Annotated in this window: 50 protein-coding genes, 1 tRNA gene, 1 other RNA gene and 1 pseudogene (2 of these 53 only partly in view); 12 read left to right on the top strand and 41 right to left on the bottom strand. The window is 73.1% G+C overall.

Annotation, left to right across the window (positions count from 1 at the left end):
- Nucleotides 1-325: the 5' portion of an RDD family protein gene (locus tag ACF061_RS32635; RefSeq protein WP_392270612.1), read on the bottom strand. Its footprint begins 1541 nt before the window's first position; only the first 325 of its 1866 coding nucleotides appear in the window; the start codon lies at nt 323-325; its stop codon lies off the left edge, out of view.
- A gap of 187 nt (nt 326-512) precedes the next feature.
- Nucleotides 513-1919 carry an FAD-binding oxidoreductase gene (locus tag ACF061_RS32630; RefSeq protein WP_392270611.1) on the bottom strand — a complete coding sequence of 469 codons (1407 nt, stop codon included), beginning with the start codon at nt 1917-1919 and terminating at the stop codon, nt 513-515.
- A 126-nt stretch (nt 1920-2045) separates the two neighbouring features.
- Between ACF061_RS32630 and ACF061_RS32625 the strand changes: the two genes are divergently transcribed.
- The gene (locus tag ACF061_RS32625) at nt 2046-3755 is read left to right on the top strand and encodes a tetratricopeptide repeat protein (protein WP_392270610.1); all 1710 of its coding nucleotides are present in this window, start codon (nt 2046-2048) and stop codon (nt 3753-3755) included.
- 30 nt (nt 3756-3785) lie between these two features.
- Here the strand turns inward: ACF061_RS32625 and hppD are convergent, their stop codons facing one another.
- The gene (hppD, locus tag ACF061_RS32620; RefSeq protein WP_392270609.1) at nt 3786-4934 is read right to left on the bottom strand and encodes a 4-hydroxyphenylpyruvate dioxygenase; all 1149 of its coding nucleotides are present in this window, start codon (nt 4932-4934) and stop codon (nt 3786-3788) included.
- 125 nt (nt 4935-5059) lie between these two features.
- Here hppD and ACF061_RS32615 point away from each other — a divergent pair, with 125 nt between their 5' ends.
- The 3 genes from ACF061_RS32615 to ACF061_RS32605 all read left to right on the top strand — a co-directional run bounded on the left by ACF061_RS32615 (nt 5060) and on the right by ACF061_RS32605 (nt 6405).
- Complete coding sequence (locus ACF061_RS32615) at nt 5060-5533, top strand: Lrp/AsnC family transcriptional regulator (RefSeq protein WP_392270631.1); 474 nt, start codon at nt 5060-5062, stop codon at nt 5531-5533.
- An 87-nt stretch (nt 5534-5620) separates the two neighbouring features.
- A complete protein-coding gene (locus tag ACF061_RS32610; RefSeq protein WP_392270608.1) occupies nt 5621-6211 on the top strand; it encodes an ArsR/SmtB family transcription factor in 591 nt (196 codons plus the stop codon).
- An 11-nt stretch (nt 6212-6222) separates the two neighbouring features.
- Nucleotides 6223-6405, top strand: coding sequence for a hypothetical protein (locus ACF061_RS32605; protein WP_392270607.1), 183 nt, complete (start codon nt 6223-6225; stop codon nt 6403-6405).
- A 61-nt stretch (nt 6406-6466) separates the two neighbouring features.
- On the opposite strand, the gene ACF061_RS32600 is transcribed toward ACF061_RS32605, so the two are convergent.
- The 6 genes from ACF061_RS32600 to ACF061_RS32575 form a co-directional block, all read right to left on the bottom strand.
- Nucleotides 6467-7261 carry a S16 family serine protease gene (locus ACF061_RS32600; protein WP_392270606.1) on the bottom strand — a complete coding sequence of 265 codons (795 nt, stop codon included), beginning with the start codon at nt 7259-7261 and terminating at the stop codon, nt 6467-6469.
- Nucleotides 7262-7654: 393 nt separating this feature from the next.
- Nucleotides 7655-8296 carry an IclR family transcriptional regulator gene (locus tag ACF061_RS32595; RefSeq protein WP_392270605.1) on the bottom strand — a complete coding sequence of 214 codons (642 nt, stop codon included), beginning with the start codon at nt 8294-8296 and terminating at the stop codon, nt 7655-7657.
- A 319-nt stretch (nt 8297-8615) separates the two neighbouring features.
- On the bottom strand, nt 8616-10406 hold the full coding sequence (locus ACF061_RS32590) for a DEAD/DEAH box helicase (protein WP_392270604.1): 1791 nt from the start codon (nt 10404-10406) through the stop codon (nt 8616-8618).
- Nucleotides 10407-10523: 117 nt separating this feature from the next.
- Nucleotides 10524-10913, bottom strand: coding sequence for a type II toxin-antitoxin system death-on-curing family toxin (locus ACF061_RS32585; RefSeq protein WP_392270603.1), 390 nt, complete (start codon nt 10911-10913; stop codon nt 10524-10526).
- A complete protein-coding gene (locus ACF061_RS32580) occupies nt 10910-11110 on the bottom strand; it encodes a ribbon-helix-helix protein, CopG family (protein WP_392270602.1) in 201 nt (66 codons plus the stop codon). Before ACF061_RS32580 ends, ACF061_RS32585 begins: the two co-directional genes overlap by 4 nt.
- Nucleotides 11111-11151: 41 nt before the next feature.
- Nucleotides 11152-12618, bottom strand: coding sequence for an MFS transporter (locus tag ACF061_RS32575; RefSeq protein WP_392270601.1), 1467 nt, complete (start codon nt 12616-12618; stop codon nt 11152-11154).
- 231 nt (nt 12619-12849) lie between these two features.
- Between ACF061_RS32575 and ACF061_RS32570 the strand changes: the two genes are divergently transcribed.
- Nucleotides 12850-12921 (top strand) — tRNA-Cys (locus tag ACF061_RS32570).
- A gap of 31 nt (nt 12922-12952) precedes the next feature.
- Here ACF061_RS32570 and ACF061_RS32565 read toward each other — a convergent pair.
- The 10 genes and pseudogenes from ACF061_RS32565 to ACF061_RS32520 all read right to left on the bottom strand — a co-directional run.
- Nucleotides 12953-13945, bottom strand: a pseudogene (locus ACF061_RS32565) (SUKH-4 family immunity protein); the annotation flags it as partial.
- Nucleotides 13946-14112: 167 nt separating this feature from the next.
- Nucleotides 14113-16419, bottom strand: a complete 2307-nt coding sequence (locus tag ACF061_RS32560; protein WP_392270600.1) for a xanthine dehydrogenase family protein molybdopterin-binding subunit — start codon at nt 16417-16419, stop codon at nt 14113-14115.
- Entirely contained in the window at nt 16416-18617 is a 2202-nt protein-coding gene (locus ACF061_RS32555) for a 2Fe-2S iron-sulfur cluster-binding protein (RefSeq protein ID WP_392270599.1), read from the bottom strand. The genes ACF061_RS32560 and ACF061_RS32555 overlap by 4 nt, the downstream gene beginning before the upstream one ends.
- Nucleotides 18614-19507: an FAD binding domain-containing protein gene (locus ACF061_RS32550; protein WP_392270598.1), complete on the bottom strand. Its 894-nt coding sequence runs from the start codon at nt 19505-19507 to the stop codon at nt 18614-18616. Before ACF061_RS32550 ends, ACF061_RS32555 begins: the two co-directional genes overlap by 4 nt.
- Before the next feature lie 430 nt (nt 19508-19937).
- Nucleotides 19938-21578, bottom strand: a complete 1641-nt coding sequence (locus ACF061_RS32545) for a beta-N-acetylhexosaminidase (protein WP_392270597.1) — start codon at nt 21576-21578, stop codon at nt 19938-19940.
- A 4-nt stretch (nt 21579-21582) separates the two neighbouring features.
- A complete protein-coding gene (locus ACF061_RS32540) occupies nt 21583-22428 on the bottom strand; it encodes a carbohydrate ABC transporter permease (protein WP_392270596.1) in 846 nt (281 codons plus the stop codon).
- Nucleotides 22425-23390, bottom strand: a complete 966-nt coding sequence (locus tag ACF061_RS32535; RefSeq protein ID WP_392270595.1) for a carbohydrate ABC transporter permease — start codon at nt 23388-23390, stop codon at nt 22425-22427. The genes ACF061_RS32540 and ACF061_RS32535 overlap by 4 nt, the downstream gene beginning before the upstream one ends.
- Entirely contained in the window at nt 23387-24697 is a 1311-nt protein-coding gene (locus ACF061_RS32530; protein WP_392270594.1) for an extracellular solute-binding protein, read from the bottom strand. Before ACF061_RS32530 ends, ACF061_RS32535 begins: the two co-directional genes overlap by 4 nt.
- A 223-nt stretch (nt 24698-24920) precedes the next feature.
- Complete coding sequence (locus tag ACF061_RS32525) at nt 24921-25205, bottom strand: DUF3039 domain-containing protein (RefSeq protein WP_026252153.1); 285 nt, start codon at nt 25203-25205, stop codon at nt 24921-24923.
- A gap of 28 nt (nt 25206-25233) precedes the next feature.
- Complete coding sequence (locus ACF061_RS32520; protein WP_392270593.1) at nt 25234-25806, bottom strand: YqgE/AlgH family protein; 573 nt, start codon at nt 25804-25806, stop codon at nt 25234-25236.
- Between the two features lie 276 nt (nt 25807-26082).
- Between ACF061_RS32520 and murA the strand changes: the two genes are divergently transcribed.
- The gene (murA, locus tag ACF061_RS32515) at nt 26083-27423 is read left to right on the top strand and encodes a UDP-N-acetylglucosamine 1-carboxyvinyltransferase (protein ID WP_392270592.1); all 1341 of its coding nucleotides are present in this window, start codon (nt 26083-26085) and stop codon (nt 27421-27423) included.
- A gap of 349 nt (nt 27424-27772) precedes the next feature.
- Here murA and ACF061_RS32510 read toward each other — a convergent pair whose 3' ends face one another.
- The 8 genes from ACF061_RS32510 to ACF061_RS32475 form a co-directional block, all read right to left on the bottom strand.
- Nucleotides 27773-28054, bottom strand: coding sequence for an HU family DNA-binding protein (locus tag ACF061_RS32510; protein WP_003990598.1), 282 nt, complete (start codon nt 28052-28054; stop codon nt 27773-27775).
- Between the two features lie 411 nt (nt 28055-28465).
- Nucleotides 28466-29905 (bottom strand): NAD-dependent malic enzyme, encoded by a 1440-nt coding sequence (locus ACF061_RS32505; RefSeq protein WP_392270591.1) that lies wholly within the window; start codon nt 29903-29905, stop codon nt 28466-28468.
- Between the two features lie 554 nt (nt 29906-30459).
- Complete coding sequence (locus ACF061_RS32500) at nt 30460-32949, bottom strand: HelD family protein (protein ID WP_392270590.1); 2490 nt, start codon at nt 32947-32949, stop codon at nt 30460-30462.
- Nucleotides 32950-33082: 133 nt separating this feature from the next.
- Complete coding sequence (locus tag ACF061_RS32495) at nt 33083-33820, bottom strand: CGNR zinc finger domain-containing protein (RefSeq protein ID WP_392270589.1); 738 nt, start codon at nt 33818-33820, stop codon at nt 33083-33085.
- A 120-nt stretch (nt 33821-33940) separates the two neighbouring features.
- Nucleotides 33941-35116 (bottom strand): uroporphyrinogen-III synthase, encoded by a 1176-nt coding sequence (locus tag ACF061_RS32490; RefSeq protein WP_392270588.1) that lies wholly within the window; start codon nt 35114-35116, stop codon nt 33941-33943.
- 104 nt (nt 35117-35220) lie between these two features.
- Nucleotides 35221-36576 carry a nitrate/nitrite transporter gene (locus ACF061_RS32485; RefSeq protein ID WP_392270587.1) on the bottom strand — a complete coding sequence of 452 codons (1356 nt, stop codon included), beginning with the start codon at nt 36574-36576 and terminating at the stop codon, nt 35221-35223.
- A 138-nt stretch (nt 36577-36714) separates the two neighbouring features.
- Complete coding sequence (locus ACF061_RS32480; protein WP_392270586.1) at nt 36715-37248, bottom strand: hypothetical protein; 534 nt, start codon at nt 37246-37248, stop codon at nt 36715-36717.
- A gap of 104 nt (nt 37249-37352) precedes the next feature.
- On the bottom strand, nt 37353-37799 hold the full coding sequence (locus ACF061_RS32475) for an ATP-binding protein (RefSeq protein ID WP_392270585.1): 447 nt from the start codon (nt 37797-37799) through the stop codon (nt 37353-37355).
- A gap of 226 nt (nt 37800-38025) precedes the next feature.
- Here ACF061_RS32475 and ACF061_RS32470 point away from each other — a divergent pair, with 226 nt between their 5' ends.
- From ACF061_RS32470 to ACF061_RS32455, 4 genes are all read left to right on the top strand, one after another.
- Complete coding sequence (locus ACF061_RS32470) at nt 38026-38880, top strand: helix-turn-helix domain-containing protein (protein ID WP_392270584.1); 855 nt, start codon at nt 38026-38028, stop codon at nt 38878-38880.
- Nucleotides 38881-38892: 12 nt separating this feature from the next.
- Complete coding sequence (locus ACF061_RS32465; RefSeq protein WP_392270583.1) at nt 38893-39075, top strand: DUF397 domain-containing protein; 183 nt, start codon at nt 38893-38895, stop codon at nt 39073-39075.
- A gap of 73 nt (nt 39076-39148) precedes the next feature.
- Nucleotides 39149-39331 carry a DUF397 domain-containing protein gene (locus ACF061_RS32460; RefSeq protein ID WP_392270582.1) on the top strand — a complete coding sequence of 61 codons (183 nt, stop codon included), beginning with the start codon at nt 39149-39151 and terminating at the stop codon, nt 39329-39331.
- 73 nt (nt 39332-39404) lie between these two features.
- On the top strand, nt 39405-39587 hold the full coding sequence (locus tag ACF061_RS32455; RefSeq protein WP_392270581.1) for a DUF397 domain-containing protein: 183 nt from the start codon (nt 39405-39407) through the stop codon (nt 39585-39587).
- Nucleotides 39588-39596: 9 nt separating this feature from the next.
- Here ACF061_RS32455 and ACF061_RS32450 read toward each other — a convergent pair whose 3' ends face one another.
- The 4 genes from ACF061_RS32450 to ACF061_RS32435 all read right to left on the bottom strand — a co-directional run bounded on the left by ACF061_RS32450 (nt 39597) and on the right by ACF061_RS32435 (nt 45401).
- Nucleotides 39597-40760, bottom strand: coding sequence for an acyltransferase (locus ACF061_RS32450; RefSeq protein ID WP_392270580.1), 1164 nt, complete (start codon nt 40758-40760; stop codon nt 39597-39599).
- Complete coding sequence (locus ACF061_RS32445; protein ID WP_392270579.1) at nt 40757-43141, bottom strand: bifunctional polysaccharide deacetylase/glycosyltransferase family 2 protein; 2385 nt, start codon at nt 43139-43141, stop codon at nt 40757-40759. The genes ACF061_RS32450 and ACF061_RS32445 overlap by 4 nt, the downstream gene beginning before the upstream one ends.
- Nucleotides 43141-44274, bottom strand: a complete 1134-nt coding sequence (locus tag ACF061_RS32440; RefSeq protein WP_392270578.1) for a translation initiation factor IF-2 — start codon at nt 44272-44274, stop codon at nt 43141-43143. The genes ACF061_RS32445 and ACF061_RS32440 overlap by 1 nt, the downstream gene beginning before the upstream one ends.
- 158 nt (nt 44275-44432) lie before the next feature.
- A complete protein-coding gene (locus ACF061_RS32435) occupies nt 44433-45401 on the bottom strand; it encodes a LysR family transcriptional regulator (protein ID WP_392270577.1) in 969 nt (322 codons plus the stop codon).
- 102 nt (nt 45402-45503) lie between these two features.
- Here ACF061_RS32435 and ACF061_RS32430 point away from each other — a divergent pair, with 102 nt between their 5' ends.
- The gene (locus ACF061_RS32430; protein ID WP_392270576.1) at nt 45504-46796 is read left to right on the top strand and encodes an MFS transporter; all 1293 of its coding nucleotides are present in this window, start codon (nt 45504-45506) and stop codon (nt 46794-46796) included.
- Here the strand turns inward: ACF061_RS32430 and ACF061_RS32425 are convergent.
- The 6 genes from ACF061_RS32425 to ftsE form a co-directional block, all read right to left on the bottom strand.
- Nucleotides 46774-47034 carry a hypothetical protein gene (locus ACF061_RS32425; RefSeq protein WP_392270575.1) on the bottom strand — a complete coding sequence of 87 codons (261 nt, stop codon included), beginning with the start codon at nt 47032-47034 and terminating at the stop codon, nt 46774-46776. The two genes, ACF061_RS32430 and ACF061_RS32425, sit on opposite strands and share 23 nt — an antisense overlap.
- A gap of 610 nt (nt 47035-47644) precedes the next feature.
- Nucleotides 47645-48045, bottom strand: a transfer-messenger RNA (tmRNA) gene (ssrA, locus tag ACF061_RS32420).
- Between the two features lie 116 nt (nt 48046-48161).
- On the bottom strand, nt 48162-48641 hold the full coding sequence (gene smpB, locus ACF061_RS32415; RefSeq protein WP_392270574.1) for an SsrA-binding protein SmpB: 480 nt from the start codon (nt 48639-48641) through the stop codon (nt 48162-48164).
- A gap of 55 nt (nt 48642-48696) precedes the next feature.
- Nucleotides 48697-49872, bottom strand: coding sequence for a S41 family peptidase (locus ACF061_RS32410; RefSeq protein ID WP_392270573.1), 1176 nt, complete (start codon nt 49870-49872; stop codon nt 48697-48699).
- 68 nt (nt 49873-49940) lie between these two features.
- On the bottom strand, nt 49941-50858 hold the full coding sequence (gene ftsX, locus ACF061_RS32405) for a permease-like cell division protein FtsX (protein ID WP_392270572.1): 918 nt from the start codon (nt 50856-50858) through the stop codon (nt 49941-49943).
- A 32-nt stretch (nt 50859-50890) separates the two neighbouring features.
- The gene (gene ftsE / locus ACF061_RS32400; RefSeq protein ID WP_392270571.1) at nt 50891-51580 is read right to left on the bottom strand and encodes a cell division ATP-binding protein FtsE; all 690 of its coding nucleotides are present in this window, start codon (nt 51578-51580) and stop codon (nt 50891-50893) included.
- A gap of 250 nt (nt 51581-51830) precedes the next feature.
- Between ftsE and ACF061_RS32395 the strand changes: the two genes are divergently transcribed.
- Nucleotides 51831-52025: a hypothetical protein gene (locus tag ACF061_RS32395; protein ID WP_392270570.1), complete on the top strand. Its 195-nt coding sequence runs from the start codon at nt 51831-51833 to the stop codon at nt 52023-52025.
- Between the two features lie 94 nt (nt 52026-52119).
- Here the strand turns inward: ACF061_RS32395 and ACF061_RS32390 are convergent, their stop codons facing one another.
- The 4 genes from ACF061_RS32390 to ACF061_RS32375 all read right to left on the bottom strand — a co-directional run.
- A complete protein-coding gene (locus ACF061_RS32390) occupies nt 52120-52986 on the bottom strand; it encodes a hypothetical protein (protein WP_392270569.1) in 867 nt (288 codons plus the stop codon).
- A gap of 298 nt (nt 52987-53284) precedes the next feature.
- Nucleotides 53285-54400, bottom strand: a complete 1116-nt coding sequence (prfB, locus tag ACF061_RS32385) for a peptide chain release factor 2 (RefSeq protein ID WP_392270568.1) — start codon at nt 54398-54400, stop codon at nt 53285-53287.
- A gap of 48 nt (nt 54401-54448) precedes the next feature.
- Nucleotides 54449-55693, bottom strand: coding sequence for a serine/threonine-protein kinase (locus ACF061_RS32380; RefSeq protein WP_392270567.1), 1245 nt, complete (start codon nt 55691-55693; stop codon nt 54449-54451).
- Between the two features lie 173 nt (nt 55694-55866).
- Nucleotides 55867-57163, bottom strand: partial view of a serine/threonine-protein kinase gene (locus tag ACF061_RS32375; protein WP_392270566.1) — the 3' portion only. The gene runs 422 nt beyond the window's last position; 1297 of the gene's 1719 nt are visible here — the last part of the coding sequence; its start codon lies beyond the right edge, outside the window; the stop codon is at nt 55867-55869.

The following is a 57163-nucleotide window of genomic DNA, read 5'->3' as shown; positions in this document are numbered from 1 at the left end:
AACCCGACTGGCGGGCCGGGTCGGCGCCCCACACCGCCGGTTCGGAGGGGACGTCGTGCGCCGCGGCCCCGCCCGGTCCCGGCTCGCCGACCGGGTCCTCGTCGAAGAAGTGCGGGCCGGTCTCCTCGAGCGCGGGGGCGGCGGCCTGCGCGGGGCGCGCCCCGGGCGGCGGGCTGAGCGGCTCGCCGTCGGCCGGTGCCGGGCGGCTGGTGCCCGGCACCCAGGCGGCACCGTTCCAGTACCGGACGTAGCCGGGGATGGACGGGTCCGGGTAGTACCCCTCGCGGGGCCTGTCGTCACCTGGTGCCGGGGTTGGGGCGCTCATGTCCGTCGTCCCACTATCTGCTCGGGGGCCGTCTTGGGGGCCTCCACATCTATCAGACCCGCGCACCCGGCACGGCCGGTCCGGCCGGACCCACTCCTTCCGGTCAACCTCGTGCACGTGCTTCACATCGGCGGAAGCACCCGGGCGCCCGCGGAAGCGGGTGGCAAAATTCCGCCGTCCGGCGTAATCAGAACAGCTTGCCGGGGTTGAGGATGCCGAGCGGGTCGAAGACCTGCTTGACCGCCCGCTGCATCTCGACCCCCACCGGGCCGAGTTCGCGCGCCAGCCACTCCTTCTTCAGCACTCCCACGCCGTGCTCGCCGGTGATCGTGCCGCCGAGCCGCAGACCGAGGGCCATGATCTCGTCGAAGGACTCGCGGGCGCGCCGGGACTCGTCGGGGTCCTGCGCGTCGAAGCAGACGGTGGGGTGCGTGTTGCCGTCGCCGGCGTGTGCGCAGAGGCCGATCGTGAGCCGGTACTTCTCGGCGATCCGCTCGACGCCTTCGAGCATCTCGCCGAGCCGGGAACGGGGCACGCACACGTCGTCGATCATCGTCGTGCCCTTGGCCGCCTCCAGCGCGACCAGTGCCAGCCGGCGGGCCTGGAGCAGCATCTCGGACTCGGCGACGTCGTCGGCGGGGACGACCTGGGTGGCGCCGGCCGCCTCGCACAGCGCGCCGACGGCGGCGAGGTCGGCGGCGGGGTCGGGGGTGTCGAAGGCGGCGAGCAGCAGGGCCTCGGTGGACTCGGGCAGGCCCATGTGGGCGAGGTCGTTGACGGCCTTCACGGTCGTCCTGTCCATGAGTTCGAGCAGCGAGGGCACATGGCCGCCGGCCATGATCCGGCACACCGCGTCGCAGGCGTCGGCCGCCGAGGCGAACTCGGCGGCCAGCACGAGCTGCCGCGGCGGCTGCGGCTTGAGCGCCAGCACGGCCCGTACGACGATGCCGAGCGAGCCCTCGGAGCCGACGAACAGCCGGGTCAGGTCGTACCCGGCGACGCCCTTGGCGGTGCGGCGGCCGGTGGACATCAGGCGGCCGTCGGCGAGCACGACGTCCAGGCCGAGGACGTACTCGGCGGTGACCCCGTACTTCACGCAGCACAGTCCGCCGGAGGCGGTGCCGATGTTGCCGCCGATGGTGCACGTCTCCCAGCTGGAGGGGTCCGGCGGGTAGTACAGGCCGTGTTCGCCCACGGCGCGGGAGAGCGTGGCGTTGACGACGCCCGGCTCTACCACCGCGACGCGGTCGACCGGGTTGATCTCCAGGATCCGGTCCATCTTCGTCAGGGAGAGGACGATGCAGCCCTCGGTGGCGTTGGCCGCGCCGGACAGGCCGGTGCGGGCGCCCTGCGGGACGACGGGGACGCGCAGTTCGGTGGCGACCCGCATGACGTGCTGGACCTGTTCCACCGTGCGCGGCAGGACGACGACGGCGGGGACGCCGGACGGGCAGAAGCTCGCCATGTCGTTGGCGTAGGCGGCGGTGACGTCGGGGTCGAGGAGGACCGCCTCGGCCGGCAGGCCCGCGAGGAGCCGGTCGCTGAGGTTGCCCTGGGCTTCGTCGGGTGCGGCTTGGATGCGGCTCATGATCACAGCGTCGCACTCGCGGCCATCGGTGTGAACCCCACGGCACGTGCCCCAGGGCCTGTCGGGTGGCGGCGGTCCGGGCCGCCGGGTCGCGGGCGGTGCGGCGGCGGACGCCGGCGCACAGTGGGCGCCATGGAGAAGCGTCCGCGGAGCCCGGCCACGTCCCTGATGACCGCACCCGGGCGCCGCTCGCGCCCGGTGCTCCGGGTGTTCGCCGGGCTGCTCGTGGCGGCGGTCTGCGGGCTGGGCACGGTGTCCCTGCTGACGCCGGACCCGCGGCGCGCGGAGAAGCCGCCGGCGCCCTCGGCGCCCGGGGCGGCGGGGGCGCTGGGCGCGGTGACGGCCGGGACGCCTGCCTCGCTGCCCGGCCTGGCCGAGCTGATCGCCGACCGGGAACGGCTGCTGCGCGGGCGCCCCGGGGACGCGCGGACGTGGGCGGTGCTCGGGGCCGCCTACGTCGAGCGGGGCCGGCGCACGGCCGACGCGGCGGACTTCCCGAAGGCCGACCGTGCCCTGCGGACGTCGCTGCGGCTGCGCCCGGAGGGCAACACGGACGCGCTGGACGGGCTGGCCGCGCTGGCCGACCAGCGGCGTGACTTCCGTACGGCGCGTTCCCGGGGCGAGGCGGCGCTGAAGCTGGAGCCGAAGCGGTGGACGACGTATCCGCTGCTGATCGACGCCTACGACGGGCTCGGCGACTACCGGGCCGCCCGGCGCACCCTCGACGGGCTGCTGAAGCTGCGCCGCTCCCCCGCCGTCCGGGCGCGGGCCGCCGCGGTCTACTGGGACCGCGGCTGGCGCGAGGACGCGGCGGCCCAGCTCTCGGACGCGGCGGCGGCCGCGACCGCGCCCGCCGAGCGGGCCGCCTATCTGGAGCGGGCCGGGCGGATCGCCTGGCAGCGCGGGGACCTGGACGACGCGCTGCGGCACTTCGAGGCGGCGCTGCGGCTGGACCCGGACCAGCGGGACGCGGCGGCCGGGCGGGCCCGCACGCTCGCCTCGCTCGGGCGCACGGAGGAGGCGCGGGCCGCCTACCGGCAGGCGCTCGGCAGCCGTCCGCGCCCCGAGGTCCTGCTGGAACTGGGCGAGTTGTACGAGTCGCTGGGGCGGCTGGGCGAGGCGGCGGAGCAGTACGGGCTGGTGCGGGCGCGGGTCCGGCAGGACGCGGCGGCCGGGGTCGACGGCGAACTGGTGCTCGGGCGGCTGGAGGCGGACCACGGCGACGCGCGGTCGGCGGTGCGACGGCTGCGCTCGGAGTGGCGGCGGCAGGCCGGGATCGCGGTGGCCGACGCCCTGGGCTGGGCGCTGCACCGGGCCGGCGAGGACCAGGAGGCGCTGAGGTTCGCCACGACGGCGACGGACGGGGCGAAGGGCGGCGGGGTGCGCGACGCGCTGTACGCGTACCACCGGGGCGTGATCGAGCAGAGCCTGGACGAGACCGGCGTCGCGCGGCGCCACCTGGAGCTGGCGCTGCGCACCAATCCCGCCTTCTCCCCGCTGTGGGCGCCGCGGGCGAGACGGGCGCTGGACGAACTGGCCGAGCCGTCGATGGACGACGCGCCGGAGGAGGTGGAGACGGAGGCGGAGCCGCCCGCGCAACCGGTGGCCGCTCAGGTGGCGCCCGTGCCACCGGCCGGCGGTGGGGCGGCCCGTCCGCCGGTGGGCGGGCCACCCGCGGGCGGGCCGCCCCGGGCGCCCTCGGGCCGCGTGCCGGCCGGCCCCGGCGCGCCAGGGCGTGGCGGCACGGCCGGGGGGCCGGCGGGCGGCTCCGCGGCCCGGACCGGCGTCGGCGGCTCCGGGGCCCGCGCACCGGGGCCGGCCGGCACGCGGAGCCCCCGCTGAGCCCGTGCGGGTCGCGGCGGCCGACGCCGCTCAGAGGTTGCCGCGGCGCTCCTGCTCGCGCTCGATCGCCTCGAACAGGGCCTTGAAGTTGCCCTTGCCGAAGCCCATCGAGCCGTGCCGCTCGATGATCTCGAAGAAGACGGTCGGGCGGTCCTGGACCGGCTTGGTGAAGATCTGCAGCAGGTAGCCGTCCTCGTCGCGGTCGACGAGGATCTTCAGCTCGCGCAGGACGTCGACGGGCACGCGGGTCTCGCCGGCCCACTCGCCGAGGGTGTCGTAGTACGAGTCCGGGGTGTCCAGGAACTCCACGCCGGCCGCGCGCATCTGCCGGACCGTGTGCACGATGTCGTTGGAGTTCAGCGCGATGTGCTGGACGCCGGCGCCGCCGTAGAACTCCAGGTACTCGTCGATCTGGGACTTCTTCTTGGCGATGGCCGGCTCGTTGATCGGGAACTTGACCTTGAGCGTGCCGTCGGCCACGACCTTGGACATCAGCGCGCTGTACTCGGTGGCGATGTCGTCGCCCACGAACTCCTTCATGTTCGTGAAGCCCATGACCTTGTTGTAGAACTCGACCCACTCGTTCATCCGGCCGAGTTCGACGTTGCCGACGCAGTGGTCGACGGCCTGGAAGGAGCGCCGGGCGGGCGGTTCGACGATCGGCTCGGCCGCCGTGTAACCGGGCAGGTAGGGGCCGTCGTAGCCGGAGCGGTCCACGAGGGTGTGGCGGGTCTCGCCGTAGGTGGCGATCGCGGCGAGGACGACCGTGCCGTGCTCGTCCTTCACCTCGTACGGCTCGGCCACGGAGCGGGCGCCGTGCTCGACGGCGTAGGCGTGGGCGGCGCGCGCGTCCGGCACCTCGATGGCGAGGTCGACGACGCCGTCGCCGTGCTCGGCCACGTGCTGGACGAGGAAGCGGCCCCAGTCGGTGGCGGGCTTGATCACCGAGGTGAACACGAAGCGGGCGGAGCCGCTTTCCAGGACGTAGCTCGCGGTCTCCCGGCTGCCGTTCTCCGGTCCGGAGTAGGCGACCAGCGTCATGCCGAAGGCGGTGGAGTAGTAGTGCGCCGCCTGCTTGGCGTTGCCCACGGCGAAGACGACCGCGTCCATTCCCTTGACCGGGAAGGGGTCGGCCTGCCGGGCGGTCGCGTCGGGAGCGTGCTCTGTGGTCTGCGTCATAGCGGAAGGTTCACCCCGTCCCGCAAGGTGCGCAATAGTTCGCGAATTCACTGGGCAGGATGACCAGTGGAAGACCCGTATCAACGGGCTTTCTGTACAGGATGACCACCCGGGAGGCGGGGCTGGTGGCGATCGATCATCTGGACGGCCGCATCATCGTGCTGCTGGCGCGCGAGCCGCGGATCGGCGTGCTGGAGATGTCCCGGCGGCTGGGGGTCGCCCGGGGCACCGTGCAGGCCCGGCTGGACCGGCTCCAGTCGAACGGGGTCGTCCGGGGCTTCGGTCCGGAGGTGGACCCCGCGGCGCTCGGCTATCCGGTGACGGCGTTCGCGACGCTGCAGATCCGGCAGGGGCAGGGCGCGGGCGTACGGGCCCACCTGGCGACCGTGCCGGAGGTGCTGGAGCTGCACACCACCACGGGCGCCAACGACATGCTGTGCCGGCTGGTGGCCCGCTCCAACGCCGACCTCCAGCGGGTGATCGACCGGGTGGTGGGGATCGAGGGCATCGTCCGCGCCTCGACCGCGATCGTGATGGAGAACCCGGTGCCGCTGCGGATCATTCCGCTGGTGGAGCAGGCGGCGGAGGAGAACCGGTAGGCGGGCGCGGGCGCGGGGAAGACCCCGCATGACCTAGTTGCAAAGAAAGCCTTGCAAGAGGTTCTTTGCAACGCTACCTTTGCATGCATGTCGGAGCCCCAGCCCCAGAAGCCCAACCTCCATCACCTCAACGCCCGGTCACTGCGCGGGCTCGCCCACCCGCTGCGCGTGCAGCTGCTCACCGCCCTGCGCTTCGGCGGGCCCGCCACCGCGTCCCAACTCGCCGGGAAACTGGGCGAGTCCAGCGGTGCGACCAGCTACCACCTGCGCCAACTGGCGGCCTACGGCTTCGTCGAGGACGCCCCGGAGCACGGCAAGGGGCGCGAGCGGTGGTGGCGGGCGGCCCACGACGGTCTGGCGTTCGACGACGAACTGTTCACGGACACCGACCCCGCCGTGCGCGGCGCGCTCGACATGCTGATGCACGAAGTGGCGACTAGGCACACGCAGGAGCTCTCGACCTGGCTCGGCAACCGGCACACCTGGCCGGAGGAGTGGATCCACGCCTCGGACCTGAGCGACATGACCCTGCGGCTCACACCCGGACGCGCCCGCGAACTGGTCGCGCGGATGCACGCGCTCGTCGACGAATACCGCGACCTGCCCGCGACGGCGGACGACCCGGACGCCGAGCGCGTGCGCGTCCACACGCACACCTTCCCGATCCACACGGACTGAGAGGACCCACGATGCATCCCGAGAGCCACCTCATCCTGCACCGCGCCCGCGCGACCGAACTCCGGGCCGACGCCGAGGCACACCGCCTGGCCGCGGACGCCCGGGGGCCGGGCGAGCTGCGGGCCCGGCTCGGCTGGACCCTCGTCGAGGTCGGCCTGCGCATGGCCGCCGCGCCCAGGCCCGCGGCCGTCTAGCCGGAGTTGGCCGCGGATCACGCCGGGCGCCGTGAGCCGGTTCCGGTCACGGCACCGGGAATCAGCAGCTCGGAACCGAGCCCTTGCCCTTGCTCAGGGCGGTCAGCGCGTTCACCGCGCCCTTGAGGGTGGTCACCGGAACCAGGCGCAGCCCCTTCGGCAGCTCCGCCTTGGCGTCGGCGCACTCGGCCTTCGGGACCAGGAAGACCGTGGCGCCGTCCCGACGGGCGGCCTGCGTCTTGAGGGCCACACCGCCGACCGCGCCCACCGTGCCGTCGGGGGTGATCGTCCCCGTGCCGGCCACCGTACGGCCGCCGGTGAGGTCGGCGCCGCCGCCGTCGCCGTGGAGCTTGTCGATGATGCCCAGGGTGAACAGCAGGCCCGCGCTGGGACCGCCGATGTCGCCGAGGTCCAGCGAGACCTTGATGTTCTTGTCGCCGCTGCGACCGAGGTACTTCAGGGCGGCCTGGGTGGCCGCCTCCTGGGACTCCTTCATCTGGCCGACGTTGTGCCGCTCGATCTGCTGGACGGTGTCGCCGCTCGGGTAGACCGCGTCACGCGGCATGACCGCCCGGTCGGTGGCGAACCAGCCGTCGACCACGTCGCCCAGCGAGATGTGCGCGTCGGGGCCGGTCGCCACGATGGTCGTCATCCGCAACTGTCCGCTGGTCCTGCGCACGGGGGCGCCGGAGATCCGGATCACCTCGTTGCCCTTGAACGACCCGAGCACGTTCGCCGTCGACCCCGGCTGCGCCACCGAGAACGGCAGCGGCGCGAACACCGCGGTGGCGATCAGAGCCACGACGGGAGCCGCGCAGACGGCTAGGGCCTGGGGGCGTGTGAGGCGAGAGAGCACGGAATCAATCTACGCGACGACCGCTCGCGGCCACTCGTCGGCCGTGGGGCGCGGGAGACCGCACGACCGCCGGGCGCGGGAGGCCCCACGGCCGACGTCGACGGGTGCGGGAGGCGGCCGCGTCACCGGCGGGCGCGGAAGATGCCCACGGCTGACGGACGCGAGCGCGGGAAGCGGCCGCGAGACCGGCAGGATGCGGGAGGCCTCACGGCCGGCAGGCGCGGGTGCGGGAGACGGCCGCGGGACCGGCAGGGCGCGGACGACCCCACGGCCGACAAGCGCCGGCGCGGGAGACGGCTGCTCGGTCGGCTGGGGGCGACGGGCCCCGCACGCTCGCAAGGCCCGCGCTCGCGGAGCCCGCGCTCGCGGGTCCGCCGCTCGCCCCCCGCTCGGTCACCTGAGCGCTTCGGCCACCTCGCGGGCCGCGTCCATCACCCTCGGACCCACCCGTTCGGGCACGGCGTCGGCCAGCATCACCACACCCACACTGCCCTCGACCCCGGTCACGCCGAGCAGCGGCGCCGCGGCGCCGCAGGCGCCCGCCTCCAGTTCGCCGTGGGTGAGGGTGTAGCCGGGGTCCGTCATCGGCTGGCGGCGGGCCGAGAGGATGGCCTTGCCCGCGGCGCCCCGGTCCAGGGAGTGGCGGAACCCGGCCCGGTAGGCCACGTGGTAGTCCGTCCAGGTGGGCTCCACCACGGCGACGGCCAGCGCCTCCGCACCGTCCACCAGGGTCAGGTGCGCGGTCGCGCCTATGTCCTCGGCCAGCGACCGCAGCGCGGGCAGCGCCGCCTCGCGCACCAGCGGGTGCACCTGCCGGCCCAGGCGCAGCACCCCGAGCCCGACCCGGGCCCGTCCGCCGAGGTCTCGGCGGACCAGCGCGTGCTGCTCCAGGGTGGCGAGGAGCCGGTACACCACCGTCCGGTTCACGCCCAGTTTCAGGGAAAGCTCGGTGACGGTCAGCCCGTGGTCCGTGTCGGCCAAAAGTTTGAGGACCCTGAGTCCCCGGTCGAGCGTCTGGGAGGTCTCCGCGGTCACGACGCCCACTCCTTAGGTGGTGAGGTCGGCAGCGCTCCTCGCGGCGGATACGTCACCGAGTCCCGTTCAGTGACGCGCGACAGAGGCCGCCGATCGGCCTGCGGTCCGGGCCGTCCCGGACTGAAGTCGCTTCACGGCTGCGCTCCGCGGCGGCGCTGCCACGGGGCGTGTGCGTAGCCGGACAGTAGCGAAGCCGGTTCGCTGAGCGGAAGCCTCCGTCCAGAATCCGGTCACCGGCCGACGGAGACTGTGCGCGTTCGTCCCGATACGTACGGCAAACCCGTGCCACCCGGTCCCACGTGTCCCGCGGGACCCGCCCCTACCTCATCCGGGTCGCCCACTCCTGCACCTTGGCGATGCGCTGCCGCAGCTGCCCCGCCGTCGCCTCGGCGCTCGGCGGGCCGCCGCACACCCGGCGCAGCTCGGTGTGGATGACGCCGTGCGGCTTGCCGCTCTGGTGGACGTAGGCGCCGACCATGGTGTTGAGCTGCTTGCGCAGCTCCATCATCTCCTTGTGGCTCACCACCGGACGCCGCTCGGCGGGCAGTTCGAGCAGGTCGGCCTCGGTGTCCGGCTTCCTGCGGCTGTGCGCGATCTGCCGGGCCTGCCGCTTCTGCAGCAGCATCTGCACCTGGTCGGGTTCGAGCAGCCCCGGGATGCCGAGGTAGTCCTGCTCCTCCTCGCTCCCCGGGTGGGCCTGCATGCCGAACTCGGCGCCGTCGTAGAGGACCCGGTCGAAGACGGCGTCGGACTCCAGCGCCTCGAAGGGCAGCATGTCCTGCTCGCCGGTGTCCTCGTCCTGCTCCCGGTTCGCCTCCTCCATCTCCTTCTCGGACTCGGCGTAGGGGTCCTCCTCGCCCTCCTTCTTCGGCCTGTCGAGGGCGTGGTCGCGCTCGACCTCCATCTCGTTGGCGAAGGTCAGCAGGTCCGGGACGGTAGGCAGGAAGACGGAGGCGGTCTCGCCGCGCCGCCGGGACCGTACGAAACGGCCGACGGCCTGGGCGAAGAACAGCGGCGTGGAGATGGTCGTCGCGTACACCCCGACGGCGAGCCGGGGTACGTCGACGCCCTCGGAGACCATGCGGACGGCGACCATCCAGCGGTCGTCGCCGGCGCTGAACTCGTCGATCTTCTTCGAAGCGCCGACGTCGTCGGACAGCACGACCGTCGGGCCCTTGCCCGTGATCTCGCGGATCAGCTTGGCGTAGGCGCGCGCGGAGTCCTGGTCGGAGGCGATGACCAGGGCGCCGGCGTCCGGGATGCCCTTGCGGACCTCGGTCAGCCGCTGGTCGGCGGCGCGCAGCACGGCCGGCATCCACTCGCCGCGCGCGTCGAGCGCGGTGCGCCAGGCCTGGCTGACCGCGTCCTTGGTCATCGGCTCGCCGAGCCTGGCCTCGATCTCGTCGCCCGCCTTGGTGCGCCAGCGCATGTTGCCGCTGTAGGAGAGGAAGATGACGGGCCGGACGACGCCGTCGGAGAGCGCGGAGCCGTAGCCGTAGGTGTAGTCGGCGGACGAGCGCCGGATGCCGTCGTCGCCCTCCTCGTACGTCACGAACGGGATCGGGTTGGTGTCGGAGCGGAACGGCGTGCCGGTGAGGGCGAGCCGGCGGGTCGCGGGCTCGAACGCCTCCAGACAGGCCTCGCCCCACGACTTGGAGTCGCCGGCGTGGTGGATCTCGTCGAGGATCACCAGGGTCTTGCGCTGCTCGACGCGGTTGCGGTGCAGCATCGGGCGCACGCCGACACCGGCGTACGTCACGGCGACCCCGTGGTACTCCCGGCTCAGCGGGCCCGCGCTGTACTCGGGGTCCAGCCTGATGCCGACGCGCGCGGCCGCCTCCGCCCACTGCTTCTTCAGGTGCTCGGTCGGGGCGACCACGGTCACCTGCTGCACGACGTGGTGGTGCAGCAGCCAGGAGGCGAGCGTCAGCGCGAAGGTGGTCTTCCCGGCGCCGGGAGTGGCGACCGCGAGGAAGTCACGCGGCTGTTCCTGGAGGTACTTCTCCATCGCGCCCTGCTGCCAGGCACGCAGCTTGCTGGCGGTGCCCCAGGGGGCGCGACCGGGGAAGGCGGGCGAGAGGTGGTGGGAGGAGGAGGCGGTAGTAGTCACGGTCTCCGGTTCGCTGTGCTGGGGGCTCGGCTACGTATGACAACCGGGCCACCCTACCGGCGGCCCGGCGGTGCCGACGCGCCGACGGCGCGGCGCGACTCCGGGATGGGACTCAGCTCACACGTCCCGCTCGGCGAGTTCCCGCAGCGCCTCGCCGATCGCCTTCACCTCGTCCAGCGCGCCCGTCGCGACAGCGATGACCAGACGTTCCGCCGCATCGATGTCGGGGCGCAACTGCACGTCGTTCATGGCCAGGAAGACCACGCACGAGGTCCAGGCCGTGCGCTTGTTGCCGTCGACGAACGGATGGTTGATCGCCAGGGACTGGAGGAGCGCCGCCGCCTTGTCCAGCAGGTCGGGGTACGCCTCCTGCCCGAACATCGCGGCCGAGGGCCGGTGCACGGCCGACTCCAGCAGACCGGCGTCGCGTACGACGACGTCCTGGTCGTCGACCGCGAGCGCGGCGACGGCCAGGACGTCCTCGGCGGACAGGTAGACGACCGTCACTTGAGCCGCTCCAGCAGTTCGGCCCACTTGGCGGTCTGCTCCTTGGCGGCCTTCCGGACCAGGGCCTCGTGCGCCGTCCTGGCCAGGTAGTCGTCCACGGCCCTCAGCAGTATGGCGTGCATGCTGACGCCCTCCTCCTCGGCGCGCGCCTTCAGGGCTTCCGTCTGGTCTTCGCGGAGTCGCAGGTTCATAGCCATACCAAAACGGTACCATCGCCTTGGGGCCAAAGTGGTACCAATCAAGGCTGGGCGTGCAACCGCCGCGTCACCCAGGCCCCCGTCAACGCCACCGCCGCCATCGGCAGGAACACCGCGGCGAAGGCGGCCGGGTGGGCCGGGGAGCCGGAGGTCGTCGCGGCGGCGACCGTGCCGCCGCCCAGGGCGGCGAACGCCGCACCGCCGATCGCCAGGAGGACGACGTTGGACAGGGCGTCGGAGATCTGCAGGGCCGCGGAGTTGGCGCCGGCCTCCTCGGGGGCGGAGAGCTGGAGCAGGAGCACGCTGGTGGAGGAGATGACCAGGCCCATGCCGAAGCAGCCGAAGCCCCAGGCGACGGCGACCGTCCAGACCGGCACGGAGTGGATCAGCACGCTGGGCGCGGTGACGATGGCCGCCGCGACCAGCACCATCCCGAGCGTCATCAGCCGCTCCCGGTACGGCGCCGCGCCCGGCCGCGACTGCACCCAGGAGCCCAGCGCCCAGGTGCCCCCGCCGGCCGCGAGCGAGAACCCGGCCAGCGTCGGGGACAGCCCGCGCTGGGTGACCAGCATCAGCGGCACGAAGGACTCGGCGGCGATGAAGGAGCCCGCCGCGACCCCGCGCAGCAGCACCACCGACGGCAGCCCGCGCGCCGCCCGGTACGTGCCGCGCGGCAGCAGCCCGCGCACGGCGGGCACCAGCAGCACCGCGCCCGCCGCCGCGGGCAGCAGCGAGATCCACCGCAGGTCCTGCGCCGCGTACTGCAGCAGTCCGGCGCCGAGCGAGATGCCGAGGGCGAGCCGGATGCGCCGCCGGTCGAACGACTGCCCGGCCGTCTCCCGGGCGCCCTCCCCCACCGGCCCGGACGCCCGCCGGCGTATCTGCGGCAGGGCGATCGCCAGCGGGAACACCACCAGCACCGGGATGCCGACGAACACCCAGCGCCAGCCCAGGTGCTCGGTCACCGCGCCGGCGGCGAGCGGACCGACTATGGAGGGCACGACCCAGGCCGCCGCGAAGGCCGCCATGATCGCCGGGCGCAGCCGCTCGGGATAGGCCCGGCCGACGACGACGTACAGGGCGACGATGACCAGCCCGCCGCCGAGCCCCTGCACGGCGCGCCCGACGATGAACACCCACATGGTGCCCGCCGTCCCGGCCAGCAGCAGCCCGGCCGCGAACGCGCCGATCCCCGCGGTGAGCGCGCCCAGCGGTCCCCGCCGGTCCGACCACTGCCCGGCGAGCACCATCCCGAACAGGCTCGTCGTGAAGTACCCGGAGAACGCGAACGCGTACAGCGAGATCCCGTGCAGTTCCCGCGCCGCGACCGGCATCGCCGTGCCGACGGCGGTCGCCTCGAAGGCGATCAGCAGCACGACCGAGACGATCCCGATGCTGAGCGACCGGTAGGCGCGGCCGAGCACGGTGTCGGCCGGTGAGTCGATCGGCGGGCGGGCGGTACCGGAGGTGTCCGCGACATCGGCGTCGCGCGGTTCGAGCACGGTCATGGTCGTCAGGGTAAGGTCCGCGAGCGGCTTTGACCCCTGTCGGGAGTCGGCCCCGGACCGGGACCTTGGTCGTACGACCGGATGTGCCGGGGCCCCGCTTTCGTGAACGGCGTGTGGCAGTCCCGTTGCAGCCCCCGCCCGTCCCTTGAGCGGCCGCGCCCCCGCGGCCTACGGTCGTTCCACCGGTTCGGAACGAGTGCGCGGCTCAACGAGCGAGCGGCTCCCCGACACGGCCGTGTGCCCGAGTGGCCGAGGGACTCGCCTGCAAAGCGAGGTACGCGGGTTCAATTCCCGCCACGGCCTCCCAGAGGGGGTCGGCGGGCGGTGTGCTGCGGAGCACGCCGCCCGCCTCGTCCCGGAACAGCTCCGCCCAGTAGTGCCAGTCGGCGTCCGGCGTGGTCCGCGCCGGGTCGGAGGCGGCGAGTTCCCCGATCATCGTCATGGCGAGCCGGTCGTACGCGTCGGTGCCGGGCCCGGCGCCGGTCCGCTCCTCGTGGTGCAGCAGCCACAGGGTGAAGGCGAGGGTGGAGACGTCCTTGTTGAGCGGGTGGAGCGTGGCCTCGGGCTCGCTCCAGTTCCACACCTCGCCCGTGGCGCCGTCCACCACCAGGCCGTTGTCGTCCGCCAGGCGGCCCAGGCGTACCAACCGGTCGGCGAGGGCGGGCGGTTCGGCGGGCGGGCGGTCACCGGGGTCCTGGTCGGCGCGGTACTCGGCGAGGGTGGGCAGGGCGACGTCGGTGTCCGTGCGGAACGGCCGGCCGTCCTCGGGCAGGCCCGTCTCGCGCAGGAAGCGGCGGGTCGGCTCGTGGGTGAGCGCGGCGGGGAAGTCGACCTCCTCGAAGCGGACGACGCGGCCCGCGCCGAACTCCCGCTCCAGCAGGCGGACGGGGAGGTCCAGGGTCAGACCGGAGGCCGTGCCCGGGCCGGCGGCGAGGGAGAGCGGGCGGACCAGGACGGCCGCCGGCCGGCACGCCGGGACCCGGCCGTCCGTGCCCTCCTCGAACACCGCGAGGAGGCGATGGGAGGACTCGGCGACCGCCTCCGGGCCGTAACGGCCGGCGCGGGAGGCGAACCGTCCGCGCAGGCCCGCCAGTTCCTCCGTGACCGCGGCGAACCGCACGAGGGCGTCCAGGGACGGCGCGAGCGGGCGCGAGCGGTCCCCGCGCGGCGCCCCGGACGCCGGTGGGGCGACGGCGACCGGCGGTACGACGGCGACCGGCGGTACGACGCCCGTGCGAAGGCGGCGCGTCGGCCCGTGCGGGCCGCGGGGACCGGGGTCGGGCCCGGTCAGGGCGATCGTCTTGGTGGCGGTCAGGGTCGTGCTCATCGTCCGGTTCCCCCGTGCGGATCGGTTCCACAGGCCCGGGCCGGCCCGCTCCCGGGCGGGGAACGGCCGGCCCGCCGCGGGCGGAGCCGTCGTCCCCACTGCCGAGAACCCTACGCCGCACCACTGACAACGACCCCGGTCCGCTCGAACACCGGTGGAACGACCGGTCAAGGGCCGGTGACCACCGCGGCCTGCGGCCGGATCGGGAGACGGTTGACGGCGCGTCCGGTGGCGGCCCGCACCGCGGAGGCGATCGCCGCGGGAGCGGTGACCACCGGGACCGCGCTGACCGCCTTCGCACCGAACGGCGCCACCACGTCCCGCTCCTCCACCAGCTTCACGATCCGGATGTCCGGCGCGTCCAGGGCGGTGGGCAGGGCGTAGCCCGTGAGGTCGGGGTGGCGGACCAGGCCGCGCGGGGCGCGCAGGTTCTCGGTGAGGGCGATGCCCACGCCCTGGGTGACGCCGCCCTCGATGCGGGAGGCGAGCTGCGCGGGGTTCAGCACCCGGCCCACGTCCTGGGCGACGGCCAGCTCCACCACCCGTACCGAGCCGATCTCGACGTCGACGTCCACGACCGCGCGGATCGCGCAGAAGGCGAGGCCCACGAAGGCGTCGCCCTGCCCGGCCTCGTCCAGCGGCTCGGTGGGGTGCGGGCGGCACTGGGCCGTCGCCCACAGCTCCTTGCCGTCCATCGCCTCGGTGACCGTGGTCGACAGCACGCCGTCGTACGAGGTGATCTTGCCGTCGGTGATCTGCAGCAGTTCGGTGGACATGCCGAACTTGTGCGCCAGCGGCTGGAGCAACTGGGTGCGGACCATCTTCGCCGCCCGCTCCACCGCGCCGCCCGACACCCAGGTGTGCCGGCCGCGGCAGCCCGCGCCCGCCGGCGGCTGGTCGGTGTCGACCGGGGCCACGTGCACCTCGTCGACGCCCAGGGTCTCCTGGACGATCTGCCGGGCCAGCGTGGTGAAGCCCTGGCCGGTCTCGACGGCCGCGCACAGCACGGTCGCGACACCGTCGTGCACCTTCACGGTGGCCGTCGAGACCTCGTCGGTGCCCTCCGCGCCCAGCATGTGCACCATGCCCAGGCCGTAGCCCACGCCTCGGCGCACCGCGCCCGGTTCGCCCGCGCCCTCGGGACCGCCGGGCAGCAGCCACTCGTCCTCGGCGGTGTCCTTGGGCAGCGGGGGCAGCGGGTGGTCCTGGACGGCCTGGAGGAGTTCGGCGACCGGGGCCGGGCAGGTGACCGTCTGGCCGGTCGGCAGGACGTCACCGGTCGCCAGCACGTTGCGCAGCCGCAGTTCCGCCGGGTCCACGCCGAGCTTCTTGGCCAGCTTGTCCATCTGCGCCTCGTAGGCGGCGCAGACCTGCATCGCCCCCTCGCCGCGCACATGGCCCGACGGCGGGTTGTTGGTACGCACCGCCCAGCCCTCGATGAAGGCGTTCGGGACGACGTAGGGACCGCAGGCGAAGGACACGGCGGCGGCCAGTGCCTCGGCGGAGGTGTCGGCGTAGGCGCCCGCGTCCAGCAGGATCTGCGCCTCGACCTTCACCAGTCTGCCCTCGGCGTCGGCGTGGTGGCGGTAGCGCAGGAGGGTGGGGTGCCGGTGCGCGTGGCCCAGGAAGGACTCCTCGCGGGTCGCCGTCAGCTTCACCGGGCAGCCGGTGCGCAGCGCCAGCAGGCCGAGCGGCAGTTGGAAGCCCTGGTCCTCGCGGTCGGCGACCGCGCCCGGGACCCCGGTGACGACGATCTTCACCCGTTCGGGGGCCAGACCGTAGCAGGCGGCGAGCGTGTCCCGGTCGGCGTGCGGGTCGGTGGAGGCCAGGTACAGCTCGACGCCGCCGTCGGGGCGGGGCACGGCGAGGCCCGCCTCGGCGCCGATGGGGGCCGGGTCCTGGCGGCCGATGCGGTACAGGCCCTCGACGACGATCTCCCCTGCCGCCTCCGGGTCGCCGTGGCGCAGCGGGATGTGCCGGATCAGGTTGCCGTCCGGGTGCAGCGGTTCGGCCTCGAACGCCTGCTCGGGGTCGGTCACCGGGTCGAGGACCTCGTACTCGACGATGACGGCGGCGGCGGCCATCCGCGCGGTGTCCGGGTGGTCGGCGGCGACGGCCGCGATGGGCTCGCCGTGGTGGCGTACGACCTCGGAGGCGAACACCGGGCGGTCGGCCCTGCCCCGGCCGTGCAGCGGGCTGCCGGGCACGTCCTGGTGGGTGACGACGGCGCGCACACCGGGCATCTCGCGCGCGTGGGTGGTGTCGATGGACACGATGCGCGCGTGCGGGTGGGGCGAGCGCAGCACGGCCGCCCACAGCAGGCCCTCGGCCCACAGGTCGGCCGCGTACGGGAAGGTGCCCTCCGTCTTGGCGCGGGCGTCGGCGGCCGGCAGCGAGGAGCCGATGCCGTGCGGCAGCGGCTCGGGCGCGGTGGCGGTCTCCGTGGCGGCAGCGGCGGCGGCTTCGTTGCTCACGCCTGGCCTCCGTCCTGGCCGTAGGGGTCGTGCTGTTCGGGCGAGTCGAACGCCGAGGGGTGGATCCCGCCGGCCCCGGGCCCCGCCTGGTGCGGGATGCGCGGCTCGTCGGCGGGCGGTTCGGCCGCCTCGCCCGCGGTGTCCGCCGCGCGCTCGGCGACGACCTCCCGGACCGCGTCCAGGACACCCCGGTAGCCCGAGCAGCGGCACAGGTTGCCGCACAGGGCCTGACGGGTCTCCAGTTCGGTGGGTTCCGGGTTGCCCTCCAGCAGGTCGTGCACGGTCATCGCCATGCCGGGCACGCAGAAGCCGCACTGCACGGCGCCGCACCGGGCGAGCGCGCGCTGCACGTCCGAGGGCTGTCCGTCGACGGCCAGGCCCTCGACGGTACGGACCTCGCTGCCGGCCGCGGTCACGGCGGGCACCAGGCAGGAGGCGACCAGCCGGCCGTCGACCTGCACGTTGCAGGCGCCGCACTCGCCCTGCGAGCAGCCGTCCTTGGCGCCCGCGAGGCCGAGCCGCTCACGCAGCACGTACAGCAGCGACTCGCCGATCCAGGCGTCGGTGACCGGCCGGTCGGCGCCGTTGACGCGCAGGACGAAGGAGGCGAGCGGGTGTTCGTCCTGCGGTGGCGCGGGCGGCGGGTCGTCCTGGGGGGCCGGGTCCTGGCGCGCGGCCTCGGCGTCGGTGTCCGGGACGGTCTCGGCGGCGGTGTCCGGCACGGTCCCGAGGTCGGCGTGCGGGGCGGTCCCGGGGCCGGGGTCCGGCACGGTTGCGGCGTCGGCGCGCGGGACGGTTCCGGCGTCGGCGTCCGGCGCGGCCTCCGGGGCCGTGGGTTCGGGGGCTCGGTCCTCCGGGGCCGTGGGTTCGGGGGCTCGGTCCTCCGGGGCCGTGGCGGGCTCCTCGGCGGGCCGGGGCGCGGGGCCGGTCCCCTCGGCGGGCGCGGTGTCCGCGGACGCCTCGGCGGGCTCCGCGGGCACTTCCGCGGTCTCGGCCGGCGCGCCCTCGGCGTGGTCGGGGTGGTGTGCGGGCTCGGCGCCCGGTCCGACCGCGGGCCGGGCTTCGTCGACGTCCGGGGCCCCGGGCCGGGCGAGCGCGGCCTCCGGGGCGCCGGCCCGCGGGGTCCCGGCCCGCGCGGGCCCTGGTTCCTGGGTCCCGGCCCGCGCGGTCCCGGACTCCGGGTCGGCCGCGCCGGTGGCGTCCGTCCCGAGTCCGGCGTGCTCGGCACGTTCGGTGTACTCGGACTCGATGTGTCCGGCGTGCTCGGCACGTTCGGTGTACTCGGACTCGATGTGTCCGGCGTGCTCGGCACCTTCGGTGTACTCGGACTCGATGTGTCCGGCGTGCTCGGGCGCGTGCGGCGCCCGCGCCGCCGGGTGCCCCGCGTCCGGGCCGGCGTCGGCCGTCGGGGGCTCGGCCCGGTACGCCTCCGCGGCGGGGTCGTACGTGTCCGTGGCGGGCTCGTACGCCTCCGCGCTGTGGTCGTACGTGTCCGTGGCGGGCTCGTACGCCTCCGCGCTGTGGTCGTACGTGTCCGCGGCGGGCTCGTACGCCTCCGTGGCGGGCCCGCCGTCGTGCCCGGTCCCGGCGGGGTCGTGCCGCGGCCCGTCCCACGGTTGTCCGGCCGGCTGCGCCGCCCACGGGGCCGCGGCGCCGCCGGGAAGGGTGGCGGGCGGAGTGCCGCCCCACTGCTGCACCAGGGACGACGTGGTGAACTCGCCCGACTCGTCGGGGAGTTCGCCCCCGGCGACCGGGATCGACCACTGTCCGGTCACGTCGTGTCCGGGCGCCGGCCGGCCCGCCTGGGTGTCGTGCTGCCCCTGGGTCTCGTGGAAGTTCCACTGCTGGGTGGCCCCGGGGTGGTACGTGAACCGGTCGTCCGCGTCGCCGTCGCCGTCCCGCGGCACCGCGTTCGGGTCGGGCCAATGGGCGCCGGCGGCGGGCGCGCCCGGCACGGTCCACTCGCCGGTGGCCGCCGGATCGGCGGCCGCGGGCGGGGCGGACGCGGCCGTTATCCGCGGCGGCACGTAGCCGTGGCCGGGCGCGGCCAGCGGGCTGTCGGCGGCCCGCAGGGCGTCGATGCCGCCCTCGGGGAGCTTCACGAACGCCGTCGCGCCGTCGTCGTACTCGCCCTGCGGCAGCGGGTCCCAGCGGCCGCCGCTCCCGGGCGTGCCCTCCGCGTGCTGGTCGTCGGTCACGACAGCGCCCTCCCCAGTGCTCGTCGGGCCAGCGCGGCGACGGTGCGCCGCAGGTGCAGTACGGCGGGCGGAAGCTGCTGCACCGAACCGTCCTCGGCCGGGGCCGGGTCGGGGATGCAGGCGGCGGCGACGTACTCGCCGAAGGCGTTCAGCGCCTCGGGGACGATCGCGCGGTTGTTGTCCCAGTCGATCAGCTGCGCCACCCACTGCTCGGCGTCCAGCGGCCGGAGCGGCATCGGTGCTATGGCGCCGACCGCGCAGCGCACACCGCGCCGCGCCGGGTCGAGGACCAGTGCCACGGAGGCGACCGCGCGGCCCGGACCGGTGCGGCCGGTCGCCTTCAGGAAGACCTGCGGCGCGTGCAGCAGGGGCACCCGCACGTAGCCGATGAGCTCGCCCGCGCGGAGCATCTCCACGCCGGCCAGCAGGTGCGACACCGGGACCTCCCGGCGGGCTCCGCCCGGGCCCGCGATGACCAGGGTCGCCTCCAGGGCGGCGAGCACCGGCAGCGCGTCCCCGGTGGGAGCGGCCGAGGCGATGTTGCCGCCCAGGGTGCCCGCGTTGCGGATGTGCGGCGGTCCCGCGGCGCGCGCGGCGGCGGCGAGCGCCGGGATCAGCGCGGCGAAGTCGGGACGGCCCATGCGCGCGTGCGTGAGGCCCGCGCCGAGCAGTCCGTGGCCGTCCTGGTACTGCCAGCCGCGGATCTCGCTGATCCGGCCGAGGCCGACCAGCGCGGCGGGCCTGAGCTGCCCGGAGTTGACGGCGGCCATCAGGTCGGTGCCGCCCGCGACCGGCACGGCGGCCGGCACGGCGGTGAGCGCCGCCACGGCCTCGTCCAGTGTCGTGGGCAACGTGACGGCCTGCGCCGCCTGCGGTGCGTGCGTGGTCAAACCGGCTGCCCCTTCCCGCTGCCCCACTGGTCCCGCCTGTTGCTGCCGTACGGTACGACCTGACAGGGCGGACGTGGCAACTTTGGCACATCTTCGCAGCGCTCGCGGACACGGGTCCGACAGGAGGCGATCGCCCACCTCATCGGGGACATGAACCGTTTTGGCACGGCGTCACCGATGCGGGCGAATTCCCGCTCTTCGCTGACCTTGGGACGCTTTTCCCGTGTCGGTCCGGAAAAGCGGGACGGGCCGACCCCCGGCCCGTCCCGGCGGCGGACCGGCCGCTTCTCCGCCGGCGGACGTCCCCTCCCCCACCGGCGGACCGGCCCGCGCCGGGTTCCGGGCAGGCGGCCACCGCGGCCTGCGAGTCGGCGGACCGGTCCTTGACGCGGCGGCCGCCCGCCCGGCCGCTCCGGCGCGGGCCGGACGGCTACCTCAGCGGCGGCTGTCCGTCGATCGGCCGGCCGAGGACGCCGGGCCGCCGCTGCCAGGGGTGCGGGCCGGCGGGCGGGCGGTAGCCGACGCCCAGGGCGTCCAGGCGCCGGTAGTGTGCCGCCATCCGTCGTTCGAACCCGGCGAAGTCCCGCTCTCCGGGGGCGGGCAGCGCGCTCCAGGCGACCTCGGCGAAGGCGGCCAGCCGGGGGAACGCCTGGTAGTCCACGCGCGCCTGGTTCTCCATCACCTCGGTCCAGAGGTTGGCCTGGGCGCCGAGCACGTGCCGGGCCTCTTCCGCGTCGAGTTCCGCCGGAACCGGCTCGAACCGGTAGACGTCCTCCAGGGTGCGCACGTAGCCGATCGGCACCGGCTCGTCCTCGCCCGGGTCCTGCCGGTGGTCCAGGTACACCTGCTGCTCGGGGCACATGACGACGTCGTGGCCGGCCTTCGCGGCGGCTGTCCCGCCCGCGTAGCCGCGCCAGGAGGAGACGGCGGCGCCCTCCGCCAGGCCGCCCTCCAGGATCTCGTCCCAGCCGATGAGCCGGCGCCCGCGCGCCGCGAGCCACTTGTCGAAGTGGCCTATGAACCAGGCCTGCAGCTCGTCCTCGTCGGCCAGCCCGAGTTCCTCGATGCGGGCCTGCGCGGTGGCCGAGGCCCGCCACTGCTCCTTGGGGCACTCGTCGCCGCCGATGTGGAAGAAGTCCGAGAACGGCGCCGCGTCCGCCGGGAAGAGGCCGAGCAGTTCCTCCAGGACGCCCTCGTAGAAGCGCAGGGTGGCGTCGGTGGGGGCGAGCACGTTCTCGCTGACGCCCCAGTCGTCCCAGACGGTCAGGGCGGTGGTGTCGACGACGTCGGTGTTGCCGAGCTCCGGGTAGGCGGCGATGGCGGCCTGCGAGTGCCCGGGCACGTCGACCTCGGGGACGACGGCGATGTGCCGTTCGGCGGCGTAGGCGACGATCTCGCGGATGTCGTCCTGGGTGTAGTGGCCGCCGTGCGGTTTGTCCTCCCACAGCGGCGAGGCCCGGTGGCCGAACTTCGTCCGGGAGCGCCAGGAGCCGGTTTCGGTCAGCTTCGGGTACCGCTTGATCTCGACCCGCCAGCCCTGATCGTCCGTCAGGTGGAAGTGCAGGACGTTGAGTTTGTGGGCGGCCATCAGGTCGAGGTAGCGCAGGACGCCGTCCTTCGGCATGAAGTGCCGGGCGACGTCCAGCATCAGACCGCGCCAGCGGAAACGCGGCGCGTCCTCGATCTCGGTCAGCGGCAGCCGCCACCGCCCGCCGGGCAGCGGCGCGCGCCGGAAGGCGGCCGGGCCGAGGAGCTGCCGGAGCGTCTGGGCGCCCCAGAAGAGGCCGGCGGGGCCGCCGCCGGCGAGGTCGGCGCCGTCCGGCGTGACCACCAGGCGGTAGCCCTCGGCGCCGAGGTCCCGGGCGACGGCGTCGTCCAGGCGCAGGCGCAGGGCGCCGTCGCCGGCCGGCGCGGGGGCGAGCGGCAGTCCGGTGGCCGCGCCGAGGGTGGCGCGCAGCCAGCGTTCGGTGCGGCCGGTGCCCTCGCCCGCCGTCACCGTGGTGTCCGGGCCCAGTTCGAAGAACCGTTCCTCGTCGGTCGCCGTACGCCCTGGCTGGGGGATCACGTCCATCACGTCAGTCCTTCACCGCTCCGCCGAGGCCGGAGACGAGTCGTCGTTGCACGAGTACGAAGAAGACCAGCACCGGGACCGTCATCACCGTGGACGCGGCCATCACCCCGCCCCAGTCGGGATCGTCCGGCTTGTAGAAGACCAGCAACGCCATCGGCAGCGTCGACTGGGAGGTGTCGCTGATGATGAACGACTTCGCGAACAGGAAGTCGTTCCAGGTCGAGATGAAGGAGAACACGCTGGTCGCCACGAGTCCCGGGAAGACCAGCGGGAAGAGGATCTGCCACAGGAAGCGCGAGCGGCTCGCGCCGTCGATGCGGGCGGCCTCCTCCAGTGCTTCCGGAACGGCTCTCACGAAGCCTCTCAGCATCCAGATCGCGAAGGGCAGCGAGAAGGCGATGTGGGGCAGGATCAGCGACCCCAGGGTGTTGAGCTGGCCGAAGTCCCGCATCAGGAAGAACAGCGGGATGGTGAGCGCCTCCACGGGCACCATCTGGGCCACCAGGAACATGATCAGCAGGGTGGTCCGGAAACGGAAGCGGAACCGGGTGACGGCGGTCGCCGCGAGGAACGCGATCAGCGCGGAGGCGATCACGACGCTGCCCGCGACGAGCAGGCTGTTGAGGAAGTACCGGCCGAACTCCTGTTGTCCGAAGACCCTTCGGAAGGACTCCAGCGAGGGGGACGTCGTCCAGGGCCTGGGCCGGGTCGTCTCGATCTCCCCGGCCGGTTTGAAGGCGCTCAGCACCATCCAGTACAGCGGGAAGGCGACCACGACCGCGATCAGCAGCGCCGACGCCTCGGCCGCGAGCCGCCATGGACGGCGCACCCGTGCGCGCGGAAGATTCACAGCTCCTCCCCCCGGCGGCGCAGCAGCCGCAGGTAGACCAGCGTCACGGCGAGCAGGATCAGCAGCATCACGACGCCGATCGCGGAGCCGAGGCCGTACTGCGAGGACGCGAACGCCTTCTGGTAGGCGTAGACGTTCAGGACGAGGTTCTGGCCGGCGATGCCGCCGCCGTTGGTCATGACGTAGATCTGAGTGAAGACCTTGAAGTCCCAGATGACCGACTGGATGGTGACCACGACCAGGATCGGCCGCAGCATCGGCGCCAGCACCGAGCGCCAGATCCGCCACTGGGAGGCGCCGTCCAGCGCGGCGGCCTCCAGCACCTCGGCGGGGACGGCGCGGATGCCGGCGTAGACGGTGACCATGACGAACGGGAAGGAGCACCAGACCACTTCGAGCAGGACGAGGAGGAAGGCGCTGTAGCGCCCGTACGTCCAGGAGTGGTCGCCGAGCCCGAGGATCCGGTTGACGGGTCCGAAGTCGGCGTCGAACAGCAGCAGCCAGACCGTGGAGCCGGTGACCGCCGGGGTCGCCCAGGCGCCGAGGGCGGCGAGCATCAGCGCGAGGCGCGGCACGGCGCGCACCCGGGTGAGGAGCACGGCGAGCGCGCAGCCGACGGCGAGCGTGCAGATCACGCAGGCCGCCGCGAACACCACGGTGGCCAGCAGGACCTGCCAGAACTGGTCGTCCCGGAACAGCTCGGCGTAGTTGCCCAGGCCCTGGAAGCTGGTCGGCTCCCCGCCGCTGACCTGGGCCTGGGTGTACTCCAGGAAGGAGATCAGGCCGAGTTGGTAGACGGGGTAGACGAGCAGCCCGCCGAGGACGACGAGGGCCGGGGCGAGGTACAGCCAGGGGGTGGCCCAGCCGCGCCCCGGGGGGCGCGGGGCGCCGCGCGGCCGGCCGCGGCCGGCCCGGGGCCGCACGGGCGCCGCGCCCCCCGGCCGGCTGGGTGCCACGGTCATCCGACGGAGCCGAACGCGTCGTTCATCTTCTTCGCCGCTTCCCCGGCGGCCGCCTTGACGTCCTTCCGGCCGCTGACGACCTCCTGGAACATGGTCGGCAGCACCTGCGAGGAGTCGATCTGGGCCCACGCGGGCGAGGCCGGCACGAACTCGGTGCCCGCGGCGAGGGTGTCGACGAAGGGCTTCACGAACGGGTCCTTCGCGGCGACCTGCCCGCGCACGTCCGCGAAGGTCGGCAGGAAGCCCATCGCGTCGAACATCTCGCCCTGGGTCTTCTTCGACGCGAGCCGCTTCATCAGGTCCACGGCGAGGGTGCGGTGCGAGGTGCTCCTGAGGACGCCGATGTTGTTGCCGCCCGCGAAGGCCGGCGCGACCGAGCCGGACTTGACGCCCGGCAGCGGCACGACCGCGTACTTGCCCTTGGCCTGTCCGGCCTCCACGGCCTGGTGGCTGAAGTCGCCGCCGATCGCCATGGCGGCCTTGCCGGAGGCGAAGGCGGTGACGGTGTCGTTGCCGGTCATCCCGGCGCACTTGGCGGCGGGGCAGACGTCGTCGCCGAACAGGGACGTGTACGCCTCGATGCCCTTGCGGGCCTCGGGGCTGTCGATCGCGGAGGTGTAGGAGCCGCCCTCGCCGGTGGCGAGCCGGCCGCCGTTGGCCCAGACGAAGGGCATGGCGCCGTAGGTGTAGGCGCCGCCGACGGCGATGCCGTACAGGTCGTGCCGGGCGGCCCGGACCTTTCGGGCGGTGGCGGCCAGTTCGTCCATGGTCTTCGGCGGACGGAGCTTCAGTTCCCCGAAGACGTCCGTGCGGTAGTAGAGGGCGCGGACGCCGACGAAGTAGGGGGCGCCGTAGACCTTGCCGTCCACGGTGACCGACTTGCGGGCGGTGGGGTCGGTGTCCTTGGCCTCGCCCCAGGCCTCGAACTCCTTGGTGACGTCGGCGAGTCCGCCGTCCTTCACGTAGCCGGCGGTGTCGGTGTTGCCGTACTCGATGACGTCGGGGGCGCTCTTCGGGTCGTTGAAGGCGGCCTTGATCCGCTGGGCCCGGGTCTCGACGGGGATGTACTCGACGGTGACCTCGGTGTCCGCGTGGGCCTTGCCGAAGTCGGCGAGGACCTGCTTGACCACCTGTTCCTTCGGTTTGTTGTTGACCTCCTGGAACAGCCAGACGCGCAGGGTGCCGGTCTTCTCGTCCTTGCCGGAGGAGGAGTTGTCGGACGTCTGCGGGGCGCAGGCGGTGGCGGTGACGACGGTCGCGGCCAGCATCAGGGCCAGCCGGCCGGGGAGTCTTGCGGAGAGCTTCATGGAGCGATCCTCCGGTCAGGTGTTGCAACATACGCAATGACTGTTTTGCTCTGCACAACACCATGGAGGCTAGGTACTCGATGAACGCGCCGACAAGGGGTCTCAACCACTCTGTGACCGCCGGACGCACCCTGCGCAACGCCGGACAGCACAAAGGCCCCCGAAGTGCGCGAAACGCACTCGGGGGCCCGGTCGGCCCGGCGGGCGGGTGACGGAGGGGGCGCTACTTCTTGTCGCCGCCCTTGCCCTGGTCGCCGCCGCCGCTCATCGACTCGTAGATCTCCTTGCACAGCGGGCACACGGGGTACTTCTTGGGATCCCGCCCCGGCACCCACACCTTGCCGCACAGCGCCACGACGGGCGTCCCGTCCAGGGCGCTCGCCATGATCTTGTCCTTCTGGACGTAGTGGGCGAAGCGCTCGTGGTCGCCGTCGCCGTGGGACACCTGCGGCGTCGGCTCTACGAGGGTCCCCGTACCAGTCCCGCGCTCGGGCTCGAGAGTGCTCATACGGAAAGGGTACTGAAACCGGCGGGCATCAGTTGAGCGACGGGTCGTCCGGATAGGTGGCGACCATCGCCAGTTCATTGCGCTGCCGGCGCAGCACCTCGCGCCAGAGCCGTTCGGGGGAGGGCGAGGAGACGTCGCCGGGTTCCGACTCGACGACGTACCACGCGCCCTCGACCAGTTCGTCCTCCAGCTGGCCGGGGCCCCAGCCGGCGTATCCGGCGAAGATCCGCAGCGAGCCGAGCGCGGAGGCCAGCAGCTCCGGCGGGGCCTCCAGGTCGACCAGGCCGATCGCGCCGTGCACCCGGCGCCAGCCCAGCGGGGCGCGGTCGCCGGGGCCGTCGCCCGGGATGACGGCGACGCCGAGCGCGGAGTCCAGCGACACCGGGCCGCCCTGGAAGACGACCGGGGGCTCCCCGGCGAGGTCCGCCCAGCCCTCCAGGATGTCGCCCACGTCCACGGGGGTGGGCCGGTTGAGGACGACACCCAGGGAGCCCTCCTCGTCGTGGTCGAGGAGGAGCACCACCGCGCGGTCGAAGTTCGGGTCCGCCAGGGCGGGCGTTGCCACGAGCAGCCGTCCTGTGAGCGAGGACACCTCGGTCATGCCAGACATGATCCCGCATCTTCCCCGGGCGTGGGGAGCCAATCCGGCTACCGGGGTGAGGGCAGCTCACGGGGCACGGGAGCGCCGCCCGGCGCACGGCCCGGCCGGTGACCCCATGTGCCCGGTCTGACACGTTTCGTGTTGTGACAGAGCCATGACGTGCCCGGGCGGTACTCGGGCTTACTTCAGGGGGGCGCACGGCGATTACTCTGTCTCTCCGGCCCCTGACCTATGTGATCGGCCGGACCCTGCCCAACTCATCGGAACGCGAGATACATGAGCGTCAACGACGATGTCCTGCTTGTCCATGGCGGAACCCCGCTGGAGGGCGAGATCCGTGTCCGTGGTGCGAAGAACCTCGTACCGAAGGCCATGGTCGCCGCTCTGCTGGGCAGTGAGCCAAGCCGGCTGCGCAACGTTCCGGACATCCGTGACGTCCGCGTGGTGCGCGGTCTGCTTCAGCTGCACGGCGTGACCGTCCGGCCGGGCGAGGAGCCGGGCGAGCTGGTGCTCGACCCCACCCGGGTGGAGAGCGCCAACGTGGCTGACATCGATGCCCACGCGGGCTCCAGCCGCATCCCGATCCTCTTCTGCGGCCCCCTGCTGCACCGTCTGGGGCACGCGTTCATCCCCGGCCTCGGCGGCTGCGACATCGGCGGCCGGCCCATCGACTTCCACTTCGACGTGCTGCGGCAGTTCGGCGCGACGATCGAGAAGCGCGCGGACGGCCAGTACCTGGAGGCCCCGCAGCGGCTGCGCGGCACGAAGATCCGGCTGCCCTACCCCTCCGTGGGCGCGACCGAGCAGGTGCTGCTGACGGCGGTGCTCGCCGAGGGCGTCACGGAGTTGTCCAACGCGGCCGTGGAGCCGGAGATCGAGGACCTCATCTGCGTGCTGCAGAAGATGGGCGCGATCATCGCGATGGACACCGACCGCACGATCCGCATCACCGGTGTGGACAAGCTCGGCGGCTACAACCACCGCGCCCTCGCGGACCGTCTGGAGGCCGCCTCCTGGGCCTCGGCGGCGCTGGCGACCGAGGGCGACATCTACGTCCGCGGCGCCCAGCAGCGGTCGATGATGACGTTCCTGAACACCTACCGCAAGGTGGGCGGGGCGTTCCGGATCGACGACGAGGGCATCCGGTTCTGGCACCCCGGCGGACAGCTGAAGTCCATCGCGCTGGAGACGGACGTGCACCCCGGTTTCCAGACCGACTGGCAGCAGCCGCTGGTGGTGGCCCTCACCCAGGCGACCGGGCTGTCCATCATCCACGAGACGGTCTACGAGTCCCGGCTGGGCTTCACCTCCGCGCTGAACCAGATGGGCGCGCACATCCAGCTCTACCGCGAGTGCCTGGGCGGCTCCGACTGCCGCTTCGGCCAGCGCAACTTCCTGCACTCCGCGGTGGTGTCCGGCCCGACCAAGCTCCAGGGCGCCGACCTGGTCATCCCGGACCTGCGCGGCGGCTTCTCCTACCTCATCGCCGCCCTCGCGGCCCAGGGCACCTCCCGGGTCCACGGCATCGACCTGATCAACCGCGGCTACGAGAACTTCATGGAGAAGCTGGTCGAGCTGGGCGCGAAGGTGGAACTGCCCGGCCAGCCGCTCGGCTGACCGACCCGGCCGTCCCGCCCCGGCCGGGCGGTCTTCCGCCGGCCAGGAGCTGGGCAGCGCCCCGGACAGGCACGGCACACCGAAGCCGGTGGAGCCGGGCACGAAGGCGGAAGCCCCCGGCCGGGCGCCCGGCTGACGGGCGCGGCCGCCCGACCCGGGCCGGGCCGTGCCGGGCCAAGGACCCTCCGCCCGGCCGGGCGGCCCCGCCCCGGGGCCAGGCGGCCTTGCTCCCGGCCGGGGAGGGCGTGCGTACGACGATGGGGCGGCCCCCTGTGAAGGGGGCCGCCCCATTGACGTTGTCGGCCCTACCAGGCCCCGTACGCCGTCCCGTGACGTACGGGCGGCAAGGTCACTTGCCCTTGGCGGCTTCCTTGAGCTTGCTGCCCGCGGAGACCTTCACGCTGTAGCCGGCCGGGATCTGGATCGGCTCGCCGGTCTGCGGGTTGCGGGCGGTGCGAGCGGCACGGTGGGTGCGCTCGAAGGTGAGGAAGCCAGGGATGGTGACCTTCTCGTCCCCCTTGGAGACGATGTCGCCGACGACGTCGGCGAACGCGGCCAGCACGGCGTCGGCGTCCTTGCGGGTCACCTCGGCGCGGTCGGCCAGCGCGGCCACCAGCTCACTGCGGTTCATGTTCTTACTCCCGTGTTCTTCTTGCCATTGAGGCGGTCCACGCGGCGAAGCCGCATGTTGGGCCAGCCAAGCCGATGCTGCCAGGGTCCTGGTGGGTCCCCGGACCCGGGTCGTTCGTCAGACCCTCGCGCCCAGGGAGGCATCCTGCCCCCACCTGCGGCGGGAAAGCCAATCCGGCACCCCCAGGAGTCATGAAGACACCCTTGGGGGTCACACGGAAAGAGGGCCCTCGCCCGGCCGTCACCCTAGGGCGCGCCGCTGACGGCGCCGTCCGCGACGCGCCGGATCCCGGCGCACCGTGGCGATCGTCACGCCGGGCGGCCGCTCCGGTCACGCCCCCTCGGGGCCGCGCCGGTCCCCGTGGGGGCCGGCCGGCCCCGGGCGCCGTCGTCGGCCGCCGCGGCCCGGTCCTCAGACGCTGGTGGGGCTGCTGCTCACCGCGGCCGCCCCGGCCGCCTTGGCGGCGTCCCGCACCGCGCCGGCGACGGCTCCGGCGACCTTGTCGTTGAAGACGCTCGGGATGATGTAGTTCGGGTTCAGCTCGTCCTCGGTCACCACGTCGGCCAGGGCCTGCGCGGCGGCCAGCATCATCTCCGTGTTGACGGTCCGGGACTGGGCGTCCAGCAGACCGCGGAAGACGCCCGGGAAGACCAGCACGTTGTTGATCTGGTTGGGGAAGTCGGAGCGGCCGGTGGCCACGACCGCCGCCGTCTGCCGGGCGATCGCCGGGTCGACCTCGGGGTCGGGATTCGCGAGCGCGAACACGATGGCGCCCTCGGCCATGGCGGCCACGTCGTCGCCGTCGAGCACGTTCGGGGCCGAGACGCCGATGAAGACGTCCGCGTCGCGCACGGCCTCCTTCAACGTGCCGGTCAGGTTCTCGGGGTTGGTGTTGTCGGCGATCCAGCGCAGCGCCGACTCGGGGGCGGCGTCGACGAGGTCCTCGCGGCCGGCGTGCACGACGCCGTGGATGTCGGCGACGACGGCGTTCTTCACACCCGCGGCGAGCAGCAGCTTGAGGATGGCCGTGCCGGCGGCGCCGGCGCCGGACATCACGACCCGCACGTTCTCGATCGGCTTGCCCACCACGCGGAGCGCGTTGGTGAGGGACGCGAGCACGACGATCGCGGTGCCGTGCTGGTCGTCGTGGAAGACGGGGATGTCCAGGGCCTCGCGCAGCCGGGCCTCGATCTCGAAGCAGCGGGGCGCGGAGATGTCCTCGAGGTTGATGCCGGCGAACCCGGGGGCGATGGCCTTGACGATCTCGACGATGGCGTCGGTGTCCTGGGTGTCCAGACAGAGCGGCCAGGCGTCGATGCCGGCGAACCGCTTGAACAGGGCCGCCTTGCCCTCCATGACGGGCAGCGCGGCCTTGGGACCGATGTTGCCGAGGCCCAGCACGGCCGAGCCGTCCGTCACGACCGCAACGGAGTTGCGCTTGATGGTCAGGCGGCGGGCGTCCTCGGGGTTCTGCGCGATGGCCATGCAGACCCGGGCCACACCGGGGGTGTAGACCATGGAGAGGTCGTCACGGTTGCGGATGGGGTGCTTGGACGCCATCTCGATCTTGCCGCCGAGGTGCATCAGGAACGTACGGTCGGAGACCTTGCCGAGCGTGACGCCCTCGATGCCGCGCAGCTTCTCGACGATCTCGTCGGCGTGCGCGGTCGAGGAGGCCGCGATGGTGACGTCGATACGGAGCTTCTCGTGACCGGACGCGGTGACGTCGAGGCCGGTCACCGAGCCTCCGGAGGACTCCACGGCGGTGGTGAGCTGCGAGACGGCGGTTCCGCTCGCGGGCACCTCCAGCCGGATGGTCATCGAGTAGGAGACGCTGGGCGCCGTTGCCATGGCCGACTTCCTCTGCTTTCACCGTGTCGCGAAGTTGTGCCGTCCGATCGTCGCACCTACCCCGGAGTACGTGGTAGTCGCCCTGGGTTGCGGACTTTGTGTTCACCGGGAGGCGCTTTTTTCGGAAAGTTGTTTCCACCATACGAGAAACAGGCACGCGACGGTAGATGCTCGGGGAACAAAAGAGGCCCACGTCACATAGAACGTGACGTGGGCCTCTCGGAGGCTTGCGACACCGGCCCGCCATGCTCGCCTCGCGGCAAGTGGTCGCTCGTAGCGACGAAGGTTGGGCCCGGGGGCTTGGATCGAGCCGGTGTCACATACAGGCTAACAAACAGTTCGGGTGAGACCATTCCCGTCGCCGAGGTTCACAGGAATCCGGTCCGTGGCCCACGCTGTCGCGGGCCGCGGTTCACCGGCTCCCGGCCCGCCCGGCCCCGCGTCCGCGCCTTCCCGACGCCCCTCTCCCCGGCCGATCCGGCTCCGCTCCCCACGTCCGCCCGCGCGACCAGGCGGCCGGGCAGGCGGCCGGGCGGGCCGCCCGGCCGCGGCTCTCAGTCCCGCAGCAGATCCGGCACTCCCGCCGCGTCCGGCTCGTCCCGCTCGCCCGAGACCACCGTCAGCTCCTGGGTGGCCCGGGTCAGGGCGACGTACAGGACCCGCAGACCGGCCGGCGACTCGTCGGCGATCTCCGCGGGCGACACGACGAGGGTCGCGTCGTACTCCAGCCCCTTGGCCTCCAGGCTGCCCAGCGCCACCACCCGGTCGCCGAGTCCGGCCAGCCAGCGCCGGGCCTCCTCGCGGCGGGCCATGGCGACGACCACGCCGACCGTGCCCTCCACCCGCTCCAGCAGCGCTTCGGCCTCGGCGCGCACGGTGGCGCCCAGGGAGTCCCGGACCACGGCGAAGCGCGGCTGGAGCCCCGTGGAGCGCACCGCGGACGGCGCCTTGGCCCCGGGCATGGCGAGGGCCAGCACCCTCGCGGCCAGCTCGGCGATCTCGGACGGGTTGCGGTAGTTCACCGTCAGCTCGAAGCGGCGGGCGCGCGAGGAACGGCCCGGGGCGGCGCCCCGGGAGGCGCCGTGCGCGGCGGTGGGCAGACGGGTGCCGAGGGCCTCGTCACGGGCCTCGGCCGCCTCGTCCGGGTCCGACCAGGAGGACTGGGCCGGGTCGCCCACCACCGTCCAGGTGGCGTGCCGGCCGCGGCGGCCGACCATCCGCCACTGAAGGGGCGTGAGGTCCTGCGCCTCGTCCACGATGACGTGCGCGTACTCGGTGCGCTCCTGCGCCAGGCGCTCGGCCCGCTCGCGCTGCGACTCCTCGCGCACCGGCATGAGCTCCTCCAGACCGGTGAGCTGGTCCAGCGGATCGAGCTCGCGTCTCTTCCGCGGCCGGGCCGGTGCGCCGAGGATCGCCTGGAGCTCGTCCAGCATGGCGATGTCGTGCACCGAGTGGCCGTCCCGCCGGAGCGAACGGGCGACCTTGCGCACCTCGCCGGGGTTGAGGACGCGGCGCGCCCAGCGGCCCAGGCGGCGCTCGTCGGCCATCGCGGTGAGCACGGCCCGCGGGGTCAGCTCGGGCCACCAGGCGTCGAGGAAGGCGATGAAGGAGTCCTCGCCGGTCACGTCCTCGTCGAAGGACGAGCGCAGTTCGGCGGCGAGTTCCGCGTCCGTGTGCCGGCCGGCCGCGCCGGACCGCTCCCACAGGGCGTCCAGGAGCAGTTTGCGGGCGCGCGGGCGCAGCAGGTTGACCGGCGCGGTGCCGCCGAGGGCGGTGCGCCGGATGTCGTCCAGTTCGCGCCCCTCCAGCTCCAGCCGCCGGCCGAAGGCGACGACCCGCAGCCGGGTGGGCGGACCCGCGGGCGCCTGCGGCTGCCCCGCCCCGCCGTCGGCGTCGCCGTCTTCGTCGCCCAGGGCGAGCTGCCCCGCCGGGACACCCCCGCCCGGACCCAGTTCCAGTGCGCCGCGCGCCGCCTTCCGCAGCACCTTCAGCATCCTGTACGACCCCTTGGCCCGCGCCACGGCCGGGGAGTCGTACAGGGTGGCCTCGGCGCCCTCGACCAGCGAGCCGATCGCCCGGATGGCGACCTGGCCCTCCTCGCCGAGGGAGGGCAGCACGCCCTCGGTGTACGACACCAGCAGCGGGGTCGGCGAGACGATCAGGATGCCGCCCGCGTAGCGGCGGCGGTCCTGGTAGAGCAGGTAGGCGGCCCGGTGCAGCGCGACCGCGGTCTTGCCCGTGCCGGGGCCGCCCTCCACGTACGTCACGGAGGAGGCGGGGGCGCGGATCACGAGGTCCTGCTCCGCCTGGATGGAGGAGACGATGTCCCGCATGGTGTGACTGCGGGCCCGGCCGAGCGCGGCCATCAGGGCGCCGTCGCCGATGACGGCCAGCTCCCGCCCGTCCAGGAAGGCCGTCAGCTCGGGCCGCATCAGGTCGTCCTCGACCCCGAGCACGCGCCGTCCCTTGGACCGGATGACCCGGCGGCGCACGACCCGGCCCGGGTCGACCGGGGTGGACCGGTAGAACGGGGCGGCGGCCGGCGCCCGCCAGTCGATGACCAGCGGCGCGTAATCCTCGTCGAGGACGCCGATGCGGCCGATGTGCAGGGTCTCGGCGATGTCGGCGGTCCGGTCGGGCCGCACCGCGCCCTCGGCCGGCTCGACCGCGGTGTACGCCCCGTCGGGGCCCTTCTTGCCGTCCTTGCCGAGCAGCAGGTCGATGCGGCCGAAGAGGAAGTCCTCGAACTCGTTGTTCAGCCGGTTGAGGTGGACTCCCGCGCGGAAGACCTGCGCGTCGCGCTCGGCCAGCGCGCCGGGCGTGCCGACCTGGCCCCGCTTGGCCGCGTCGTTCATCAGGAACTCGGCCTCGTGGATCTTCTCCTCGAGCCGCCGGTACACGCGGTCGAGGTGTTCCTGTTCGCCGCCGACCTCCCGGTCGCGCACGGAGTCGCCCGCGGCGTCGTGCGCGGCGTCCGGCGGCGCACCCTGCGCCGCGCCGTGAACCGATTCGACCGCGGAATCCTGTTGAGCCTGAGCGGCCACCGGGCCCCCTTCTGACGTGCTGGGCAGCCGTCAACCGTACGCGAAGGGGGCCCACTGGCGGAAGCCGGACCCGGCCCGCTCCGCGGGTCCGTCCGGCGGATCCCGCCGGACGGACCCGCGGAGCCTGGTGCCGCTAGTGCCGCGCGAGGGCCGCCCGGCGGCGGTGGCGGGCCACCCGTTCGCGGTTCCCGCAGACCTCGCTGGAGCACCAGCGCCGTCTGTGCCCACGCGAGTTGTCGAGGTACACGATCGGGCAGTCGTCGCCCGCGCACTGGCGCAGCGCGCTCCGGGCGACGGGATCGGTGAGCAGTTCCACGGCGTCCCGGGCGACGGCGGCGAGCAGCGCGGCGCACTCGGGCGGACCGGCCAGCTCGCGCACGAGGGCGCCGTCCTCGCCCCGTACGGCGCGGGGCGCGGGCGGGGCGGCACGGGCGACGTCGTTGACCCGGGCGAGCGCGAGGCCGTACGGCCGGCTCGTTACGGGTTCGTGCGGCGGGACGTCCTCGGCGTACGCCCCGGCGCCCCCGGTACCCGCCCCGCCACCGCCGACGCGCGTCCCGGCCCCGCCGCCGGTGCCGCCGCCGGTGCCGGTGCCGCCGCCGGTGCCGTACGGCCGTTTCCCCGTGGCGAGGCAGTCGCGCACCAACTGGCCTATGTCGGACCGCAGTTCCCGGAATGCGGCGGGCCAGGAGGCGTCGGCGTGCGCCAGCGGGGTGCCCGGCGGGACCAGACCGGAGCCCGCGATCCAGGCGCGCAACGGCTCCAGGGCGGCCAGCCGTTCCCCGGGATGGGCGGTGGAAAGGAGGTCCAGGCAGATCCGCCCGGTGTCGAAGCGCGGCCCGTACGGGACCGTGACCGTACCCAGTGCCATGTACCTGTCACCGCCTAGGGGCGGCACCCCGGCCGCCGTGGTCCGGCGGGGTGCTCGTCAGGGCTGGGGAACCGTTCCCTCCCACAGTGCCCGTCCGCTCCCCGGGCCGGAACCCCCCGGCTACCGGTCCGCGTACTTGGCGTCGCTCGCCGGGTCCAGGGCCAGCCGGTATCCGCGCTTCACCACCGTCTGGACCAGCTTCGGCGCGCCGAGCGCCGTGCGCAGCCGGGCCATGGCGGTCTCCACCGCGTGCTCGTCGCGGCCCGCGCCGGGCAGCGACCGCAGCAGTTCGGCCCGGGAGACCACCCAGCCCGGCCGCCGCGCCATCGCCCGCAGCAGCGCCATCCCGGCCGGCGGCACCGGCCTGAGGTCGCCGTCGACCAGCACCGCGTGTCCCCGGATCTCCAGCCGGTGCCCGGCGACCGGCAACGCCCGCGCCCGCCCGGGCAGTTCCTGGCAGAGCAACTGCACCAGCGGCCCCAGCCGGAACCGCTCCGGCTGCACCGTGTCCACCCCGTGCGCCTGCAACGGCACCGCGGTCACCGGCCCGACGCACGCGGCCAGCACGTCGCGCCCCAGCGCGGCCAGCAGTTCCGCCAGCAGCCCCCGTTCCTCGGCTCGGGACAGCAGGGAGGCGGCGGCCGGCGCGCTGGTGAAGGTGAGCGCGTCCAGCCCCCGGGAGACGGCGGCGTCCAGCAGCCGGTCGAGCGGGCCCGGGTCCTCCGGCGGCAGCCACCGGTACACCGGCACCGGCACGACCTCCGCTCCCCCGGCCCGCAGCGCCTCCACGAACCCGGGCAGCGGCTCCCCGTGCAGTTGTACGGCCACCCGCCGCCCCTCCACGCCCCGCTCCAGCAGCCGGTCGAGCACCTCGGCCAGTGACTCCGAGGACGGCGACCACTCCTCGGTCAGCCCGGCGGCCCGGACGGCGCCCTTGACCTTGGGCCCGCGCGCCAGCAGCTCGACCTCCCGCAGCCGGCCGAGCAGGGCCTCGCCGAGCCCCCAGCCGTCCGCCGCCTCCACCCACCCGCGGAAGCCGATCGCGGTGGTGGCGATCACGACGTCGGGCGTCTGGTCGATGATCTCCTTGGTGGCGGCGAGGAGTTCCCCGTCGTCGGCGAGCGGCACGATGCGCAGGGCGGGCGCGTGCACGACGCTCGCGCCGCGCCGCCAGAGCAGCGCGCCTAGTTCGTCGGCCCGGCGCGCGGCCGTCACGCCCACGGTGAACCCGGCCAGCGGCCCGTGTCCGGACGGCGGCCCCTGTTCGGCCGTCCGCTGTCCCTCGTCCTCGCTCATGGCTCTCGTCCCGCGCTCGACTCGTCCTGCCGTTACGTTCCGCCGATCGAGCCTGTCAACACCGCGTGACGGGCTCGGTTCGCCGGCATGTCACCAGTGTTACGTCACACCTCGGCGTAACCGAGCCGCGGCTCCGCACCGGCGGTGGTGGCACCGGCCGGGGCCCCGCCGCCGCCCGTACGACGAAGATATACGGCATAGGTGACCGCGAAGGCCGCGCCGTAGAAGACCAGGAAGGCGACGAACGCGCCGGTTCCGGAGCCGTAGGAGAGGAACGACTGGCGGAAGGCGAGGTTGATCCCGACGCCGCCGAGCGCGCCCACGGCCCCGATGAGCCCCATGGCGGCCCCGGACAGCCGCCGGGCGTGCGCCGCGGCCTCCTCCCCGACGAGCCCCTTGGCCAGCGCCTTGGTCTGGAAGATCCCCGGGATCATCTTGTACGTCGACCCGTTGCCGAGCCCGCTGAGCACGAACAGCACGACGAACACGGCCACGAACAGCGGCAGCGACCCGCGCTCCCCCGCCGCGATGAGGGCGGCGGTCGCGGCGGCCATCGCGACGAAGTTCCACAGGGTGATCCGCGCCCCGCCGTAGCGGTCGGCGAGCCGGCCGCCCACGGGCCGGATCAGGGAACCGAGGAGCGGTCCGATGAAGGTGAGGTAGGAGGCCTGGAGGGGCGTCCGGCCGAACTGGTTGGTGAGCACCTGCCCGAAGGCGAAGCTGTACCCGATGAACGACCCGAAGGTCCCCACGTACAGGAACGCCATGATCCACGTGTGGGCGTCCTTGGCGGCGTGCACGGCGGCGCCGGTGTCGTTCCTCACCGACGCGAGGTTGTCCATGAACAGCGCGGCGAGCACGGCGGCCACGACGATCAGCGGGATGTAGATCCCCAGCAGCACGCGCGGGCCGCCGCCCGCCCCGATCACGGCGAGGGCGGCGAGCTGGATGACGGGGACGCCCACGTTCCCGCCCCCGGCGTTGAGTCCGAGCGCCCAGCCCTTCCTCCGCATCGGGAAGAAGGCGTTGATGTTGGTCATGGAGGAGGCGAAGTTCCCGCCGCCGATCCCGGCGAGCAGCCCGACCCACAGGAAGGTGGCGAAGGAGGTGCCCGGGTGCATGACGGCGAAGGCGGCGACGGTCGGCACGAGCAGCAGGCCCGCGGAGACGATCGTCCAGTTCCGCCCGCCGAACACGGCCACGGCGAAGGTGTACGGCACCCGCACCACGGCCCCCACCAGCGTCACCACGGAGGTGAGCAGGAACTTGTCGGCGGGGCTCAGCCCGTACTCGGGCCCCATGAACAGCACCAGCACGGACCACAGCGTCCACACGGAGAACCCGATGTGCTCGGAGAGCACGGAGAAGAACAGGTTCCGGTGGGCGATCCGCTTCCCCCCGTCCTCCCAGAAGCCCTCGTCCTCCGGGTCCCAGTGCTCTATCCAACGCCTGGCTGTCATCCCGCCTCCACGGTGCGCCGAGTAACAGCCCCCCAAGGTAGGGCAACTCGGTTTCCGTGCTGTGGCGTTGAGGGTGACCGGGAGGGAACGTCGGCCTCACCCCGGGGAGCGCGGGGATGAGAGGCGCCGGCGGACGGCTCATCCGGCGCCGTACAGCTCCGGCATCCCGACCAGCAGAACTCGCCCGGCCTTCGCCGCCGTGACGAGGTCGGCAGCGGGTTCGCTGCGCACATAGAGGGCGAGCGTGCAGCTCTCCACGTCCCAGCCCTGAGCGCGGAGCAGATCACGGATGTGTTCGAGGCGTTGGAGGTCGGCGCCCGTCCGCGACTTGTTCGTCGCCTTGACCTCACCGATCAGGGTGATGCGGGCCCCCTTGTCGCGCGCGCGGGACGCCCGGCTGAGCGCGACGACGCCGACCTCGTGGCCCCGGTGCTCACGGCAGGCGACGGTCGTCGTCCCCACCTGCCCGATGTCGTCGAGGCCGTACCCACGCCCGTACCGCAGGGTCCACTGGCGGGCCAGGTCCTCGAAGTGCGGACCGAGGACCTTGGAGGAGAAGGTCTCCCGCGACCGTTCCCAGGCCGCCCGCCCCTCCCGCAGCTCGAAGTCGACCAGGTTCGGCCGCACGATCAGGTCATGGAAGCGGACGATCGGATCGGCCACAGTGATCACGGGCTTCCGCTGGAGCCTCCTAGCCTGACTCCACTTAGCCCAGCTGGAGTGAGGCTAGCTGCACTCGGGTAGCCAATCACTCACTCACAGTCACCATGCGTCCCTCAGCGGCCCCCCACCTCGAACCACAGCAGCTTTCCGGCTCCCCGGCCGAGCAGGTTGCCGCCGAGCGGCCAGCCGCCCCACGAGTCCGCGTGCTGCTGCACGAGGAAGAGCCCGCGTCCGCCCTCGGCGTCGGCCGGGGCCGGCGGGACGTGGTCCCCGGGCGGTCCGCCGAAGGGTGCGGGGATGTGCGGGTGACTGTCCCAGACGCCGACCCGCAGCCGCCCGTCCCCGAGGGCCGTCAGCCGGAGCGAGGCCGGACCCCTGGTGTGCCGGTAGGCGTTGGTGACCAGCTCGGAGGTCAACAGCTCGACCGTGTCGCTGACTTCGCCCATCCCGTGACCGCTGAGCGCGGCCCGCACGGTCATACGTGCGACACGTGCGGCGCGTGGGTCATGAGGGAGACGAAGGGCGTACACCCAGGTGTCGGGCAGGGCTACGGTGACCACGGGGAACTCCAGAAGGAAGGGGACTCGAGAGCTCGCTCAACAGTCGCGCCGGGCGGTGGCAGTGCCTGGGGTGGTGCGCTTCCGGCTTATGGGAGCGGTGAGTTGAGCGGCACAGGAAAACCGTAGGGCAGATGGTTAGATAGCTCTAACAAAACAGACTAGAACCATCGATCCTTCACCCGTGTGAGGGAGAAGAACGGCCTGTCGCAGCCGGAAGGGAAGACCCGTGCCGCCCACCAGCAATCCCACGCTGCGGCAGCGTAGGCTCGGCGCTGAGCTGCGCAAACTCCGCGAGCGAGCCGGTCTCACCGCCACCGCTGCAGCCGAACTCCTCGGCGTCAACCAGGCACGCGTGAGCATGATCGAGACCGGGCGCACACCCGTCAGCGCCGACAAACTCCGCGCCATGGCGCACACCTACGAGTGTTTCGATGACCAGCTCGTCGAAGCACTCGCCGCCATGACAGGTCGACGTACGCGCGGCTGGTGGGAGGAGTACCGCGATCACGTTCCCACGGCGTTGGTCGACCTCGCCGAGCTGGAACACCATGCGACCGGAGTGCGCGTGGCCCTGGTCACCAACATCCCGGCTCTGTTGCAGACCACCGATCATGCCCGCGCCCTCTTCCAGGGCGTGGTGCCACCCATGCGGCAGTACGAGATCGAACATCGTCTGACGCACCGCATGAAACGACAGGGCATCCTGCACCGAGACGACCCGCCTCCGTACACCGCGATCATTCACGAGGCAGCTCTCCGCATGGGCTTCGGCGGCCCCGACATCACCCGTGGGCAGCTCAAACACCTCAACGACATGAGCGAACTGCCGCACGTCACCGTCCGGGTGATCCCCTTCGGCACGACCAGCTTCCCCACGACAGGGCAGTCATTCGACTACCTCCAGGGTTCGGTCCGGCAACTCGACACGGTTCAGCTCGACTCGTGCCACGGTGCCTGCGAGTTCCTGGACGCGGAAGCGCAGTTGAGCAAGTACCGCGCGGTGTTGGATCGCATGGAGTCATGCGCACTGGCAACGGCAGCTTCCCGCGACTTCATTCACCGCATTGCCCAGGAAACCTGAGAGGAATCCCCCGTGCACAACACCCACTGGCAAAAGTCCACGTACAGCGGTGACGGCTCCAACTGCGTCGAGATATCCCCCACTCCCACCGCCATCCGCATCCGCGACTCCAAGACCCCCGAAGCCCCCCACCTCACCGTACCGACCGCCGCCTGGGCCGACTTCGTCGCACACACGGCGAGACGGGGAGACTGAGCCTCCCGCTCAGCGCCTGGCTTCCCGCGACGTCGTCCACCGCACCACTCAGGACGCCTGAGAGGAATCCCCCGTGCACAACACCCACTGGCAAAAGTCCACGTACAGCGGCGACGCCTCCAACTGCGTCGAGATATCCCCCACCCTCACCACGGTCCGCATTCGCGACTCCAAGACCCCCGAAGCCCCCCACCTCACCGTACCGTCCACCGCCTGGGCCGACTTCGTCGCGCACACGGCGAGACATGGAGACTGAGCTCCCCGCTCAGCGCCTGGCTTCCCGCGACTTCATCCACGACCTCGCCAAGGAAATCTGAGAGGGACCTACCGTGCACGCCATCCATTGGAAGAAGTCCACGTACAGCGGGGCTGGCTCCAACTGCGTCGAGATATCCCCCACCCCCACCCAGGTCCACATCCGCGACTCCAAGACCCCCCAAGCCCCCCACCTCACCGTCCCGACCGCCGCCTGGGCCGACTTCGTCGCACACACGGCGAGACGGGGAGACTGAGCCTCCCGCTCAGCGACGCCCGTCCGGCCACAGCCGGGGTCCGCGCCGGGCCGCCACGTCCTCGATCCAGCCGAAGGCAAGGATCACGGCGGCGATCAGCGGCCACACCAGGACGAACATCCACAGGCCGTACGTCGAGTCCAGGGCCGCCGACGCGCCGTCGCTCTGCGTGAACGGCAGGTCGTAGGCCTGGTCGACGAGCGGGACCGTGGCGGTGATGAGGGCGTTGTGCCAGAGGTAGATCGTGACCGCGCGGTTGTTGGCGAGGGTGACGGGCCGCTCCCAGCGGCGCAGCCGGGCCGGGAACTCCCGCCACGACGGTGAGTACTGGAGGAGGATGACCACGGCTCCGAAGGACCAGGTGGCCTGGGCGAGCGGGATGTCGTTCAGGTCCCAGCCGTCGGGGCCCTGGTGGCCGGAGGCCCACCACAGGCCGAAGGCCATCAGCAAGGCCGCGCAGGAGACCGCCGCGTAGCGGGGGACGGCCTTCAGCACGCCTTCCTGGTGGGCGAAGCCCAGCACCCAGCAGCCGCCGTACACCGCGAAGTCCCGCACCGCGTCGCCCGTCTCGCCGGGGATGGTCACCGCGCCCGTGCCAAGCACCGCCGTCAGGGCGAGCGGGGCGAGCAGCGTGGGCCACGGGGCCCGGCGAAACGCCCGCAGCAGCAACGGCGAGGCCACCACGAACCACAGGTAGGCCCGCAGGTACCACAGCGGGCCCGCCGCGTCGTCGGCCCAGGTCGTCTCCAGCAGGCCGGAGTCGGACCCCAGGTGCCAGGGGTAGGGCGGGGCTCCCACCGGGACGACGTAGTCGAGGAGCTTCGCCAGGCCGACCGTGCCGCCGAGGTCCGGGTCCTTAGCCGGGTTCCAGCCGGCGAACAGCATCAGGGGGAGCAGGAGCGCGGCGAACGCCCACAGCGGCGGCAGCAGCCTCCTGAGCCGGCCCTTGATCACGCCCGGCGCCGGGCGCTTCAGGGAGCGCGCCATCAGTGAGCCGGCCAGGGCGAACATCACGCCCATCGACGGGAACAGCACCGTCAGCCAGCCCCATCCGAACAGGTGGTAGACCACGACCCGGACCAGGGCCAGGGCGCGCAGCAGGTCCAGGTAGCGGTCGCGCCCGCCGGCCGGTTCGGCACCGGCGGCGGCCTCGGGGGCGAGTGCCTGTGTCATGCCACCGGCCTCCTTTCGCCCGGCTGCCCGGCTCCGGCGGCCGTCCGCCCGGCCGTCCGCCCGCGTGGCGCCGGGCCGCCGGGCACCTCCACCACGCCCGTGCGGCGCAGTTTCTGCCAGCGCAGCCGGCCGCCGGTGAGCGCGGTGATCCAGGACTGGAGCAGGACGACGTACATGAGCTGGCGGTAGAGGATCTGTTGCAGGGGCAGTGAGACGAGGTGCCGCATGCGTTCGCGGTCCAGGTGGAAGGCGTACGCCGCGCAGACCCCCTGGACGGCCAGGACGCCCAGCCAGGCGATCACCGTCCGCTGCGTGGGGCCGAAGATCACACCGTAGAGCAGGAAGACGTCGATCAGGGGCGCCAGCAGCGGGGCCACCACCATGAACAGCGACACCAGCGGCAGGCCGACCCGGCCGAAGCGCCCGGACGGGCCGCGGTCCAGCAGCGCGCCCCGGTGCTTCCAGATCGCCTGCATGGTGCCGTAGGACCAGCGGTAGCGCTGGGACCACAACTGCCGCACGGACTCGGGCGCCTCGGTCCAGGCGCGGGCGTCCTCCGCGTACACCACCCGCCAGCCGGCCCGGTGCAGCGCCATGGTGATGTCGGTGTCCTCGGCGAGCGTGTCGTGGCTCATGCCGCCGACCTCCCGCAGGGCGGACCGGCGGAACGCCCCCACCGCGCCCGGGATGGTGGGCATGCAGCGCAGGACGTCGTACATCCGGCGGTCGAGGTTGAAGCCCATCACGTACTCGATGTGCTGCCAGGCGCCGATCAGCGAGTCGCGGTTGCCGACCTTGGCGTTGCCGGCCACGGCGCCGACCCTCGGGTCGCCGAAGGGCTGGACCAGTTCGCGGACGGTGGACGGTTCGAAGACCGTGTCGCCGTCCATCATGACGATCAGGTCGTAGGAGGCGTGCGCGATGCCCCGGTTGAGGGCGGCCGGCTTGCCCGCGTTGCGCTGGCGCACCACCCGTACCCCGGGCAGGTCCATGGCCTCGACGATGTCCGCCGTGCCGTCGGCCGAGCCGTCGTCCACGACCAGGACCTCGATCGGATGCTCGCTCGCCGTCAGCGAACGGACCGTGTTCTCGATGCACTTGGCCTCGTTGTACGCCGGCACCAGCACCGACACCGGTTCGGTGACCGGCTCGCCCCGGCGGAAGCCGGGCCGGCGCACCCGGCGGGCGTGCGCGCCGGAGAGCAGCAGCATCAGCGCGAACCGGGCGATGACCAGGCCGCCGACCAGGGCGAGGCAGCCGGCCAGGACGCCGGTGAGGTCGTCGGACGCCTGGACCAGGAAGATCCACGCCCTGCCCTTCCAGAGGTCGGCGCCGGTGACCGGGGTGAGCGCGCTGGGCGCGCCGAGCGCCTCGGTGAGGTTGTCGAACCGGTAGCCGCGTGCCTGGAGTTCGGGCAGGAAGCGGTCCAGCGCCCGCACCGTCTGGTGGCGGTCGCCGCCGGAGTCGTGCATGAGCACGATCGCGCCCTCGCCGTTGCGCGGGGTGGCGTTGCGGATGATCCGGGCGACGCCGGGCTTCTTCCAGTCCTCGCTGTCGGCGGTGTTGACGACGGTGATGTAGCCGCGGCCGCCGACGTACCGGGTCACCGGCCAGGACCGGTTGTCCATGGCGTCGGCGAAGGAGGAGTACGGCGGCCGGAAGAGCGAGGTGCGCACGCCGGCCGCGCCGGTGATGGCGAGCTGGTTCTGGGACAGCTCCCGGTCGATCCGACTCCGGGACTGGTAGGAGAGGTCGGGGTGGTTGAAGGTGTGCAGGCCCACCTCGTGGCCCTCGGCGACCATGCGTGCGACCAGGTCCGGGTAGCGGGAGGTCATGGTGCCGGTGACGAAGAAGACCGCGTGCGCGTGGTGCTTCCTGAGCACGTCCAGGACCTTGGGCGTCCAGGTCGGGTCGGGTCCGTCGTCGAAGGTGAGGACCAACCGGTGGTCGGGCACGCGCAGGCCGCTCGTCCGTCCGTCCCGGGTGTCGATGACCGGGCCGCCGTCCAGGATCTTCCGCGGCACCCCGTCGGTGGCGGCCTCCGGCCGGACCCGGTGGTCGGCCAGGATCTCGCTGTGCACATAGCCGCGCAGCATCAGCATCGCCATCAGCACGGCCAGCACCAGCAGGGGCAGCAGCAGCCGCAGCGGAGGACGCGGCCGGAGGCGCGGGCGGGGCCGCCGGCGGGTCCGGGGCCGAGGGCCGCGCGGGGAACGGCGCGCGCCACGGGAGGCGGCCGTGCCCGGGGCGGCGGCGCCCCGGTCGGCGGCGCCCCGGTCGGCGCCCGTTCCGGGTGTGCCGTCGGCCGCCCGCGTCGGCGGTCCTCCGCCGGTGCGTCCGCTCTCCGTTCCGGTTCCCGTGCGGCGGGCCCGGGACGCCATCAGGCCACGGTCCTGGAGTTCGCCGGGGGCCGCGCCCCGGCGCCGCCCGGCGTCCCGGTCGGGCCGGGGGCCGTCGTGGGGCCGGGCGCCGTCGTGGGTCCCGGGGCCCCGGTGGGGACCGGCTCGCTCGTCACGGGGACCGGGCCGCCCGGGCCGTCGGCGACCGAGCCGGGCGCCCCGGTCGCGGCGCCGCCGCTCCCACTGCCGCCGCTCCCACTGCCGCCCGCCGACGTCGACGGGTCGGGCGTGGGCGTGCCGCCGCCGGTGGTCGGGGTCGGGTCGGGCGAGGCGGAGACCGGGGGCTGGGCGGGCACGGTCGCGGGGCCGGTCCCGCCGGGGGCCGGCGGCCCGGAGCCGCCGGTGTCCTCGGCGGTCGGCCCCGGATCGGCCGGGGCGCCCGGCCGGCGCGGTCCCGCGGAGGCGGCGGGCGCCGATGCGCCGGGGCCCGTGGCCGGCCGTGTGTTCCCCGCGCTCGGCGCGGAGGCCCCGGGCGCACCGGGCAGCCCCGGGACCCCGGGGACGGCGAGGCCGTCGCCCGTGCCGGGCGGACGTGCGGAGTCCGTGGGCGCGGGCGGGGTCTCGACATTGCCGGCCGGCTTGTCGCCGGCCTGGCCCGGCACCGGCAGCCAGGGCGCGGTGGAGTTGCCCGACACCAGGGTGGCGGCGATGACGACGGCGTAGACCCCGCAGGCGAGCCCGACCGCCATGCCGATCCGGCGGAACCGACGGCTGCGGCGGCCCGACTCGTCGACGAAGACGGGGCCGTCGCAGCCGCCCGAGCGGATTCCCCCGCCGCCGCCCGCGCGGGCGGCCGCCGGGCCGTCCGGCACGTCTTCGGTCCTGACGAGCCGGACGGTCAGCTCGTCCGGGCCTGGTCCTTCGGGGCCGGACGGCCGTCCGGTCCCCGAGGACCTTCCGGACCGTCCGGTGTCCCGCCCGGACTCGTCCCAGGGGTCCTCGACGCGCAGCGCCGGCACCGCGCCGGTCTCCGGGAACCTCTGGACGTCGCCACCCCCACCGCCGCCGGGACCGTCGCCCGCGCCGCCGTCGCCGGCTCCGACGACGGGCACCGCTGCGGTCGCGGACGCGGCCGCGGGCCATTCGGATCGGGCTTGTTCCAGCCCCTTGTTCATGCGCACGTAGCTTCCCCTACGGAAGTGTTACGGGTGCGCGTACGACCCCGAGCCCGCGTCGCCGGAACAGGCCCCCACCTGCCCGAGCGCCCCCCTTGTCCCACCGTGCTCGGCGAGCAGGAACGTAGTGCCCGGCGGGGAGCCGACAGACGGAAAGATCAATGGTGAACGGAATTGACCGCTTCGTCGATGGCTGGAATCCATCCTGTTTCGGGTCGTCGCAACCATCCTTCTCCGGCGGACAGTTCCGCCGCCGCGCGCCGCACCGCGTCCAGCGCCGGATGCGCCAGCCCCCTGCGCCACACCAGCGACACCGGGGACAGCGGAACCGGATCGACGAGCGGCCGTACGACGGTCCGCGGCAGGGCCGGGAAGCCGACCACCGCCAGGACCGGGTGCCCGGTCTTGGCCATCAGCCGTTCGAACTCCTCCGCGCCGACGGCCAGCGGGGCCGGCGGGGCCACCGCGATGCCGCGCCCCTCGAAGAGGCGGTGCGCGAGGTCGGTCCACTCCGGGGTGCGCGGGTTCCCGGCGCCGGCGTACACCGTCTCGCCCGCCAGCGCGGCCAGCGGCACCGCCGGCAGCGCGGCCAGCCGGTGCCCCTCGGGCAGCGCGACCGCCATCGGCTCGAACCGCACGAACTGGTGGTCCAGCCCGGCCCGCAGCGCCGGGTCCAGACCCGCGTACCGGCCGAAGGAGGCGTCCAGCCGCCCCGCCAGCAGTTCCGCCGCCGCGCCGGTCAGCCCGCTCTCGAAGCGGGCCATGATCTCCTGCTCGGGGGCGAGTTCGCGGGCCCGGTGCAGCACCCGGCGCCCGGTGTCCAGGCCGGGCATGTTGAGGTCGAGCAGCAGCGGCCGGGCCTGACCGAAGGCGGCGAGCAACTCGTCCTGGGCCGCCAGGACCCGGCGGGCGTGCGGCAGCAGCCGCTCGCCGTCGGCGGTCAGCGTCACCTGCCGGGTGGTGCGCACGAACAGCTCGGCGCCCAGCTCCCGCTCCAGCCGCCGCACGTCCCGGCTGAGCGCCTGCTGGGCGACGTACAGCCGGAGCGCGGCACGCGTGAAGTGCAGTTCCTCGGCGACGGCGACGAAGCCGCGGAGCAGTCGCGGGTCCAGGTGGTGGGCGGGCATGCGGCGAACCTACCTCCCCGCGCCGACTCACATCACGGGTGCGTGAATCCGTTCGCGGAAGGTGTTGGACCCCTTGATCGTCCCGGCCCGACCGTAGGAGGCATGCCCCAGCCGACCCCCGCCGCCGCGACCGGCGAGCGGACCCCGCCGTCCCGGCCGCCCCGGCGCCGTCCGCACAATCCCTACCGCCGTCTCCTCGCCGTCCCCGGCGCCCTCGCCTTCACCGCCGGGAACCTGATCGCCCGGCTGCCGATGGGCATGTTCGGCGTGAGCGCGGTCGTCATGATCGCCGGCGCGCGCGGCTCGTACGCCCTCGCCGGCTCCGTGACCGCCACCGGCCTGGCGACGACGGCCGCCGCCGGGCCCTGGATCGCCCGGCTGGTCGACCGGTACGGGCAGGCCCGCGTCGCCGTGCCCGCCACCGTCTCGGCGGTCCTGGGCAGCCTGGCCCTGGTGCTGTGCGTGCGCGAGGGCGCGCCCGACTGGACGCTCTTCGTCGCCTACGCCGCCGCCGCGACCATCCCGAACACCGGTGGGATGTCCCGCGCCCGCTGGGCGCACCTGCTGAGGTCCGACCCCGAGGCGCTGCACACCGCCAACTCCTTCGAGCAGGCGGTCGACGAACTGTGCTTCATGCTGGGACCGGTCCTCGCGGCCTTCCTGACCGGCTCGTTCTTCCCCGAGGCGGGGACACTGGCCGGCGCCGCGCTGCTCATGACGGGTGTGCTGCTGTTCGCCGCCCAGCGCTCGACCGAGCCGCCGCCCAGGCCCCGCACGCCCGCGAAGGCGCCGCTGCGCGCCCCCGGGATGCCCGCGCAGCTCGCCGTCTGCCTCGCCATGGGCGCGGTCTTCGGGGCCATGGAGGTGGTCACGGTGGCGTTCGCGGACGCGCAGGGCCACCGGTCGGCGGCGGGAGTGGCGCTCGGCCTCCAGGCGGCCGGGTCGTGCGTGGCGGGGCTGGTGTACGGGGTGCTGCGGCCGAGTGGTCCGGTGGAGCGGCGACTGCCGTGGTGCGTGGCGGCGATGACGGCGATGATGACGCTGCCCCTGCTGGCCGCCGCGCTGACCGGCTCGGTCCTCGTCCTCGCCGGGGCGCTGCTCGTCGCCGGCACGGCGACCGCGCCCACCATGGTCACCAACATGGCCCTGGTCCAGCAGCGCACCCCCGAGGGCCGTCTCAACGAGGGCATGACGCTCGCGGTGACGGGTCTGTTCGGCGGCATCGCCTGCGGCAGCGCGGTCGGCGGCTGGACGGTGGAGCACCTGTCCCCGACGGCCGGTTACGCGGTGCCGGTGACGGCCGCGGCGGTGGCGCTGCTGATCTCGTCGGCCGGGGCGGCCCTCCGCTCCGGTGGCCGGACGGGGACGGAGGTCAGCGACGGACGAGCCAGGTGAGGAACCGGTGCCCGAGGTAGTGCACATGGGGCACCACGCCGTAGACGGCGACCAGGGGCCACAGGACGAGCAGGGCGGCCCACAGGGCGAACAGGAGGCGCCGGTCGAGGCACGGCTCGCCGGTGTCCTCGTCGAACTCCGTGACGAGGACGCGGACCGTGCAGTCGGCCCCGGTGAGGAACGCCATGCCGAGGGCGAGGTAGGCCAGTGCGCCGAGGAGCACCGCAAACGTGTTCAACCGGTCCTCCGCATTGCGTAGTGCCACCCGGGCACCCGGTGTGATTCCATGAGGGGGCAGGCCCCTGCCCGGACCGGATATCCAAGCGGGGACCTTCTCACCGACAGGCGGTCGCCGACCGGGACTCCTCAGGCCTGATGAGGACTGCCGGTCATCGCCCGCAGAGCCGTCTCCACAACTCCCGGATCACTGCGAGGATCCGCTGGTACGGAGGCTTCTCCTTCGGCTCTGCCTTCCGGTGGCGCCCCATCGGCGCCCTCCCTCCCGACGGGGCAGCCGGAAATCCCGGTGGCTGCCGCCTTCAGGCTCGGGCCGGGCCCCGAAGGCATGGGGCCCGGAACGTCCTTGGAGGGAGAGCGCGTTCAGCGCGCCCGCTGATCATATCCACATAACTCGCGCAATACCCTTATCACTTCACACTTCGCATAAGGGTGCGAAACAAGGGATCCCAGAGCTCGGGAGCGGGAAGCCGGCCGGCCCGACCCGTCGAGAGACTGGCCGGCCCCGGGAGGAGCCGATCGCGACATGCCGAAGGCCCCGCCGCTCGGAAGCGACGGGGCCTTGGCCACATGGGGTGCGGGGGTCTGGGGGCTGCGCCCCCAGCTCCAGCTGGTGGAGATGGCGGGAATCGAACCCGCGTCCAACGGTGCGGAACCAGGGCTTCTCCGTGTGCAGTCCGCTTCGATTTTCTCGGCCCCGGAGATCACGCGGACAAGTCTCCGACGGGCTCAGTCACTGTTTGGTTTCCCTCTTCACCCCGTGACCGGGATCAAGGTTTAGTCCCCTAGTCGATGCCAGGATCCGGGTCGGGAACAGCCCCGGGCTGACACTCCCTTTATAGGAGGCTCGCGATCGCTACCTGAGATCAGGCAGCGAGGGCGAAGGCCTGCTGGGAGGAATCGCGCTTGGTATTGGCGATTATTTTTTTCGGCCTGTGGTTTACGAGATCATGGCCGCTTCCTCGACACGCTTCCCCTGCTTCGACAGCCGCTGTCGAAACCGATCATCCCCATGTTGATTTTTCAAACCCTCCGGAGAGGGGGCCGCACCGTCTCGCGGTGCTTGTGCCATCGTACGTGACCAACGTGGGTCCGTGCCAGCTTATTCCCGGGCGACGGGGACCCCGGCTACGCCCGCTGCTTGCGCCGGACCGCCGACATCGCCCGGTCCGCCTCGCGGCGGTCCTGCTTCTCGCGCAGCGTCTGCCGCTTGTCGTACTCCTTCTTGCCCTTCGCCAGGGCGATCTCCACCTTGGCGCGGCCGTCCTTGAAGTACAGGGCGAGGGGCACGATCGTGTGACCCGTCTCCTGGGACTTCGACTCCAGCTTGTCGATCTCCAGCCGGTGCAGCAGCAGCTTCCGCTTGCGCCGGGCACTGTGGTTGGTCCAGGTGCCCTGGCTGTACTCGGGCACGTGGACGTTGTGCAGCCACGCCTCGTGACCGTCCAGCTGCACGAAGCCGTCGACCAGCGAGGCCCGCCCCTGACGCAGCGACTTCACCTCGGTGCCGGTGAGGACCAGGCCGGCCTCGTAGGTGTCGAGGATGTGGTAATCATGCCGCGCCTTCTTGTTCTGCGCGATCAGCTTGCGCCCTTTTTCCTTAGCCATAGTGCCGACTATTTTTGCACCAACGAGCGGAAGCGCGAAAAGCCCTCCCGCACGGTCAGGACGGATCGCCCAGACCGGTCAGCACCGTCTCGGCCCGTTTCACCGCGTCGCCGCCCGCGGTGAGGTCGGGGGTGATGCCCCGGCCGTCCACGTTCCGCCCGGCCGGAGTGCGGTAGTGCCCGACGGTGAGCTCGGCGACGGAGCCGTCGGGCAGCCGGGTCGGCATCTGCACCGAGCCCTTGCCGAAGGTGCGGGAGCCCACGACGACCGCCCGGCCGCGGTCCCGCAGGGCGCCGGTGAGCAGCTCGGCCGCGCTCATCGTGCCGCCGTCGACGAGCGTGACCAGCGGGCGCGTGGTGTCGCCGCCGGGCTCGGCGTGCAGGGCGCGCTGTTCGCCGTCGACGTCGTAGGTGGCGACCAGGCCGCCGTCGAGGAAGGCGGAGGCGGTGGTCACCGCCTCGGTGACCAGGCCGCCGGAGTTGCCGCGCAGGTCCAGGATGATCCCGGAGGCGGCCGGGGAGCGGCGTAGGGCCGTGCGGACCCGGTCGCCCGTGCCCTTGGTGAAGGCGGCGATCTGGATGACGGTCACGCCGTCGGGGAGCCGGCGGACCGTGACGGAGTCCGTGGACAGGCGGGCCCGGCGCAGGGTCTGGGTCCATACCCGGTCGCCGCGCTGGAGCCCCAGGGTGACGGCGGTCCCGGCGGGCGCGTCGTCGGCGTCGCCGCGCAGCAGGGAGACGACCTCGGTGACGGGCAGCCCGTCGGTCTTCTCGCCGTCGACGCTGCGCAGCCGGTCGCCCTCACGGATACCCGCGTCGGCGGCGGGCGAGCCGGTCCGCACCCTGGCGATCTCGATCCGGCCGTCCCGCTCGCGCCGCGCCCACAGGCCGACTCCGGTGTACTGGCCGTCCAGGGCCTCCTGGAACTCCTCGTAGTCGCCCGGGGAGTAGACGGCGCCCCAGCGGTCGCCGCTGCGGCTGACGGCCCGCTCGGCGGCCTCCATGGGGGACTTGCCGTCGGCCATGGCCTCGGCGGCGGCCCGCGCGACCTGCTCGTGGTGGCCGGCGGAGGCCGAACGGGCCGTCTGAGCCGGTGACTTACGGTCGCCGGCCCGGGAGCCGGGCAGCGAACCGGTGGCCGCGCCGGCCACGAGCACACCGGCGAAGACCAGTGTCAGGGTCGCCCCCGCACGGCCGCGGCGGGGCTGGCGGAACGGGTCATGACCTGACATGGCGGCGAGTCTAGGACAACGCGTCGGGGCCGTACGTCCGGTCGACGCACGGCCCCGCTTGGTGTCCGTCACACCTTCAGGTACTTGCGCAGCGCCAGGAATCCGGCCAGCGCCGGGATCAGGAAGCTCACCGCGAGGATGAGCGGGATCTTGGTGAGGACGGCGTCCCAGCCCACGAAGTTGATGAGCTGGAGCTTGGTCGACAGCGCCACTCCGTGGTCGATCACGAAGTACTGCACGATCACCAGGAAGGAGGAGGCGAGGATGCCTCCGATGAGCCCGGCGACCGCGGCCTCCATGATGAACGGCGCCTGGATGTAGAAGCCGGACGCGCCGACCAGGCGCATGATGCCGGTCTCCCGGCGCCGGCTGAACGCGGAGACGCGGACGGTGTTGACGATCAGCAGCATCGCCACGGTGAGCATCACGGCCATCACCGCGCGCGCGGCCATGTTCAGGTAGCCGAGGAGGGTGAACAGGTTGTCCAGGATGCCCTTCTGGTCCTGCACGGACTGCACGCCGGCCCGCCCGTTGAAGGCGCTGGCGATGACCTGGTACTGCTCGGGGTTCTTCAGCTTGATCCGGTACGACTCCTGCATCTGGTCCGGCGTGAGGGAGCTGGCCAGCGGCGAGTTGCCGAACTGCTCCTTGTAGTGCTTGTACGCCTGGTCCTGCGACTCGTAGGTGACCTCGTCCACCACCGACATCTTCTTGAGGTCGGCGAGGATCGCCTTCTTCTGGTCCTCGGTGATCGCGCCCTTGGCGCAGTTGGGGTCGTTCTCCGCGTCGCTCTTGTTGCAGAGGAAGATCGAGACGTTGACCTTGTCGTACCAGTAGCCCTTCATGGTGTTGACCTGGTCGCTCAGCAGGAGCGACCCGCCGAACAGGGCGAGCGACAGGGCGACGGAGACGATGACGGCGAACGTCATCGTCAGGTTGCGGCGGAGACCGACACCGATCTCCGACAGGACGAACTGGGCGCGCATGGCGTCTGGTCAGGCCTTTCCGAGTGGACTCTTCAGTGCTGGTAGCCGTAGACGCCGCGCGCCTGGTCGCGGACGAGGCGGCCCTTCTCCAGCTCGATGACGCGCTTGCGCATCTGGTCCACGATGTTCTGGTCGTGGGTCGCCATCACCACGGTGGTGCCCGTCCGGTTGATCCGGTCGAGCAGCTTCATGATGCCGACGGAGGTCTGCGGGTCGAGGTTGCCGGTGGGCTCGTCGGCGATCAGCAGCTTGGGCCGGTTGACGAACGCCCGCGCGATGGCGACGCGCTGCTGCTCACCACCGGAGAGCTCGCCCGGCCTCCGGTCCTCCTTGCCGCCGAGCCCGACGAGGTCGAGCACCTGCGGCACGGACTTGCGGATCTCGCCCTGCGACTTGCCGATGACCTCCTGCGCGAAGGCGACGTTCTCCGCCACCGTCTTGTTGGGCAGGAGGCGGAAGTCCTGGAACACCGTCCCCAACTGGCGGCGCATCTGCGGCACCTTCCAGTTGGAGAGGCGCGCGAGGTCCTTGCCGAGGACGTGCACCTGACCGTGGCTGCACCGCTCCTCGCGGAGGATCAGCCGCAGGAAGGTGGACTTTCCGGAGCCGGAGGACCCCACGAGGAACACGAACTCGCCCTTCTCGACCTCCAGGGAGACATCCCTGAGGGCGGGGCGGGTCTGTTTGGGGTAGACCTTGGAGACATTGTCGAATCGGATCACGGATGCACCACGGGTCGCCGGGGGTAGATGAGCGTGACCATACGCGAGTCGGGTGCGGCTGCGCAGTCGCCGGTCTGGGTTGCGGAACAGTTGTACGTTTTGTCCGCGCCGTCGCTCGTCGTCCGGCGGCGCCGCACGGGCCTGAGGGGACCCCGCGCTGAAAACGGGGGAACCTGGCATTGTGGAGGGGGGAACGTTCGCGTGTCGGCGGGCGTTGTTCAGGTGTGACCGGTGCAAGGAGGGCGAGCGCATGACGTACGACCGGTTGGTGTGCGCGAACTGCGCGGCGCCCGTGAGTGAGGGCCGGTGCCCGGTGTGCCGGGCGAACCGCGAGCGGCTGCAGCAGGAGAACAACTTCTTCGCGGGACTGAACCCGATGGCGCTGATAGCGCTGCTGGCGGTGTTGGTGGCCGCGGTGGCGCTGCTGGCCCACCAGGCGGCGTAGCACGCGGGGCCCGCAAGCGAGGAGCCCGGAGCGGTGAGCTCCGGGCTCCTCGTGCGTCAACTGCCGGACACGCCCCGTGGGGGTGTGGCTACGCTCAGGCGGCAGCGCCGCCGCGGCCGCCCACCAGGCGCGGCAGGAAGCGGAAGCCGACACCGCCGGCGATCATCGTCGCGGCGCCGATCACCAGGAACGTGGTCTCCCCGGCGCCGGTCTCGGCGAGCTGCTTGCCGTTGCCGTTGGCCTGCGGGGCGGCGTTCGAGACCTCTCCGGTGTCGGTGAGGGCCGCGGTGCCCTGCTCCTGCGGGACGGTGTGGTTGCCGCCGCCGTTGGGAGAGGTGCCGCCGGTGGTGTCCGAGCCGCCGGTGCCGGAGCCGCCGCCGGTCGAGGAACCGCCGTCCGTGGAACCGCCGGTCGAGGAGCCGCCGTTGCCGCCCTGACCGCCGTTGTCGCCGGAGCCGCCGCCGTTGCCGCCCTGACCGCCGTTGTCGCCGGAGCCGCCGCCGTTGCCGCCCTGGCCACCGTTGTCGCCCTGGCCGCCGTTGCCGCCGCCGTTGTTGCCCTGGCCGCCGTTGTTGCCCTGGCCGCCGTTGCCGCCGTTGCCGCCGCCGTTGTTGCCCTGGCCGCCGTTGTTGCCGTTGCCGCCGTTGCCGTTACCCGGGTCGGACGGGCCGGGGTCGGAGGGGCCCGGGTCGGACGGGCCGGGGTCGGACGGACCCGGGTCGGACGGACCGGGGTCGGACGGACCCGGGTCGGACGGGCCGGGGTCGGACGGGCCGGGGTCGGAGGGACCCGGGTCGGACGGGCCCGGGTCCGGGCAGGTCGGGTCGGCGACGATGTCGCAGGGCGACGGCGACTCGACCGGGTCGGCCGAAGCGACACCGGCCACCATCAGCGACGCACCCGCGGCGACCAGCGCACCCGCGGCTATGCGCGCGACCCGGATCCGCGTCTTGTTCGTCATGTAGTTGCTACCCCCAGTAGCTGTTCGTCAATGAGGCAGCGTTCGAGGCCGTGATCGACGGAGGTAGCTGAACGATGAGCCCCCCGGTTCACATGCGCCCCGTGAATACGCATGCCGCGCTTCACCCTTCCATATTTCAAAGCAACGTCAAGGCCGTTGCGTGAGCGATGTCCGGGTACGCGCTCTTTGCCGGAGGAAGAGCGATGTGAGTGTGATGCAAAACCCGGTCACCCGGGCACGAAAAAGGCAACCGCCGCTCCCTGAGCGGCAGTTGCCTTGTCGACAAAGCGTCCGTTATTTACTTGCTCTGCTGTTCCTGCTGCTTGCGCCAGCGAATACCGGCTTCCAGGAATCCGTCGATCTCGCCGTTGAACACGGCCTCCGGGTTGCCGACCTCGAACTCGGTGCGCAGGTCCTTGACCATCTGGTACGGGTGCAGGACGTAGGAGCGCATCTGGTTGCCCCAGGAGTTGCCGCCGTCGCCCTTGAGGGCGTCCATCTTGGCCTGCTCCTCCTGGCGGCGCCGCTCCAGCAGCTTGGCCTGGAGGACGTTCATCGCCGTGGCCTTGTTCTGGATCTGGGAGCGCTCGTTCTGGCAGGAGACGACGATGCCGGTGGGCAGGTGGGTGATGCGGACCGCGGAGTCGGTCGTGTTCACGCCCTGGCCGCCCGGGCCGGAGGACCGGTAGACGTCGATGCGCAGCTCGGACTCGTCGATCTCGACGTGGTCGGACTGCTCGACGACGGGCAGGATCTCCACACCGGCGAAGGAGGTCTGCCGGCGCCCCTGGTTGTCGAACGGGGAGATGCGCACCAGCCGGTGCGTGCCCTGCTCGACGGAGAGGGTGCCGTAGGCGTACGGCGCCTGGACGGAGAAGGTGGTCGACTTGATGCCGGCCTCTTCGGCGTACGACGTCTCGATGAGCTCCGTCTTGTAGCCGCGCTGCTCGGCCCAGCGCAGGTACATCCGCTGGAGGCGCTCGGCGAAGTCGGCGGCGTCGACGCCACCGGCCTCGGCGCGGATGTTGACCAGCGCCTCACGGGAGTCGTACTCGCCGGACAGGAGGGTGCGGACCTCCATCTCGTCGAGCGCCTTCTTCACCGCGGCCAGCTCGGAATCGGCCTCGGCGCGGGTGTCCGGGTCGTCCTCCTCCTCGGCCATCTCGAAGAGGACGGCGAGGTCGTCGATCCGTCCGCGCAGCGCCTCCGCCTTCCTGACCTCGGCCTGGAGGTGGGAGAGCTTGCTGGTGATCTTCTGCGCCTCGTCCGGGTTGTCCCACAGGGACGGCGCGGCCGCCTGCTCCTCGAGCACGGCGATGTCTGCCCTCAGCTTGTCGAGGTCCAGAACGGCCTCGATCGACTCCATGGTCGAGGAGAGGGACTTGAGCTCTTCGGATACATCGACGACTGCCACGCCTCCAGCGTAACGGCTCCGTCGGGCGGGCAGCGCCGGGCGGCGGGGTCAGGGCGACTGGGGGGCGGAGTGCCTGGTGTCCTGGGCGGGCGCTCCCGGGGCGTCGTCGGAGGTGGCCCACCAGGCTCCCGCGGCCACGGCCGCCGCGAGCAGCGCGCCGGCCACGGTCAGTGTGATCCGGCGGCGGCGGGCGGCGGTCCGGTGGCGGGCCGAGCCCGGACGGGGGGCGCCCGGCGCCCGGGGGGCACGGGCCGTGCCGCGGGCCCCGCCGGCCAGCTCGTCCGGCGCGGGCACCCGCATCGACGTGTGCGTGTCCCGGTTCGAGTCGGGCTGCGCGCCGCGCACCAGCGGCACCGCTCCCCGGCGCCGCACCTGCTCCCCGGCGGGCGCCGACGGCTCCGCGGGGGTCTCCTCCCGCGGCTCCTCCGCCGGGTCCGCGTCGGGTTCGTCCACCTCCAGGGGCGGCATTCCCGCGAGCATCGGCAGCAGCTCGCGCAGCCGTACCGCCAGCTCGGACGCCCGCAGCCGGGACGCCGGGGCCTTCGCCAGGCACTGCACGACGAGCTGCCACAGCTCGTCCGGGATGCCGGGGAGCGGGACCACGGTCTCGGTGACGTGGCGGCGCAGCACCGCTCCCGGGTGGCCGCCGCCGAACGGCGTGAAGCCGGCCAGCAGCTCGTACAGGACGGTGGCCAGGGCGTAGATGTCCACCGAGGCGCGCGGGGGCAGTCCCTCCACGATCTCCGGGGCGAGGTAGTCGGGGGTGCCGATGATCTTCGTCGCGCGGGTGCGCTTCGGCGAGTCGATGAGTTTCGCCACACCGAAGTCGGTCAGCAGCGCCGGGTGCGCTCCGCCGGGGCCGAGCGGGCCCTCCATGTCCAGCAGCACGTTCTCCGGCTTGACGTCCCGGTGCACGACCCCGGCGGCGTGGGCCGCGGCCAGCCCGTCGGCCACGTCGGCCACGATGGCCACGGCCGCCTCGGGGGAGAGCCGGCGCTCGCGCTCCAGGCGGGTGCGCAGGTCGGTGCCGCGCACGAGGTCCATGACCAGGGCGAGGTCGTTGCCGTCGACCACCAGGTCGCGCACGGAGACGACGTTCGGGTGCTCCAGGCCCAGCAGGGCCGTCCGCTCCTGCACGAAGCGGCCCACGAGTTCCTGGTCGGAGGCCAGGTCCTCGCGCAGCAGCTTGATGGCGACGGGCCCGTCCGGCCCCTCGCCGAGCCACACCGTGCCGGCGCTGCCCCGCCCAAGGATCTGGTTCGCGGTGTACCGGCTGCCGATCTTCCGTGCCAAGACTGCTCCTACAGACGCGTGTTGCCGACGCTGCGCCACCCGGAGGACAACCCCCCGGACCCCCGGCCGATAAAACTACGCGTCCGACGAGCCAACCTTCACCGCGGAGACGGAAATCACCCGCCAGATGTCGACAAATATCCAAACTCGCGTCCGCGGCGGCGCCGGGCCCCTCAGTTGCCGCTGCCGCCGAGGTCCTTGATCCAGCCGGACACCGTGCCGGCCCAGGAGCTCAGCTGGTCCCAGTAGCCCTTGCCGGTGCCGATCCAGTCCTGGAGCGGGCTCAGCTCCCAGACCAGCCAGCTCGCGACGAACAGGATGACGATCGTGAACAGGCAGCCCTTCAGGCAGCCGAGTCCGGGGATCTTCATCGGGTTGGCGCCGCGCTGCCGCGGTGCCCGCGGCTCGCGGGCCGGCCGCTGGGGTTCCGGCGCGGGCGGGGGCGCGTACTGCTGCGGCCGGCCGGTCTGGCGGGGCTGCTGCTGCGGCGCCGGTGCGTACTGGCGGGGCTGCGGCTGGTGCTGCGGCGGGTGCTGGGGCTGGTGCTGCGGCTGCTGGTAGCCGTACCCGGGCTGCTGCTGGGGGCGCGGCTGCTGCTGCGGCCGGGCGACCTGCCGCTGGGGGCGGCGGCGCAGCGGGTCCTCGCCCGGGTCGAGGCGGTCCTGGAACTGGGTCTGCTCGTTGCGGTCGCGGGCCGCGCGGAGCTGGGACTGCCAGGGGTGCGGCTGGTCGGGCTGTCCGCCGAAGCCGTCCGGCTGTCCCTGCGGCCCGCCGGGCGGCATCGGCGGCATGGCGCGGGTGGGATCGGCCGCGCCGTGGTGGGGCAGCACGGTGGTCGGGTCGGCCGCGCCGGCCGGGCCGCCGGTGTGCGGCAGCACGCTGGTCGCGCCGTTCGGGTCGTACGACGGCGTGCCCTGCGGCAGCACCTGCGTGGGGCCGGCGGCGCCGGGCGCCCCGTCCGGGGCGGGCACGGCGGTGGGAGCCGGGTCGGGGGCGAGCAGGGCCCCCACGCCCTCGGCGGCGGCGATCTGCGCGGCGCTCGCGTGCACGCCCACGCCCTCGGCGACGACCCGCAGGGCGCGGGCCAGGTTCTCCGCGCCGGGCCGTTCCTCGGGGTTCTTGCGCAGGCAGCGCTCGATGACCGTCCACAGCGGGTCCGGGACGGTGGACGGACGGCGCGGTTCGGCGCTCAGGTGCTGGTGCAGGACCTCCAAGGCGGAGCCGCCGGCGAACGGCGGCCGGCCGGTGACCAGCTCGTACAGCAGGATGCCGGCGCCGTAGATGTCGACGGCGGACGTCTGCGGGCGGCCCTCGGCGGACTCGGGCGCGACGTACGCGGGCGTCCCGACGAACTCGTGGGTGCGGGTCAGGCCGGGCGAGTCGGCGAGGCGGGCGATGCCGAAGTCGGTCAGCATCGGGTGCATCCGCCCGTCGTCCTGCTTCAGCAGGACGTTGGCCGGTTTCAGGTCC

It is taken from the genome of Streptomyces sp. NPDC015220, from assembly GCF_043079345.1.
Classification (GTDB): domain Bacteria; phylum Actinomycetota; class Actinomycetes; order Streptomycetales; family Streptomycetaceae; genus Streptomyces.
Note: the sequence above shows the minus strand (reverse complement) of the source record. Positions and strands in the feature narration are given on the sequence as shown.

What these genes read in the sequence shown, in the direction of transcription:
- ACF061_RS32625 (WP_392270610.1), top strand. Translation starts at nt 2,046, where the DNA reads ATGGAGAAGCGTCCGCGGAGCCCGGCCACGTCCCTGATGACCGCACCC.
- hppD (WP_392270609.1), bottom strand. Translation starts at nt 4,934, where the DNA reads ATGACGCAGACCACAGAGCACGCTCCCGACGCGACCGCCCGGCAGGCC.
- ACF061_RS32610 (WP_392270608.1), top strand. Translation starts at nt 5,621, where the DNA reads ATGTCGGAGCCCCAGCCCCAGAAGCCCAACCTCCATCACCTCAACGCC.
- ACF061_RS32605 (WP_392270607.1), top strand. Translation starts at nt 6,223, where the DNA reads ATGCATCCCGAGAGCCACCTCATCCTGCACCGCGCCCGCGCGACCGAA.
- ACF061_RS32580 (WP_392270602.1), bottom strand. Translation starts at nt 11,110, where the DNA reads ATGGCTATGAACCTGCGACTCCGCGAAGACCAGACGGAAGCCCTGAAG.
- ACF061_RS32575 (WP_392270601.1), bottom strand. Translation starts at nt 12,618, where the DNA reads ATGACCGTGCTCGAACCGCGCGACGCCGATGTCGCGGACACCTCCGGT.
- ACF061_RS32545 (WP_392270597.1), bottom strand. Translation starts at nt 21,578, where the DNA reads ATGGACGTGATCCCCCAGCCAGGGCGTACGGCGACCGACGAGGAACGG.
- ACF061_RS32535 (WP_392270595.1), bottom strand. Translation starts at nt 23,390, where the DNA reads ATGACCGTGGCACCCAGCCGGCCGGGGGGCGCGGCGCCCGTGCGGCCC.
- ACF061_RS32530 (WP_392270594.1), bottom strand. Translation starts at nt 24,697, where the DNA reads ATGAAGCTCTCCGCAAGACTCCCCGGCCGGCTGGCCCTGATGCTGGCC.
- ACF061_RS32525 (WP_026252153.1), bottom strand. Translation starts at nt 25,205, where the DNA reads ATGAGCACTCTCGAGCCCGAGCGCGGGACTGGTACGGGGACCCTCGTA.
- ACF061_RS32520 (WP_392270593.1), bottom strand. Translation starts at nt 25,806, where the DNA reads ATGACCGAGGTGTCCTCGCTCACAGGACGGCTGCTCGTGGCAACGCCC.
- murA (WP_392270592.1), top strand. Translation starts at nt 26,083, where the DNA reads ATGAGCGTCAACGACGATGTCCTGCTTGTCCATGGCGGAACCCCGCTG.
- ACF061_RS32510 (WP_003990598.1), bottom strand. Translation starts at nt 28,054, where the DNA reads ATGAACCGCAGTGAGCTGGTGGCCGCGCTGGCCGACCGCGCCGAGGTG.
- ACF061_RS32505 (WP_392270591.1), bottom strand. Translation starts at nt 29,905, where the DNA reads ATGGCAACGGCGCCCAGCGTCTCCTACTCGATGACCATCCGGCTGGAG.
- ACF061_RS32495 (WP_392270589.1), bottom strand. Translation starts at nt 33,820, where the DNA reads ATGGCACTGGGTACGGTCACGGTCCCGTACGGGCCGCGCTTCGACACC.
- ACF061_RS32490 (WP_392270588.1), bottom strand. Translation starts at nt 35,116, where the DNA reads ATGAGCGAGGACGAGGGACAGCGGACGGCCGAACAGGGGCCGCCGTCC.
- ACF061_RS32485 (WP_392270587.1), bottom strand. Translation starts at nt 36,576, where the DNA reads ATGACAGCCAGGCGTTGGATAGAGCACTGGGACCCGGAGGACGAGGGC.
- ACF061_RS32450 (WP_392270580.1), bottom strand. Translation starts at nt 40,760, where the DNA reads ATGACACAGGCACTCGCCCCCGAGGCCGCCGCCGGTGCCGAACCGGCC.
- ACF061_RS32445 (WP_392270579.1), bottom strand. Translation starts at nt 43,141, where the DNA reads ATGGCGTCCCGGGCCCGCCGCACGGGAACCGGAACGGAGAGCGGACGC.
- ACF061_RS32440 (WP_392270578.1), bottom strand. Translation starts at nt 44,274, where the DNA reads ATGAACAAGGGGCTGGAACAAGCCCGATCCGAATGGCCCGCGGCCGCG.
- ACF061_RS32435 (WP_392270577.1), bottom strand. Translation starts at nt 45,401, where the DNA reads ATGCCCGCCCACCACCTGGACCCGCGACTGCTCCGCGGCTTCGTCGCC.
- ACF061_RS32430 (WP_392270576.1), top strand. Translation starts at nt 45,504, where the DNA reads ATGCCCCAGCCGACCCCCGCCGCCGCGACCGGCGAGCGGACCCCGCCG.
- smpB (WP_392270574.1), bottom strand. Translation starts at nt 48,641, where the DNA reads ATGGCTAAGGAAAAAGGGCGCAAGCTGATCGCGCAGAACAAGAAGGCG.
- ACF061_RS32410 (WP_392270573.1), bottom strand. Translation starts at nt 49,872, where the DNA reads ATGTCAGGTCATGACCCGTTCCGCCAGCCCCGCCGCGGCCGTGCGGGG.
- ftsX (WP_392270572.1), bottom strand. Translation starts at nt 50,858, where the DNA reads ATGCGCGCCCAGTTCGTCCTGTCGGAGATCGGTGTCGGTCTCCGCCGC.
- ACF061_RS32395 (WP_392270570.1), top strand. Translation starts at nt 51,831, where the DNA reads ATGACGTACGACCGGTTGGTGTGCGCGAACTGCGCGGCGCCCGTGAGT.
- ACF061_RS32390 (WP_392270569.1), bottom strand. Translation starts at nt 52,986, where the DNA reads ATGACGAACAAGACGCGGATCCGGGTCGCGCGCATAGCCGCGGGTGCG.